The sequence below is a fragment of the Actinoallomurus sp. NPDC052308 genome (assembly GCF_040679195.1).
GTDB classification, from domain to species: domain Bacteria; phylum Actinomycetota; class Actinomycetes; order Streptosporangiales; family Streptosporangiaceae; genus Actinoallomurus; species Actinoallomurus liliacearum.
The window spans coordinates 1-56,240 of record NZ_JBFAUM010000002.1; the positions used below are offsets into that span (position 1 = coordinate 1).

53 protein-coding genes and 2 tRNA genes are annotated in these 56,240 nt (G+C 71.5%); 21 read left to right on the top strand and 34 right to left on the bottom strand.

Annotated features, from left to right (window positions below; all coding sequences use genetic code 11):
* Nucleotides 1-650: 650 nt before the first annotated feature.
* Nucleotides 651-1,706 (bottom strand): LacI family DNA-binding transcriptional regulator, encoded by a 1,056-nt coding sequence (locus tag AB0L00_RS05945; protein ID WP_364429045.1) that lies wholly within the window; start codon nt 1,704-1,706, stop codon nt 651-653.
* Between the two features lie 212 nt (nt 1,707-1,918).
* Between AB0L00_RS05945 and AB0L00_RS05950 the strand changes: the two genes are divergently transcribed.
* From AB0L00_RS05950 to AB0L00_RS05960, 3 genes are all read left to right on the top strand, one after another.
* On the top strand, nt 1,919-3,394 hold the full coding sequence (locus AB0L00_RS05950; RefSeq protein ID WP_364429047.1) for a pectinesterase family protein: 1,476 nt from the start codon (nt 1,919-1,921) through the stop codon (nt 3,392-3,394).
* A gap of 97 nt (nt 3,395-3,491) precedes the next feature.
* Nucleotides 3,492-5,126: a TIM-barrel domain-containing protein gene (locus AB0L00_RS05955; protein ID WP_364429049.1), complete on the top strand. Its 1,635-nt coding sequence runs from the start codon at nt 3,492-3,494 to the stop codon at nt 5,124-5,126.
* Nucleotides 5,123-6,547 (top strand): glycoside hydrolase family 28 protein, encoded by a 1,425-nt coding sequence (locus AB0L00_RS05960; RefSeq protein WP_364429051.1) that lies wholly within the window; start codon nt 5,123-5,125, stop codon nt 6,545-6,547. The genes AB0L00_RS05955 and AB0L00_RS05960 overlap by 4 nt, the downstream gene beginning before the upstream one ends.
* A gap of 13 nt (nt 6,548-6,560) precedes the next feature.
* Here the strand turns inward: AB0L00_RS05960 and AB0L00_RS05965 are convergent, their stop codons facing one another.
* The 4 genes from AB0L00_RS05965 to AB0L00_RS05980 all read right to left on the bottom strand — a co-directional run bounded on the left by AB0L00_RS05965 (nt 6,561) and on the right by AB0L00_RS05980 (nt 9,200).
* A complete protein-coding gene (locus AB0L00_RS05965; RefSeq protein ID WP_364429054.1) occupies nt 6,561-6,920 on the bottom strand; it encodes a DUF488 family protein in 360 nt (119 codons plus the stop codon).
* 93 nt (nt 6,921-7,013) lie between these two features.
* Nucleotides 7,014-8,066: a tetratricopeptide repeat protein gene (locus AB0L00_RS05970; RefSeq protein WP_364429056.1), complete on the bottom strand. Its 1,053-nt coding sequence runs from the start codon at nt 8,064-8,066 to the stop codon at nt 7,014-7,016.
* Between the two features lie 93 nt (nt 8,067-8,159).
* A complete protein-coding gene (locus tag AB0L00_RS05975) occupies nt 8,160-9,005 on the bottom strand; it encodes a class I SAM-dependent methyltransferase (RefSeq protein WP_364429059.1) in 846 nt (281 codons plus the stop codon).
* Nucleotides 9,006-9,123: 118 nt separating this feature from the next.
* A tRNA-Met gene (locus tag AB0L00_RS05980) sits at nt 9,124-9,200 on the bottom strand.
* An 81-nt stretch (nt 9,201-9,281) separates the two neighbouring features.
* On the opposite strand from AB0L00_RS05980, the gene AB0L00_RS05985 reads away from it, so the two are divergent.
* On the top strand, nt 9,282-9,635 hold the full coding sequence (locus AB0L00_RS05985) for a hypothetical protein (protein WP_364429062.1): 354 nt from the start codon (nt 9,282-9,284) through the stop codon (nt 9,633-9,635).
* Between the two features lie 8 nt (nt 9,636-9,643).
* Here AB0L00_RS05985 and AB0L00_RS05990 read toward each other — a convergent pair whose 3' ends face one another.
* From AB0L00_RS05990 to AB0L00_RS06000, 3 genes are all read right to left on the bottom strand, one after another.
* Entirely contained in the window at nt 9,644-10,285 is a 642-nt protein-coding gene (locus AB0L00_RS05990) for a hypothetical protein (RefSeq protein ID WP_364429064.1), read from the bottom strand.
* A gap of 86 nt (nt 10,286-10,371) precedes the next feature.
* Nucleotides 10,372-10,448: transfer RNA gene (locus AB0L00_RS05995), tRNA-Met, on the bottom strand.
* A 50-nt stretch (nt 10,449-10,498) separates the two neighbouring features.
* On the bottom strand, nt 10,499-13,411 hold the full coding sequence (locus tag AB0L00_RS06000; RefSeq protein WP_364429067.1) for a UPF0182 family protein: 2,913 nt from the start codon (nt 13,409-13,411) through the stop codon (nt 10,499-10,501).
* A gap of 119 nt (nt 13,412-13,530) precedes the next feature.
* On the opposite strand from AB0L00_RS06000, the gene AB0L00_RS06005 reads away from it, so the two are divergent.
* Nucleotides 13,531-14,031: a PPA1309 family protein gene (locus AB0L00_RS06005; protein WP_364429070.1), complete on the top strand. Its 501-nt coding sequence runs from the start codon at nt 13,531-13,533 to the stop codon at nt 14,029-14,031.
* A 199-nt stretch (nt 14,032-14,230) separates the two neighbouring features.
* On the opposite strand, the gene AB0L00_RS06010 is transcribed toward AB0L00_RS06005, so the two are convergent.
* The 4 genes from AB0L00_RS06010 to AB0L00_RS06025 form a co-directional block, all read right to left on the bottom strand.
* A complete protein-coding gene (locus tag AB0L00_RS06010; protein ID WP_364429073.1) occupies nt 14,231-15,295 on the bottom strand; it encodes a PDZ domain-containing protein in 1,065 nt (354 codons plus the stop codon).
* 10 nt (nt 15,296-15,305) lie between these two features.
* Nucleotides 15,306-15,497: a hypothetical protein gene (locus AB0L00_RS06015; protein WP_345353915.1), complete on the bottom strand. Its 192-nt coding sequence runs from the start codon at nt 15,495-15,497 to the stop codon at nt 15,306-15,308.
* A gap of 58 nt (nt 15,498-15,555) precedes the next feature.
* Nucleotides 15,556-15,978 (bottom strand): molybdenum cofactor biosynthesis protein MoaE, encoded by a 423-nt coding sequence (locus AB0L00_RS06020; protein WP_345353916.1) that lies wholly within the window; start codon nt 15,976-15,978, stop codon nt 15,556-15,558.
* Nucleotides 15,979-16,225: 247 nt separating this feature from the next.
* Nucleotides 16,226-17,311 carry an NAD-dependent epimerase/dehydratase family protein gene (locus AB0L00_RS06025; RefSeq protein WP_364429076.1) on the bottom strand — a complete coding sequence of 362 codons (1,086 nt, stop codon included), beginning with the start codon at nt 17,309-17,311 and terminating at the stop codon, nt 16,226-16,228.
* A gap of 89 nt (nt 17,312-17,400) precedes the next feature.
* Between AB0L00_RS06025 and AB0L00_RS06030 the strand changes: the two genes are divergently transcribed.
* The 8 genes from AB0L00_RS06030 to AB0L00_RS06065 all read left to right on the top strand — a co-directional run bounded on the left by AB0L00_RS06030 (nt 17,401) and on the right by AB0L00_RS06065 (nt 25,090).
* Nucleotides 17,401-18,696 (top strand): zinc-dependent metalloprotease, encoded by a 1,296-nt coding sequence (locus AB0L00_RS06030; protein WP_364429079.1) that lies wholly within the window; start codon nt 17,401-17,403, stop codon nt 18,694-18,696.
* A 51-nt stretch (nt 18,697-18,747) separates the two neighbouring features.
* Complete coding sequence (locus AB0L00_RS06035; protein ID WP_364429081.1) at nt 18,748-19,290, top strand: NUDIX hydrolase; 543 nt, start codon at nt 18,748-18,750, stop codon at nt 19,288-19,290.
* Between the two features lie 169 nt (nt 19,291-19,459).
* A complete protein-coding gene (locus AB0L00_RS06040; protein ID WP_364429084.1) occupies nt 19,460-19,705 on the top strand; it encodes a hypothetical protein in 246 nt (81 codons plus the stop codon).
* A 155-nt stretch (nt 19,706-19,860) separates the two neighbouring features.
* Nucleotides 19,861-21,369 (top strand): hypothetical protein, encoded by a 1,509-nt coding sequence (locus AB0L00_RS06045; protein WP_364429085.1) that lies wholly within the window; start codon nt 19,861-19,863, stop codon nt 21,367-21,369.
* Nucleotides 21,370-21,376: 7 nt separating this feature from the next.
* Complete coding sequence (locus tag AB0L00_RS06050) at nt 21,377-22,177, top strand: endonuclease/exonuclease/phosphatase family protein (protein WP_364429086.1); 801 nt, start codon at nt 21,377-21,379, stop codon at nt 22,175-22,177.
* Between the two features lie 192 nt (nt 22,178-22,369).
* On the top strand, nt 22,370-23,302 hold the full coding sequence (locus AB0L00_RS06055) for an NAD(P)-dependent oxidoreductase (RefSeq protein ID WP_364429087.1): 933 nt from the start codon (nt 22,370-22,372) through the stop codon (nt 23,300-23,302).
* Entirely contained in the window at nt 23,299-24,222 is a 924-nt protein-coding gene (locus tag AB0L00_RS06060; protein WP_364429090.1) for an RNA polymerase sigma-70 factor, read from the top strand. Before AB0L00_RS06055 ends, AB0L00_RS06060 begins: the two co-directional genes overlap by 4 nt.
* 100 nt (nt 24,223-24,322) lie before the next feature.
* The gene (locus AB0L00_RS06065) at nt 24,323-25,090 is read left to right on the top strand and encodes an SDR family oxidoreductase (RefSeq protein WP_364429093.1); all 768 of its coding nucleotides are present in this window, start codon (nt 24,323-24,325) and stop codon (nt 25,088-25,090) included.
* An 88-nt stretch (nt 25,091-25,178) separates the two neighbouring features.
* Here the strand turns inward: AB0L00_RS06065 and AB0L00_RS06070 are convergent, their stop codons facing one another.
* Nucleotides 25,179-26,027 carry an oxidoreductase gene (locus AB0L00_RS06070; protein ID WP_364429095.1) on the bottom strand — a complete coding sequence of 283 codons (849 nt, stop codon included), beginning with the start codon at nt 26,025-26,027 and terminating at the stop codon, nt 25,179-25,181.
* Nucleotides 26,028-26,106: 79 nt separating this feature from the next.
* On the opposite strand from AB0L00_RS06070, the gene AB0L00_RS06075 reads away from it, so the two are divergent.
* Nucleotides 26,107-26,721, top strand: coding sequence for a TetR/AcrR family transcriptional regulator (locus tag AB0L00_RS06075; RefSeq protein ID WP_364429098.1), 615 nt, complete (start codon nt 26,107-26,109; stop codon nt 26,719-26,721).
* Nucleotides 26,722-26,772: 51 nt separating this feature from the next.
* Here the strand turns inward: AB0L00_RS06075 and AB0L00_RS06080 are convergent, their stop codons facing one another.
* Genes AB0L00_RS06080 through AB0L00_RS06090 form a run of 3 tightly spaced genes read right to left on the bottom strand, consistent with a single transcriptional unit; the run spans nt 26,773 to nt 29,831 of the window.
* A complete protein-coding gene (locus AB0L00_RS06080; RefSeq protein ID WP_364429100.1) occupies nt 26,773-27,942 on the bottom strand; it encodes an FAD-dependent monooxygenase in 1,170 nt (389 codons plus the stop codon).
* A gap of 41 nt (nt 27,943-27,983) precedes the next feature.
* Nucleotides 27,984-29,036: a dihydrodipicolinate reductase gene (locus tag AB0L00_RS06085; RefSeq protein ID WP_364429103.1), complete on the bottom strand. Its 1,053-nt coding sequence runs from the start codon at nt 29,034-29,036 to the stop codon at nt 27,984-27,986.
* 15 nt (nt 29,037-29,051) lie between these two features.
* Nucleotides 29,052-29,831 carry an SDR family oxidoreductase gene (locus AB0L00_RS06090; protein WP_364429106.1) on the bottom strand — a complete coding sequence of 260 codons (780 nt, stop codon included), beginning with the start codon at nt 29,829-29,831 and terminating at the stop codon, nt 29,052-29,054.
* A 96-nt stretch (nt 29,832-29,927) separates the two neighbouring features.
* Between AB0L00_RS06090 and AB0L00_RS06095 the strand changes: the two genes are divergently transcribed.
* Both AB0L00_RS06095 and AB0L00_RS06100 read left to right on the top strand, forming a co-directional pair.
* A complete protein-coding gene (locus AB0L00_RS06095; protein ID WP_364429108.1) occupies nt 29,928-30,554 on the top strand; it encodes a TetR family transcriptional regulator in 627 nt (208 codons plus the stop codon).
* A gap of 85 nt (nt 30,555-30,639) precedes the next feature.
* Entirely contained in the window at nt 30,640-32,178 is a 1,539-nt protein-coding gene (locus AB0L00_RS06100) for an FAD-dependent monooxygenase (protein ID WP_364429110.1), read from the top strand.
* Here AB0L00_RS06100 and AB0L00_RS06105 read toward each other — a convergent pair whose 3' ends face one another.
* The 10 genes from AB0L00_RS06105 to AB0L00_RS06150 all read right to left on the bottom strand — a co-directional run bounded on the left by AB0L00_RS06105 (nt 32,179) and on the right by AB0L00_RS06150 (nt 41,854).
* Entirely contained in the window at nt 32,179-33,513 is a 1,335-nt protein-coding gene (locus AB0L00_RS06105; RefSeq protein WP_364429113.1) for a mannitol dehydrogenase family protein, read from the bottom strand. It abuts the gene before it with no gap.
* A gap of 23 nt (nt 33,514-33,536) precedes the next feature.
* The gene (locus tag AB0L00_RS06110; RefSeq protein WP_364429115.1) at nt 33,537-34,667 is read right to left on the bottom strand and encodes a UxaA family hydrolase; all 1,131 of its coding nucleotides are present in this window, start codon (nt 34,665-34,667) and stop codon (nt 33,537-33,539) included.
* 4 nt (nt 34,668-34,671) lie between these two features.
* Entirely contained in the window at nt 34,672-35,412 is a 741-nt protein-coding gene (locus AB0L00_RS06115) for a 5-deoxy-glucuronate isomerase (protein WP_364429118.1), read from the bottom strand.
* Entirely contained in the window at nt 35,409-36,281 is an 873-nt protein-coding gene (locus tag AB0L00_RS06120) for an ABC transporter permease subunit (protein ID WP_364429121.1), read from the bottom strand. The genes AB0L00_RS06115 and AB0L00_RS06120 overlap by 4 nt, the downstream gene beginning before the upstream one ends.
* Nucleotides 36,278-37,204: a sugar ABC transporter permease gene (locus AB0L00_RS06125; RefSeq protein WP_345353937.1), complete on the bottom strand. Its 927-nt coding sequence runs from the start codon at nt 37,202-37,204 to the stop codon at nt 36,278-36,280. The genes AB0L00_RS06120 and AB0L00_RS06125 overlap by 4 nt, the downstream gene beginning before the upstream one ends.
* Nucleotides 37,205-38,293: an ABC transporter ATP-binding protein gene (locus AB0L00_RS06130; RefSeq protein ID WP_345353938.1), complete on the bottom strand. Its 1,089-nt coding sequence runs from the start codon at nt 38,291-38,293 to the stop codon at nt 37,205-37,207.
* A complete protein-coding gene (locus AB0L00_RS06135; protein WP_364429125.1) occupies nt 38,290-39,489 on the bottom strand; it encodes an extracellular solute-binding protein in 1,200 nt (399 codons plus the stop codon). Before AB0L00_RS06135 ends, AB0L00_RS06130 begins: the two co-directional genes overlap by 4 nt.
* 18 nt (nt 39,490-39,507) lie before the next feature.
* A complete protein-coding gene (locus tag AB0L00_RS06140) occupies nt 39,508-40,497 on the bottom strand; it encodes a LacI family DNA-binding transcriptional regulator (protein ID WP_364429128.1) in 990 nt (329 codons plus the stop codon).
* Nucleotides 40,498-40,628: 131 nt separating this feature from the next.
* Nucleotides 40,629-41,219 (bottom strand): hypothetical protein, encoded by a 591-nt coding sequence (locus AB0L00_RS06145; protein WP_364429130.1) that lies wholly within the window; start codon nt 41,217-41,219, stop codon nt 40,629-40,631.
* Nucleotides 41,216-41,854 (bottom strand): M48 family metallopeptidase, encoded by a 639-nt coding sequence (locus AB0L00_RS06150; RefSeq protein ID WP_364429132.1) that lies wholly within the window; start codon nt 41,852-41,854, stop codon nt 41,216-41,218. Before AB0L00_RS06150 ends, AB0L00_RS06145 begins: the two co-directional genes overlap by 4 nt.
* A gap of 384 nt (nt 41,855-42,238) precedes the next feature.
* On the opposite strand from AB0L00_RS06150, the gene AB0L00_RS06155 reads away from it, so the two are divergent.
* Nucleotides 42,239-43,630 (top strand): AarF/ABC1/UbiB kinase family protein, encoded by a 1,392-nt coding sequence (locus AB0L00_RS06155; protein WP_364429134.1) that lies wholly within the window; start codon nt 42,239-42,241, stop codon nt 43,628-43,630.
* A gap of 332 nt (nt 43,631-43,962) precedes the next feature.
* Here the strand turns inward: AB0L00_RS06155 and AB0L00_RS06160 are convergent, their stop codons facing one another.
* The 5 genes from AB0L00_RS06160 to AB0L00_RS06180 form a co-directional block, all read right to left on the bottom strand.
* On the bottom strand, nt 43,963-44,172 hold the full coding sequence (locus AB0L00_RS06160) for a hypothetical protein (protein ID WP_345353944.1): 210 nt from the start codon (nt 44,170-44,172) through the stop codon (nt 43,963-43,965).
* Nucleotides 44,169-44,441 carry a WhiB family transcriptional regulator gene (locus tag AB0L00_RS06165; protein WP_345353945.1) on the bottom strand — a complete coding sequence of 91 codons (273 nt, stop codon included), beginning with the start codon at nt 44,439-44,441 and terminating at the stop codon, nt 44,169-44,171. Before AB0L00_RS06165 ends, AB0L00_RS06160 begins: the two co-directional genes overlap by 4 nt.
* A 516-nt stretch (nt 44,442-44,957) precedes the next feature.
* Nucleotides 44,958-45,752 (bottom strand): TrmH family RNA methyltransferase, encoded by a 795-nt coding sequence (locus AB0L00_RS06170; RefSeq protein WP_364429136.1) that lies wholly within the window; start codon nt 45,750-45,752, stop codon nt 44,958-44,960.
* Nucleotides 45,753-45,829: 77 nt separating this feature from the next.
* Nucleotides 45,830-46,918 carry a cobalamin-dependent protein gene (locus AB0L00_RS06175; RefSeq protein WP_364429138.1) on the bottom strand — a complete coding sequence of 363 codons (1,089 nt, stop codon included), beginning with the start codon at nt 46,916-46,918 and terminating at the stop codon, nt 45,830-45,832.
* Nucleotides 46,919-46,949: 31 nt separating this feature from the next.
* On the bottom strand, nt 46,950-48,539 hold the full coding sequence (locus AB0L00_RS06180; RefSeq protein ID WP_364429140.1) for a PP2C family protein-serine/threonine phosphatase: 1,590 nt from the start codon (nt 48,537-48,539) through the stop codon (nt 46,950-46,952).
* A gap of 447 nt (nt 48,540-48,986) precedes the next feature.
* Here AB0L00_RS06180 and AB0L00_RS06185 point away from each other — a divergent pair, with 447 nt between their 5' ends.
* From AB0L00_RS06185 to AB0L00_RS06195, 3 genes are all read left to right on the top strand, one after another.
* A complete protein-coding gene (locus AB0L00_RS06185) occupies nt 48,987-49,709 on the top strand; it encodes an arabinan endo-1,5-alpha-L-arabinosidase (RefSeq protein WP_364429142.1) in 723 nt (240 codons plus the stop codon).
* Between the two features lie 34 nt (nt 49,710-49,743).
* Complete coding sequence (locus AB0L00_RS06190) at nt 49,744-50,250, top strand: GNAT family N-acetyltransferase (RefSeq protein ID WP_364429144.1); 507 nt, start codon at nt 49,744-49,746, stop codon at nt 50,248-50,250.
* 306 nt (nt 50,251-50,556) lie between these two features.
* Complete coding sequence (locus AB0L00_RS06195) at nt 50,557-51,858, top strand: hypothetical protein (protein ID WP_364429147.1); 1,302 nt, start codon at nt 50,557-50,559, stop codon at nt 51,856-51,858.
* Nucleotides 51,859-51,974: 116 nt separating this feature from the next.
* Here AB0L00_RS06195 and tesB read toward each other — a convergent pair whose 3' ends face one another.
* Nucleotides 51,975-52,835, bottom strand: coding sequence for an acyl-CoA thioesterase II (gene tesB / locus AB0L00_RS06200; protein WP_345353950.1), 861 nt, complete (start codon nt 52,833-52,835; stop codon nt 51,975-51,977).
* Between the two features lie 14 nt (nt 52,836-52,849).
* Nucleotides 52,850-54,925 (bottom strand): ATP-dependent DNA helicase UvrD2, encoded by a 2,076-nt coding sequence (locus AB0L00_RS06205; RefSeq protein ID WP_364431549.1) that lies wholly within the window; start codon nt 54,923-54,925, stop codon nt 52,850-52,852.
* A gap of 140 nt (nt 54,926-55,065) precedes the next feature.
* Here AB0L00_RS06205 and AB0L00_RS06210 point away from each other — a divergent pair, with 140 nt between their 5' ends.
* Nucleotides 55,066-55,323 carry a mycoredoxin gene (locus AB0L00_RS06210; RefSeq protein ID WP_364429150.1) on the top strand — a complete coding sequence of 86 codons (258 nt, stop codon included), beginning with the start codon at nt 55,066-55,068 and terminating at the stop codon, nt 55,321-55,323.
* A gap of 55 nt (nt 55,324-55,378) precedes the next feature.
* On the opposite strand, the gene AB0L00_RS06215 is transcribed toward AB0L00_RS06210, so the two are convergent.
* Nucleotides 55,379-56,167 (bottom strand): amidohydrolase family protein, encoded by a 789-nt coding sequence (locus AB0L00_RS06215; RefSeq protein ID WP_364429153.1) that lies wholly within the window; start codon nt 56,165-56,167, stop codon nt 55,379-55,381.
* Nucleotides 56,168-56,240: the final 73 nt, after the last annotated feature.

Sequence of the window (56,240 nt, forward strand, 5' to 3'; positions counted from 1 at the left end):
GAATCCAAACCAACCATGATTGACCCCGAAGAGCCGACCACGATCAGCGAGGACCATAAAGGCACTGGCTTTTAGCACACTGTTGAGTTCTCAAGAAACGGACACACACCGTCCGAGACCCGACTTCCGTCGGACCCCGTCTGGGGCAACCCTTCTATCTTAGCGCCCCCGCTCCGTTTGTCAACCCCGATCCGTAGATCTTTATGGGACCGACACACACAGCCGGAACGCCCCCTCCAGACAGCAACAACCCCGACCGGCGAACCGGCCGCAGCAGCACCATCCAGAAGTTCCCCACAGGCCGACCACCGCCTCAGCGATGTTCCGCATCCCGTCTCGGGGCGACCACACCATGCTACCCCGGCCCGAACAGCGTCCGGACCAGAACAACTCTGTGTGGATTTCCCCTTGGGCCGGCCGCCTTCCGGCGTCCCGCTCCCCTTGGGGCGAAGAGAACATTACGTCCGCCTAGAAACCCCGTCAAATCGTGCGGTCCGCCGGGCGAACTTCCGGGTAAGAGTCGCGCTGATCCTTCGCCATCGACGCGGGGCCCCCAACATCGGCAATCGACCCCAGATCGAGTTCGCCGCCCGCCCAGTGGTGTCATGACCGAGGCGGTGTCCGTACCGGCCGCGTAGCGGGTTGAACGATCACCTGTCGTGGACGGTCTCGCGCCGTGGGCTCGTCACCCCGGTCGGTGCGGCGGTCGAGCCGCGGACGACCAGCTCCGGCGTCACCTCGACCACCGAGCCGGCGATGCCGTCGGCGCCGGTGTCGACGAACAGTTGCCAGGCCCGCAGGCCGAGATCCTGTTTGTTGACCGTCACCGTGGTGAGCCGCGGGGAGACCAGACGGCTGAGCGCGATGTCGTCGAAACCGGTGAGCGAGATCTCGTCGGGCACCGAGACGCCGAGCTCGTCGAACCGCGCCAGCGCGCCGAGGGCGACGTAGTCGCTGAACGCCATGATGGCCGTGGCGCCGGTCGCGAGGGCCGCGTCGGCGGCGGAATGCCCGTCGACGCTGCTCGATCCGCACGGGATCTGAACGATCTCCAGGTCGGGTCCGCCGGCCGCCCGCAGGGCCCGCTGCCGGGCGCGTTCGGACCAGGCGCGTGCGGGGCCGCGCAGGTAGGCGACGCGGCGGTGGCCGAGTTCGCGCAGGTGGCGGCAGATCGACGCGACGCCCGCCTCGAAGTCCACCGCCACCGCGGGGATCCGCGTGCCACGGCTGCGCCGGTTCACGCAGACCAGGCGAGGCACGGCGGCCGCCAGCTCGGTGAGCTCCCACTGGCTCATCCGCGGCGAGCACAGGACGATGCCGTCGGCCCACCGGGACAGCTCGAGGGCGGCGTCGCGTTCGGCCCCGGCCTTCTCGCCGGTGTCGGCGACGAGCGTGCGGAAGTCGGCGTGCTGGGCCGCGTTGGTGACGCCCTTGAGCACCTCCGCGAAGTACGGGTTGCTCAGGTCCGGGACGACCACCCCGACCGCGGAGGTGGTGCCGCGGAGCAGTCCCTGCGCCGCCGGGTTCGGCCGATAGCCGAGCCGCGCGACGGCCGCGCGGACCCGCTGCTCCGGCTCCGCCGAGACGGGTTTGGAACCTGTGAGGACACGGGACACCGTGGCGGGAGAAACGCCGGCCTCCCGCGCCACGTCGATGATCGTCGCCCGGGGCGGCCGTGCCCCCGTGCCGGTCTGCGCCGTGCCCATGGCGGCATTGCACCATACGTTCAGCCCGCCCGGCGCAGGGGCTCCGCCGTGAAAGACGGCGGAAGCCGGGTTGACGTCCCCGGACTCGCGTGCGACCTTCGGAAAAGGTTTTCCCTGGGTCCTTCCCCAACGTGCCGCCGACGCCCGGTCGGCGGCGGCGCGACCCGCCCACCGCGGCCGGAGAAGGCCACCGACGCAGCGGGGAGGCGGACATGCGTGGAGCGCCGGCTCGATGGACGTCGCTCGTGGCGGTGGCCGCGACCGCCGCGGTGATCGCCGGCGTCGGCCCGGCCGACGCCACCACCGCCGACGCCGGACGGCGGGCCGCACCCGCCAGGCTCTCCCCTGTCGGCCTCCGCCAGGACCGGTGCATCGACGGGCCATTGCGGCTCAGCGCGGACCGCCCGCTCCAGCCGGGCACCTCCGGCCGCATCGAGGTGCACCGCGCGGACGGCACCGTCGCCGACGCGATCGACCTGGCCGACCCGCGCTCGTACCACCGCACGATCGGGGACGCGGTGTCCGACACCGGGGTCCCGCACTCCTTCGCGTACCACCCGGTCCTCGTCGACGGGAACACCGCGACGATCACGCTGCATCACCGGCTCGACTACGGGCGGACGTACTACGTCACGGTCGATCCGGAGGCGTTCCCCGGCCTCCCCGGCATCCAGGACCCGGCGACCTGGCGGTTCCGCACCCGGGCCGCCCCGCCTCGTACGGGGGCCCGGCGGCTCACCGTCGCGGCGGACGGGCGGGGCGACTTCTGCACGGTCCAGGGCGCGATCGACTTCGTTCCGGAGGGCAACGAGCGGCCGGTGGCGATCGACGTCCGTCCCGGCACGTACCAGGAGATCGACTACGTACGCGCCGACCGTCCGCACATCACGGTCCGTGGGGCCGGGCGGGGCCGGACCGTCGTCGAGTACGCCAACAACAACCGGCTGAACGGGGACACCGCGCTGGCCGGGTCCACCGATCCGGGCGACGTCTGCCCGCGTCAGGCGCTGCCCGGCCACGACACGTACAACTGCTGGCGGGCGCTGTTCGGCGTCGAGGCCGCCGACTTCCGGCTGCAGGACATCACGCTGCGCAACACCACGCCGTACGGAGGTTCGCAGGCGGAGGCGTTCCGCGGCAACGCCGACCGGATCACTCTCCGGCGGGTCGACCTGGAGAGCTTCCAGGACACCCTCCGCCTGCAGGGCCGCGGTTACGTCACCGACAGCCTGATCTCCGGCGACGTGGACTTCGTGTGGGGCACCGGCGCGGTGTTCGTCCGGCGCACCGAGCTGCGGTCCCTGCACGGCGGTTACGTCACCCAGGCGCGGAACGACGCGGCCCACCCCGGCTACGTGTTCGTCGACGATCGCCTCACCCGCGGGCCGGAGACTCCGGACGCGTCGGTGCACCTCGGACGGATCGACCCGACCGTTTACCCCGGCAGCCAGGTGGTCTTCGTCCGGACGGCGATGGACGCGCACATCCGGCCCGACGGCTGGCAGCTGAACAACGCCGACTGCGCGCAGGCGGCGCGGGTGCGGTTCTGGGAGTACGGCGGCACCGACCTGGCCGGGGCGCCCCTCGATACCGGCGCCCGGCTGCCGTGCTCGCGCTCGCTGACCGCCGCCGAGGCGGCCTGGTGGAGCGACCCCGCCCACGTCCTGCGCGGGTGGCGGCCCCGATGACGCCGGCGGTCACGGCCGAGGCCGGGAGCCGCCGGCCCGCCCGATTCCAGATCCCGTACGCCCCCGGCGACGAGCGAAATCCAGGAGGAACGCACCCGTGATCCACCGCCGAACGCCCGCCCGGCTCCGCCGCCGCGTGCCGGTCGCGACCGACGAACCCGCGCGTACCGCGACGGTGACGGTCACGCGGACCGCGCAGGGCGTGCGGGTGCGCTGGTCGGTCAGCCCGTCGAGCGACGTCACCGCGGTGTTCGAGGCGCTGACGGCGGGCGGTACGGAGCACTATCTCGGCGGCAGCTCCGCCGCGTACGTCGACCTGCGCGGGCACATCCGCGGCTGGAGCCCGGGCAAGGAGGGCAACGAGGCCGGCGACTACTGCCAGAACCAGGAGCAGTCCGCAAGCGCCTTCTACCTCAGCTCCGGCGGGTACGGGCTGTGGGCGGACACCGACCACGTCGGCCGGTTCGCGTTTCCCGGCGCGGCGCAAGGAAGCGACGGCCCGACCTGCGCGAAGACTCCCAAGCCGCCGAGCGGCGCGGCGCAGCCGTACCCCTGCCCGGTCGCGGCGACCGCGCGGCCGGACCGTGTGCAGATCTGCGTGAAGGACGCCGGGCTGTCCTACGACGTGTACACCGGCTCGCCTGCGGCGGTGACCGGCGCGTACTACCGGACGGTGGGCCTGCCGAGCATGCCGCCGGCGAGCGAGTTCGCGCTCATGAAGTGGCGTGACGTCAACGCCGACCAGGCCCAGGTGCTGGACGACGTGGCGCAGCTGAAGAGGCTGGACATCCCGCTCGGCACCATCGGGATCGACAACCCGTGGGAGCGGCAGCCGGCCGGCAACACCCACCGGATCAACGGAAGCGCCTGCACCAACAGCGGCGAGTTCGACCCGACGTTCTTCCCCGACCCGCAGCGGATGATCGACGAGATCCACGCGCAGGGCGTCCGGTTCGGGCTGTGGGTGACCTCCCACGTCGTCAGCGCCCCGTCGTCCTCCCAGGGCGGCGGCTCGTGCGCCGGCATCAACGACGTCTGGGCGAAGAACGGCTGGCTCGTGCCGGGCACCAACTACATCGACTTCACGAACCCGGCCGCACGCGAGCACTACGTGGACCAGCTCACCCGGATCTTCCGGATGGGCGTCGACATGGCCAAGGAGGACCGCAGCGAGGAGTACCGGTTCGAGACGACGCCGTTCGCGGGCGGCCCGGGCGCGGGCCTGTACCTGCGCTACCCGGACCTGTACCAGTCCGCGGTCACCGAGGCGATGCGGCGGGCGCACGATCACGCGGGAGACGAGCCTGGACGAGTTCCCGCTGTACCTGCGGGCGGGCGCGTCGATCGGGTTCAACACCCGTGCCCTCGGCGGCTGGCGGACCGGCGAGCTGTCCCGGCCGGGCCTGAGCGGCTCGCTGTACGCGCCGGAGCCGGGCCCCACCGTACGGCTGCGCGTGTCCGGCGCGACGGAGCAGCAGGCCGTCGTGCTGCTGCCCCCGGCGCCCCGTTCGGTCACCGTGGCCGGCCGTGCCCTGCCGCACGCGGCCGACACGGGGGCGCTGCGCACCGCGCCGGAGGGCTGGACCTTCACCCCCGTCCCGTTCGGCGGCGTCGTGCTGAAGCTGAGCCCCCACGGCCGCGCCGCGGACGTGACGATCCGTTGACGTCCGCGCCGTCACGGCCCGTCCCGCCGCGACGTCCTCGGACGACCGACCCCCTGGAGGAAGAATGAGCGGATCATGGCCTCGACGGCGATTCCTCGGAGCGAGCGGCGCCGTCCTCGGCGGCGGCCTGCTGGCGTCCGCCGTCGGCGCATCCGCGTTCGCCGACGCGGACCCCTGGCGGACCGCCGACCGGATCCGCCGCCGGGTCCGCGCGCCGCGCTTCCCGCACCACCGGTTCCGGATCACGGACTTCGGCGCGACAGGCGACGGCACGACCGACTGCACGCGGGCGTTCGACGCGGCGATCAGCGCCTGCGCGCGGCGCGGCGGCGGCCGGGTCGTGGTCCCGCCCGGCCGTTACCTGACCGGGCCGATCAGGCTCCGCAGCCACGTCGACCTGCACGTCGACGCGGGCGCGACGGTCCTGTTCGACACCGACCCGGCGCGGTACCTGCCCGCCGTCTACACGCGCTGGCAGGGTGTGGAGTGCTACAACTACGCGCCCCTCATCTACGCGTACGGCGCCCGGAACATCGCGATCACCGGCACCGGCACGCTCGACGGGCAGGCGAGCAACACGGCGTGGTGGCCGTGGAAGGGCAGGCCGGAGTACGGCTGGAAGCCCGGCGACCCGCAGGAGGGCCCGGACTGGACGCTCCTGCAGCAGTGGGCCGACCAGGGGGTGCCCGTCCGCGACCGCGTCCTCGGCGCCGGGCACTACCTGCGCCCGAACCTCATCCAGCCGTACCGCTGTGAGAACGTCCTCGTCGAGGGCGTGACCATCGTGAACTCCCCGATGTGGGAGATCCATCCGGTGCTGTCGCGGAACGTCCTCGTCCGCGACGTCACGGTGATCAGCCACGGGCCCAACAACGACGGCTGCGACCCCGAGTCCTCCACCGACGTCGTCATCACCGGCTGCACCTTCGACACCGGGGACGACTGCATCGCGATCAAGGCGGGCCGCAACGCCGACGGCCGCCGCGTGAACACGCCCAGCCGGAACATCCTCGTCGAGGACTGTGAGTTCCGCGACGGCCACGGCGGCGTGACGATCGGCAGCGAGATGACCGGCGGCGTCGCCGGCGTCTACGCCCGGAACCTGCGGATGACCAGCCCGAACCTGAACAGCTGCCTGCGGCTGAAGAGCAACTCGATGCGAGGCGGCTACATCCACGACGTCCACCTGAAGGACGTCGAGGTCGGCCGGTTGTCCGTCGCGGCGATCCAGGTCGACTTCTACTACGACGAGGGTCCCGGCCACCCGTACAATCCCGACGTGAGCGGCATCCACGTCGAGAACCTGCACGTCGGCACCACGCAGTACGTGCTGGACATGCGCGGCTACCCGGACGCCCCGATCAAGGACGTCACGCTCGCGCACTGCCGGTTCGACACGGCGACGGCGGCGGACATCGTGGAGAACGTGGAAGGCCTCGTCCTCACCGACGTCACCGTGAACGGCTCCCCGGTCGGCGCGCCCGCCTGACCCGGTGCCGCGCCTACCCGCCGAGCCGGTCCCGGAGGTGGTCGCGGAGGACGACGGCCTGGTTGTGCTCGGTGTCGCGCGCGGAGTACAGCAGCGTCACGGGCCCCTTCTCGGCGGCCTCGATCAACGGGCGTTCGGCCTCGGGCCGTTCGTCGAGTTCCCGGCGGTACCGCTCGGCGAACTCGGCGAACCGCTCGGGCCGGTGCCCGAACCACTGCCGGAGGTCCGAGGAGGGCGCGACGTCGCGCGGCCAGCCGTCGATCTTCAGGTCGGCCTTCCGCACCCCACGCGGCCACATGCGGTCCACCAGGAAGACCGCGCCTTCCCCGTCCTCCGCCTCGTCATAGACGCGACGGATCTCGATAGGCCCCATGCCAGGGCTCTACCCGTCCGAGCGCACGGTGTCACGGGGACGACCGCCGGCGTCAGTGCCCCAGCCGAGGCGGGAGCATCGGACGCCGGCTCGTCAGCGCCCCATCCGGCGCAGGACCTCGGACGCCAGCTCCTTGACCTGACGGTCGCCCTGCTTCATCGCCGTGCGCAGGTGACGCTCCGCGGCCGCCGTGTCGGTGTCGGCGAGGACCACGCCGACGTAGCAGTGCCCGAGCGCCGCGACGTTCCGGTCCGGCGAACCGGCGGCCGTCTCGAAACAGGCGAACGCCTCGGGCACCCGGTTCGCGTCCATGTAGATGGTCCCGAGGTTGACCCCGGCCTTCGGGGCGAACTCCGGGTCTCCGGCGGCGTAGGCCGTCTCGAAGGCCTCCTGGGCGCCCGTGACGTCCCCCGCGCCGAGGAGGATCTGACCGAGGTGGAACGCGCCCCGGGGAGCCGCCGACGGGAGACCGGACTCCATCGCCTCCCGGTAGAGCGGGATCGCGCCCTCGACGTCACCCGAGCGGTCGCGGATGAGCGCCAGTTGGAGGGCCGCCTGGGGCACGACGTGCGCGACCCCGGACTCGAACGCCACGGCCAGCACCTCGACCGCCCGTTCGTCGTCGCCGGCCGTGCTCAGCATCTCCGCCAGGGACAGCGCCGCCTGGCCCGCGCTCTTGCGCCGTGGCATGCCGATCACCCGCTCGTACTCCGCGGCCGCCTGCGCGTGCTTTCCGCGCGACTCCAGGATCACGCCGCGCAGGTAGGCGGCCTCCGCCAGAACGTCGAGGTCGGTGTTCCTGACCGCGTCGTCGATGGCCGCCAGGGCCTTGCGGTGCTTGCCCCGCTTGAGCTCGATCCAGCCCAGTGCCAGCTGTCCGGCGGCCAGGACCTTGGCGTCGCCGTCGGCGAGCGCGCTCCGGGCCACGAGCCGGGCCGTGTCGGAGAAGCCGAGCGCGGCCAGTCCGCCGCTGAGGTTCAGCGCGAAGTCGAAGTCGAGCCCCAGCGCGTTCTGCTCGATCAGTGCCTCGACGCGAGCCGGCGAACGCATGAGTTCGGCCAGCTGCGCCTCCTGCTCGGCGTCCAGAATCGCCGCCGCGAGAGCCTCATCCGGGTCCTCACCGGCCTGTTCCGGGGATATCGGCACCGCCCTTTCCGTTGAACGCCGGAGACTGCGAGAAATGTAGTTGATCAAGCCGTGCCGCCGGGGTCCGTCGCGACCCGTCCGCGATGCCGGTGCTCACGCCTGCGCCGGGGCCGCGAAGCGAACGGCCATGATGGGCAGGCCGGTGACGCCGAGCTCCCGCATCGGGCGGAGGCGGTTCAGCAGCGGGAACAGCGCGCCGTGCAGCGGTCCGCGACCGCGCGGGGGGCGCAGGTCGCGAAGCTCCGCGACGCCGGCGAGCGCCCGGATCCGGGCCTTCTCCGCCGCGTCCACCGCCCACGGCATCGGCGGCGCCTGGTAGCCCTGGGCCGTCGTCATCCGGCCCTCCAGGGTGCGGCGGCTGAACCACGGCGGCACCCCGTCGAAGATCATCTCGGCACCCGGGAACCGCTCCGCGCACCGGGCGAGGAGCCGGTGGACCTGATCGGGCTCGAAGTACATGAGCAGGCCCTGGGCCGACAGGAGCAGGCCCTTCGCGGGGTCCGCGTGCCGCGTCCACTCCTCGTCCAGCGCGGAACACGTCACCGTCCGCCGGCGGGGCGGGTCGTCGGGCAGCAGGCGCGCCCGCAGTTCGGCGGTCTCCGGAAGTTCGACGGTGAGCCAGCGGACCCGGCCGTTGTCGACCCGCCAGAACTGCGTCTCCAGGCCCTCGCCGAGCGCGACCACCTGACCGTCGGGATGCTCGTCGAGGAACCGCCGGACCTCCTGGTCGAAGCGGAGCGCGCGCAGGGCCTGCCATTGGCCCAGCCGTCCCGCGCCGAACCGGTCCGCGAACGGATAGTCGAGTGCGTCGACCAGCTCGACGGCCTTGGGATCGCGCAGGACCGGGTCCGGCCGCCCGGCCTCGGCCGCCCGCTGGTAGAGGTTCCAGAGCAGCGTCTCCGGGACTCCGTCGAGCGCGACCTTCTCACGATCCGGCATCCCGTTCTCCTTCCGTACGGCGGGCCATCGGATGAGACGGTGCTGCGGTCCCCGACGGTTCCGTGCGGAGGCCCGCGCAAAAAAAGAGGCCCGGAGAGTCGGACTCTCCGGGCCTCACTGGTAGCGGGGGCAGGATTTGAACCTGCGACCTCTGGGTTATGAGCCCAGCGAGCTACCGAGCTGCTCCACCCCGCGGCGATGCCCCAACTCTATGGGGCACGTGGTGTGCTTGCAAATCGATTCCGCGATCGGCCCGTCCCCCGGAGGAGGGCCGACGTGATCACCTGCAAGATCACCACTCACAGCCCGCGCTACTCCCACCACGCGCACGCGAAGAACCGCGACATCGTGAACGTCACCGCCGACATCAAGTGCACCAAGAAGGTCGCGGCGATCTCCATCCAGGTCGCGCTCTACAAGAACAACACCCTGTACAAGAAGAGCGGCGTCAAGCGGAACGCCGGCAAGAATTACCTCAGCCAGAACGCCGCTCGCCGGTGCGTCAAGAAGCAGCACAACACCGGGGTCTCCGTCGGAACGGTGGTCTTCCCGGCCGGGTACACGCCGCCCTCCCAGAGTGGCGGCAGCCGGAGCAAGACCGTCTATATCTCGGCGTGCAAGAAGAAGTGACGACGCGGTCAGCCGAGCGGGTCGGACAGCTCGGCGGGTAGCGCCTCGATGCGGGTTCCGCCCGTCAGGTCCTCGACCAGGCGGGCGGATCCGCCCACGTACGTGGAGTCCAGGTCGACGTCGGTCGCGACGCACCACGACCGGTCCTGCGGCCAGACGACATTCGGCGACTGCTGGAAGAAGTAGCCCGGCCCTCGGTCGCCGAACTCCGTCGCGGCGTCGAGGGGGCCCTCGTACAGCAGGTGGTCGCGCCCCGGCAGGTGGAATCGCGGGCCGTCGGCGTCGAGCCAGCCCCAGCCGTCCCACAGGCCGAAGTAGCAGTGCCCCGGCGTCGCGGTGTGCGCCGCGAGGATCTCGCAGAGGACCGGCAGCAGCCCGGCGGGGAACGACCCGGCCCACGGCTCCTCGTCCGCCGGCCCGGCGATGTCCTTGAAGCGCGTGCGGGAGTCGAGGGCCCGCCCGGAGCGTTCCGCGATCTCCCGCCAGCGCAGCGGCCGCCCATCCGCGGCCTCCACGGGGTGTGGCAGCCGCGCGTACGCCGCGAACCCGGCGGGCAGCAGCGCGTGCACTCCGGAGTCGAAGTCACCGACCCCGGCCTCGATCCACGCGGCGGGCGCGACGTCGGTGAGGGGCCGCGGGCGAGAGACCATGGCTCAAGCCTCCGGCGCAGCCGGTGGATCGCGCAAGCGAATGAAACGAAAGAGGCCCAGAGGATGATCCTCTGGGCCTCTTCACCTGGTAGCGGGGGCAGGATTTGAACCTGCGACCTCTGGGTTATGAGCCCAGCGAGCTACCGAGCTGCTCCACCCCGCGGCGATGCCCCAACTCTATGGGGCACGTGGTGTGCTTGCAAATCGACGGCCTCACCGCGTCGGCCTCGGCGTCGGTGTGGGTGCCACGGGCGGGGTGGTCGCGGGCGTCGGGCTCGGCGTCGCGGGCGTCGTCGGCGCCGGCCGCGCGCTGCTCTGTTTCTGCAGCCTGGCCAGCTCGTCCAGGGCCGCCTTCAGCCGTTTCTGCGCCTCGCCGTACCCGGCCCAGTCGTTGTTCTTCAGCGCGGTCTGGGCGTCGCCGTACGCGCGGTTCGCCGCGTCGATCGCGGCACGGATGTCCTCGTTGGCCTGCAGCGGCGGGCCGGCGCTCGCCGCCGCGCCGCCGCCGAGCACCTGGCCCAGCGCGTCCTGGAGGGTGGCGCCGAAGCCGATGTCGTCGCCGTACGAGACGAGGACCCGTTTCAGCAGCGGGTAGGCGCCGGCTCCGGAGTTCGCCTGCAGGTAGATGGGTTCGACGTACAGGAATCCGCCGCCGAACGGCAACGTCAGCAGGTTGCCGCTCACCGTCCTGGACCCGGGACCGCGCAGCAGGGTCAGCTGCTGGGAGACGGTCGGGTTGTTCTCGAAGGTGTTCTGCACCTGCTCCGGCCCCGGGGTCACCTGGCTGCGCGGCACCTGGAGGATGCGGATCCGGCCGTAGGTGGGGCTCGTCGGCACGCTGTCGACGGCCATGAACGCGGTCAGGTTGGTGACCTTGCCCTTCGGCGTGAACGTCGAGGTCAGCGAGAAGCCCGGGTCGTTCTGGCCGGGCATCTTGACGCTCAGGTAGTAGGGCGGCTCGACGGTGCCCTCGCCGGTCGGGTCGTTGGGGATCTGCCAGAAGTCGCCGCCGCCGTAGAAGGCCTGCGGGTTCTGGACGTGGTAGCGGGCGAGGATCCGGCGCTGCACCTTGAACAGGTCCTCCGGGTACCGCAGGTGCGCCAGGAGGTCGTTCGGGATCGCCGATCGCGGGCGTACGGTGCCGGGGAACGCCTTCATCCACGTCTTGAGGACCGGGTCGCTTCCGTCCCAGGCGTATAGGGTGACGGTGCCGTCATAGGCGTCGACCGTGGCCTTCACCGAGTTGCGCATGTAGTTGATGCGGTCTCCGGCCTGGGCCGCGACCGACACCCGGCTCTCGGTGTTGGTGTCCCGCGTGGCGTCGGCCAGGCTCGTACGCTCCGAGTACGGGTAGTTCGCCGCGGTGGTGTAGCCGTCGACGATCCACGTGATCCGCCCGTCGACGACCGCCGGGTAGGGATTGCCGTCGACCTTGAGCCAGGGCGCGACCTTCTGCACGCGCTCGCGCGGCGTGCGGTCGTACAGGATCCGGGATCTGGAGTTGATCGCCCCGGACAGCAGGAGGTTCTTCTCCTTGAACCGCAGGGCGTACAGGGTCCGGTCGAACAGCGAGCCGATCGGGACGCCGCCCTTGCCGTCGTAGGCGGTGTTGGCCTGCCCGCTGGGGTTCTTGTCGTCCGGGTAGTCGACCTCGCGTTGCGCCGTGCCGCCGACGATGGAGTAGCCGGGTGAGCGCTCGCCGAAGTAGACGCGCGGCTGGGCGATGTTCAGCGACCCGGACGGGGGGATGTCCTTCTCGGTGAAGACCGGCGCGCCCTGGACGTCGACCTGGTTGCCCGGGGCGGCGACGAAGCCGTACCCGTGCGTGTAGACGAGATGGCTGTTGATCCAGTTGGTCTGGCCGGGCGGTGGGCCCTCGAGCTCCCGTACGGCGACGACCGTGTCCCGCAGGGCGCCGGTGTCATCGGGGTACCGGTCGATGTCCAGCGGATTGGCGAACTTGTACCAGCCCTTGATCTGCTGGAGCTGCTGGTACGTCGGCGAGACGACGGCGGGGTCGAGCAGGCGCACGTTGGGGAGGGTGGAGGTCTCCTGCTTGGCCTGCTCCGGGGACAGCTTGGTGTTCGGCACATAGTCGGTGACCTGGGTGCCCGCCACGCCGTACGCCTGGCGGGTGGCCGCGATGTTGCGGCCGATGTACCGGGACTCCTTGTCCACCTCGTTGGGTTTGACCTGGAACGTCTGGATCAGCAGCGGGTAGACGCCGCCGATGAGGATCGCCGACAGCACGAGCAGGCCGAACGCCATCCCGGGCAGCATCGCGCCGCGCCGCACCAGCGTGGCGAAGAACATCAGCGCGCAGATCAGCGCGATCACCGCGAGGATGGTCTTGGCGGGCAGCACGGCGTTGACGTCGGTGTACGACGGGCCGGTGACGACCCCGCGCTGGGAGTCGGCCAGGCCCCACCGGTCGAACCAGTACGCGACCGCCTTCAGGAGCACGAAGACGCCGAACAGCACGGACAGGTGCGCGCGCGCCGCCGACCCGACCCGCTCCCCCGGTCCCTGCAGCCGTAGTCCGCCGTACAGGTAGTGCACGATCAGCGCCGCGACGAAGGCCAGGATGACCGCCGCGAACAGGAAGCCGAGCACCAGCCGCAGCAGGGGGTACGTGAAGACGAAGAACGAGATGTCCTTGTGGAACTGCGGGTCCTTGATGTGGAACGGCTGCCGGTTCACGAACGCGAGCCAGGTCCGCCACTGCCCGGCCGCCGAGGAGCCGGCCAGCAGGCCCGCCAGCGTCAGCACCCCGGCCACCAGCAGCCGGCGGTACGGGTCGACCGCGGCGCGGTAGCGGTCGAGCCCCTGCTGCTCGACCGACGCCGGCCGGTCCGGCGGGCGGAGGCGGTAGGCGAGGACGACGTTGGCGCCGAGGACGAGGATCATCAGCAGACCGGCGCACAGGAACAGCGTCACGCGCGTCGTGATCTGCTTGGTGTACACCGAGGAGAACCCGACGGAGCGGTACCACAACACATCGGTCCATACCGCGGTGAACGCGAAGAAGACCGCGACCAGGATCGCCAGGATGACGATGACGCGCACCAGTAGCCGTGATCGGCCCACGCGGATCCGGCCGAAAGAGCCGGGGCTTCGGAAGGACACGGCCACTCCCCTTCGCCGGGTGTCTCTGAGGGCAACTTACCGAGCCCTGCCCAGGTTCCCGCGACGGCCCGGACCACCTGTGGCCGAAAGGTGGCCGGCGACGATGAAAAGATGAACGAATGACCCGATTGGAAGATGTCGTCCGCGACCTCGAACGGCATGCGGCCGCCACCGGCTGGGACGCCCCGCCCCGGCTGTACGCCCTGGTGGCGGCCCCGGAGCTGAACCGCAACGAGCCGGAGCTCGCCCGGCAGCTCGGCGTCCCGGACGAGCCCGACGGCATCGCCGCCCTCGAACAGCCGGACCTGCCGCTCGACCGGCCGATCGAGGACGTCCTGCACGGCATCGAATGGCCCGGCCAGGTCGCCGGCTGCGCGCTGATCCTCGAACGGATCCTGCTACCGGAGGGCGCCGAGGAGGAGGCGCCGGACGACGACCCGGTGACCTGGGCCGCCCGGCATCCCGGCCGCGAGGACGTACGCCTCGTCGTGGGCGTGCTGCGCGACGGCTCCCGTTACTCGGCCATGCGGTTGCGCGGTCACGACAGCGACGACGAGGTGCTCACCGGCCCCGAGCTCGTCCCCCACCTGACCGACGCGCTCGCCTCGACGCTCAGCTGACGACGTCTCCGCCGGCTCGTTCGCCCGCGCCGGCGGGAACGCTCAGCCGGCCCGGCAGGCGGAACGCTCACCCGACCCGGGCCGACGGAGCTGCTCAGCCGACCGGACAGGCGGAGGTACTCAGCCGACCGGACAGGCGGAGGTACTCAGCCGACCGGACAGGCGGAGGTACTCAGCCGACCGGACAGGCCTGAGCTGCTCAGGCGGCCGGGCAGGCGGGGACGCCGCCCTGGCCGGTCCGGATGGCGGTCAGGGCCTGCAGGGCGCCGTGCATGGTGTCCACCCGGACCAGCCGCAGGCCCTTGGGCTTGGACGCGACGGCGTCGGCGCAGTTCTGCGTCGGGGTGAGGAAGATCGTGGCGCCCGCCTGCCGCGCGGCGACCATCTTCTGCTGGATCCCGCCGATCGGCCCGACCTGGCCGTCCGGAGTGATCGTTCCGGTGCCCGCGATGAACCGGCCGCCGGTGATGTCCTCGGGCGTCAGCTTGTCGTAGATGCCGAGCGAGAACATCAGCCCGGCGCTGGGACCGCCTATGTCACCGACGCTGATCTTGACGGTGACGGGGAACTGGTATTTCTCCTTCAGGATCACGCCGACGATGGCCTTGCCGGCCCGGTCGCCCGTCTTGTCCGGTGAGACCACCGTCTTCACGGGAACCTGGGTGTCCTTGCCGTCCCGCTTGACGGTGAAGGTCACCGTGTCGCCGGGCTTGTGCGCGCCGACGGCCGCGGTGACGCCGGGCATGTCCTTGATCTGCTTGCCGTCGATCGCGGTGATCTGGTCGCCGGGCCGCAGCCGGCCGTCCGACGGGAGCCCCTTCTGCACGGAATCGACCAGGACGGCGGTGGTCACCGGCTTGTGCAGCTCGTGCATCGCGGCGGCCGTGGCGGACTCCTGGGAGTTCGCCATCTCCTGGACGTTCTCCTGGTCCACCTTCTTGCTGGAGACGTTCTTCGGGAAGATCGTCTCTTCGGGGACCACGGCGACGTCCGGGTCGAACCAGCCGCGCAGCGCGGTGAACAGGTCGATCCGGTTGCCCGGACCCCCCTGGTAGGCGACCGTGACGAAGTTGAGGTGTCCCTCCGTCGGGTAGGTCTGCGCGCCGGTGATCTGGATCAGCGGCGCCTTGCCTAGCGTGCCCAGCGTGTCGGACGTCGGGCCGGGCCGGAGCGCGACGTACGGCACGGGCATGACTGCCGCGGCCAGGCCCAGGAGGAGGATCAGGAGGCTCGCGACGACCAGAGTGGCAGCACGGCGGGACATGCCCGGAAGCCTACGCGGTCGACCGAGGCCGCCGTCCCCGGGTCTTGCGGCGCGGCCGCTCCATGGCGTCACGGAACCGCTGGAAGTGTTCGATCTCCTCGAACGACCTCCGTACACGTGGCCTGCGTCCCCGCAGGGTCATCAGGGCCCCCGTCAGCAGGGCCACGGCCACCGGGATGGCCCACCACGCCAGAATGGACATGCGCGTCACCTCGGTACGAAGCGTTATACCCAGGGTAACCTGCATGCTCCGCCGCAGGTCAGTCTGTGCCCACCCATTCTTCGTCCCCATCCGTGAAGCGCTGATGCTTCCAGATGGGAACCTCCGCCTTGAGGTCGTCGATCAGCTTCCGGCAGGCCGCGAACGCCTCCGCGCGGTGCGGACAGGCGGCGGCCACGACGACGGCCAGATCGCCGATCTCCAGGTCGCCGACCCGGTGCGTCGCCGCGAGCGCGCGTACGGGGAACTCCGCGGCGACCTTCTCCAGGACCGTGCGCAGCGCCTCGACGGCGGTCGGATGCGCGGAGTACGACAGCCGCGCCACCGCGCGCCGGTGATCCTCATCGCGCACGGTCCCGACGAACAGCGCCGTGCCGCCCGCACCGGGGTCGGTGACGGCGGCGAGCACCTCGTCCACGGAGAGCGCGGTGTCACGGATTTCGGCCAAGCGGATCACGTCCACGGACGAACGGTACCCGCTGGCCGGAAGTCGCCCCTGGTCAGCATCGACGGGAGTTACGAGGCATAGGCGGGCCTGTCGGTGGCATCCGCGAGGTGTTCCGGCCGTCGGCCATCGCACCCGCGAAGCTCGAAACCGCTCCCGCGCGACGGCCGTCTCGGCCGCACCCCGCCGACGCGGCAACGGCCGGACCGAGGCCGCCGCGCGCCGCCGAGACCAGCCACGCCACTCGCGCCGGCCGCCGTTGAGACTAGCTGCGGCGCTTGCGGCGTGCGCGCCGCACGATCGCGGCGGTGCCGATGACGGCGACGGTCGCACCCGCGGCGGTGGCCATCGTGGCCTCCTTCCGGGCCAGCCTGCGGCCGACCACGGCGTGCCGTCCGGAGACCTCCTCGAGCAGCGCGGCCAGCGCATCGGCGTTGTCGTGCGCCGGTTTCCAGCCGGCCTGGCGCAGTGTGGCGCAGTCCGCGACCCAGGGATAGACCACATAGTGCAGGTCGGTGGCCGGCGCCGGCGTCACGCCGATGCGGTGCAGCCGCTGCGCGGTGCCGAAGGTGATCGCGGCCGGGAGTTCGAAGCGCCGCCGCCCGGTGATCTGCTCGACCTCGTCCTGGTCCAGCCAGCCTTCGCTGCCGACCGCGATCCGGCCGGAGATCTCCCCGGTGATGGCGAGTTCGAGGGCGCTGACCAGGTCGTCGACGTGGCAGAACTGCCAGCGCGGCTCGCAGCCTTTGACCGTGAGCAGCCGCGGCGCCTCGAAGTGACGGGTCACCACCGTGTCGATCCCGGGGCCGACGAGGGCGGCGGGCCGCAGGACCGTGACGGTCATGCCGGGATGCGCCACCGGCGCCATCTTCGCGAGCTCCTCGATCTCCAGGAAGTCGCCGACGACGCCGTCGTCGGGCTCGGCCGCGAGCGGGGAGTCCTCCGGGATCGGCACCGGGTTGTCCGCCTGCGCGCCGTACACCATCGCGCTGGTCATGACGATCACCTTGCGGACCCGTACCGCCGCCGCCGCGGTGATGACGGTCTGCGCGCCGCGGACGTTGTACGCCCGCCGCTCCCGGTGATCGGTGTCCGGGGACAGGTCCATGTCGAGGTGGACGATCACGTCCACGTCGGAGATGCGGCTGGTGAGCTGCGGGTCGCGGACGTCGACCACGCGCCATGTGATCCCCGACACGTCCCCGCGGTGGTCGTCGAGGCCGACGACCTTCCTGATGTCCCCCGAGTCCGCCAGCCGGGCGACCAGGGCACGACCGATGCCGTCGGCCGCCCCCGTGACGGCGACGACCGGGCCCGTGCTACGCCGTGGGCGAACCTCTCGTGTACTCAAGTCGAGTGAGTCCTCCTAACGCACGCCCCCGGCCGTCGACCGGCTAACGTGAAGGTTGTGACCTATTCATCCTGCCTGAGGTCGAGCCTGTGAGCGACATCCCCTTCGGGTTCAACCGCCCGGACGAGCCCGGCGATGAGAACAAGCCCGGTAACGAGGGGCCTTTCGGCCCGGGCGGCATGCAGGATTTCGCCGCCATGCTCCACCAGTTCGCCGACATGCTGGCCGGCCAGTCCGCGAGCACTGGCCCGCTGAACTGGGACCTGGCCAAGGACGTCGCCCGGCACACCGTCGTCGAGCGCGGCGACCCCTCGGTGGTCGACGCCGAGCGGCGGGCGGTCGTCGAGGCGCTCCGGCTGGCCGACCTGTGGCTGGACGAGGCGACGACGCTCCCTGCGGGGATCCGTAACCCGCAGGCGTGGAGCCGGTCGGAGTGGATCGAGAACACCCTCCCCGTGTGGTCGAAGGTCTGCGACCCGATCGCGGCGCGGATGGTCGACTCCATGGGTGAGGCGATGCCCGAGGAGATGAAGGCCGTCGCCGGCCCGCTCGTCGGGATGATGCGGCAGATGTCGGGCGCGATGGTCGGCGGGCAGGCCGGGCAGGCGCTGGGCGCGCTGGCGCTGGAGGTCGTCGGCTCCGCCGACGTCGGGCTGCCGCTGGCGCCCGAGGGCGTCGGCGCGCTGCTGCCGGCCGGGGTGACCGCGTTCGGTGAGGGCCTGGAGGTCAGCGCCGACGAGGTGCGCGTCTACCTGGCGCTGCGCGAGGCCGCCCATCAGCGGCTGTTCGGGCACGTCCCGTGGCTGCGCGCCCACTTGCTCGGCGCGGTCGAGGACTACGCGCGCGGCATCACCGTGGACCTGTCCAAGATCGAGGAGGCCATCGCCGGGGCGGACCTGACCAACCCGGAGGCGCTGCAGGAGGCCCTCGGCGGGGAGCTGGCGCTCACGCCGGAGGAGACGCCGCAGCAGAAGGCCGCGCTGGCCCGGCTGGAGACCGCGCTGGCCCTGGTCGAGGGCTGGGTCGGAACCGTCGTCGCGGCCGCCGCCGATGGTCGGCTGCCGTCCGCGGTCAAGCTCGGCGAGGCGGTGCGCCGCCGACGCGCGACCGGTGGCCCCGCCGAGCGCACCTTCGCCACGCTGGTCGGCCTCGAACTCCGGCCCCGGCGGCTGCGGGAGGCCGCCGCGCTGTGGGCCGCCCTGGGCGAGGCCCGCGGCAACGATGGACGCGACGCCGTCTGGGCGCACCCGGACCTGCTGCCCACCACCGACGACCTGGAGAACCCCGAGGCGTTCGTCGAGGGCACGGGCGCCGACCTGGACATCTCGCAGTTCACCGAGCCGAAGGACGAGTCCGGCGACGACGAGCCCGGCCCCCGCGACTGACCACGCCCCCGCAGCAGACGGCGTCGGCGCGGCCGCGCCGGTGAGGTGACGATGACACTGCACGCCGACGCCGTACGCGCGCTGTCGGACTGGAACGCGCCCGACGCCGCGCAGGACCTGCTGCGGCACGACTTCCTCGCGCACCTGTCGGCGCACGAGAACGCCATGTTCCGCGAATGCGTGCCCGGTCACCTGACGGCCAGCGCGGTCGTCCTCGACCCGCCCGGAGAGCGGGTCCTGCTCACGCTGCATCCCAAGGCGGGCATGTGGCTGCAACTGGGCGGCCACTGCGAACCGCACGACGCCACGCTCGCGGGCGCGGCGCTGCGCGAGGCCACCGAGGAGTCCGGCATCGACGGGCTGCGCCTGCTGCCCGAGCCGCTCCACCTCGACCGGCACCGCGTCTGGTGCCACGGCGGGTCGTACCACCTGGACGTCCAGTACGTCGCCGTCGCCCCGGACGGCGCCCGGGAGCAGATCAGCGAGGAGTCCGCGGACCTGCGCTGGTTCCCGATCGACGGCCTCCCCGAGGACACCGACGAGGTGGTGCGCCGCCTGGTCACCCGCGCCCGCCGACGACAGCCCGCTCCCTAAGGCCGCCAGTGGCACGCCGGTCCTCCTGAATCCGCCGCGCCGCGTCGGCGGCGGTCGGGGCTCAGGTGATCCGTACGGGCCCGGCCGAACCCGGAGTCCAGCGACTCTCGACCCTGCGGAGAGGGCGTGGCGGGACGCTCAGGGGCGGGATCGCGACCGGAGGGCCCGCATGCGAGAAGACGACGTCCAGAGATCGGCGCTGCGAAGGCTGCTGCGCTCCCTCCACCTCGGCCTGGTCTACATGGGCGCCGGCACGTGGCCGTGCCCCGAGGTGTACGACGCCCTGCGATCGAACGCCGGCCGGGATCGGCGCCGGGCGCCCGAGCGGATCACCCCGTACGACGATCTCCCGGACGAGGAACGCCGTCTCCTGCTGCGGTTCGAGGCCCAGTTCAAGCACGAGAACGAGAGATAGATCCCGCGCGCGCCCGGCTGAGATGGCTTGTGCCGAGGATTTCGGTGGTCGGTGCGACGGAAATCCGGGGCGCAGAGTGACGATCACGCCGCAGGGACGGGGCCGCATCAGCCGTGCGAAGATCTACCAAGACCCTTTCGAGCGGTGGTGAAGTCGTGACGCGCCTGGTCCTGTCCTCCAAGATCCTCGACGGTCTCGACTTCGGCGCGCCGTCGGCCGAGCGTGACATCGGGCGTGGCCTGGACAAGTGCTTCGTCGAGTCGGCCACGTACAACCGCGTCCACTCGGGCGCCAAGACCGTGCTCCTCGGCAACCGCGGATCCGGCAAGAGCGCCATCTTCCAGGTGCTCGCCAAGCGCGAGCGCACCGCGGGCAACCGCGTGATCGAGCTGTCCCCGGAGGACTACTCGTACGAGCTGCTCAGCTCCACGATGGCCGCCGAGAACGCCGGGTCCTGGGCGAAGCACGGCGCGTACGCCGCCGCCTGGAAGTACCTGCTCTACGTCCTGGTCATGAAGGAGGTCGCCCGGAAGGGCATGCGGCTGGCGAAGGGCGGGGGCGCCGAGATCAACGGATACATCCGCAACAACCATGCCAACGTCCAGATGGGCCGGCTGTCCGTCCTGGTCTCGTACCTCAAGCGGCTGGAGAACATCAAGCTCGGCCCGATCGAGGCGGGTGCGAAGACCCGGGAGCTGGACCGGCTGTACAAGCTCGAGGAGATCCACTCCCTGCTGCCCGCCCTCCGGAAGGTCCTCGACCGGCAGCGCGTCACGATCGTCGTCGACGAGCTCGACCGCGGCTGGGACTCCTCCGAGGACGCCAAGGCGTTCGTGGCCGGGCTGTTCCAGGCGTGCGTGTCCGTCAACGCGCTGCACGGCAACCTGTCGGTGTACGTCTCGCTGCGGCGGGAGCTGTACGACGACATCCCGGCCCTGTACGAGGACGCGCAGAAGTACCGGGACCTGCTGGAGACGATCCGGTGGAGCGAGGACTCCCTCCTCGAGCTCATCGCCAAGCGCATCCGGTACTCCGCGCGGGAGATGGGCTACGACACCCAGGTTCTCGACCGCGCCGACGATCTGACCTGCTGGAACGCCGTGTTCGCGCCGGCTCCCGGTGGGCCCGTGGACGGTTCCTTCCGGTACGTGGTCGACCGCACCCTCTACCGGCCGCGCGAGATCATCGAGTTCTGCACGACCGTGCTCGAGGAGGCGCGGGACCGTGCCCCCGCCCTTCCGCTGCCGTTCGAGGCGGTCCGGTGGGCGGAGCGCGGCTACTCCGAGGAGCGGACCAAGGACATCGCCGCGGAGTACCGCTTCCAGTACCCCGGCCTGCTCGGTGTGTTCGAGGTGTTCCGCGGCCGGGACCACACGTTCGACCGGGAGGACCTCCAACTGCTCTGCCTGGAACTGGTGCTCGGTGAGATCCCGACGAACGGCACCTCCTCCTGGCTGCCCGTCCGCGACCCGGACGGCCTGATCGAGATCCTCTGGCAGACGGGCTTCCTCACCGCCCGGCCCATCGGGGAGGCCGATCCGGTGGGCGGCGGCCCGGGGGCGTTCATCGGCATGCACCAGGTGCAGCACCTGAACCTCGCGGCGGTCCAGCGGTTCCAGGTCCACCCGATGTTCCGCGCCTACCTGGGGATGCGCACCGAATAGGAGGACGATGTACGACATCGCGCAGCCGTACGGACCCCTGATCGAGACCACCCTGCGGGTGATCACCTGGAACGTCTGGGGCCGGTTCGGGCCCTGGGAGCGACGCGAAGGAGCGATCCGCGAGACCCTGGCCCGGCATGACGCGGACGTCGTCACGCTGGTCGAGGCGTGGGGCGGGCAGGAGCAGCGGTTCGGGATGCCGCACCACGTGTTCGCCGGGGACGTCGTCAGCAACGGCGCGACCTCCGGGATCGCGGTGCTGTCGCGATGGCCGATCACGCGGCACGAGTGGGTACGGCTGTCCGGCTGGGGAGACACCGGCGGCGACCTGCTGTTCACCGAGCTCGACGGTCCGCGCGGCCCGGTGCAGCTCTTCCTCGCCGCCCTCGCCTGGCGGCTGGAGCACAGCGCCGAGCGCCAGAAGCAGGTACGGGAGATCGGCGCCTACATCGCCGAGCGGCAGAGCCGCCGGCACCCGACGATCCTGTGCGGCGACTTCAACGCCGACCCCGACAGCGACGAGATCCGGATGCTGACCGGCAAGGCCGAACCGGCGGCGCGGGACCTGGTGTTCTACGACGCCTGGGCCACGGCCGGGACGGGCGGACCCGGCCATACATGGGCGAACACCAACTCCTGGGCGGTCCCCGTGCTGTGGCCGAACCGCCGGATCGACCACATCCTCTCCGCCTGGCCCCGCCGCGGCGGCGCCGGCCACCCCGTCCACTGCGAGGTCATCGGCACCGACCCGATCGACGGCGTTCTGGCGTCGGACCACTACGGCGTCCTCGCCGACCTCCGCTACTGACCCCGGCGGCCTGAGATCACTGGCGATCGGTGATCCAAGGCGGCAGTAGACACCAGTGATCAGCGACTCTGGGCTCGCGGACACGCGACCGCGGGTGGGGCGTTCGGCCTGGCCTCGACGGCGGATGTCACAGCCGGGCGGGCTGTCTCGTCTCGGGTCGCAGTGACGGGTTCTGAGCCGGAGGTGAGGGTCATGCAGGTGTTCGTGGCGGGCGGCACGGGGGTTCTGGGGCGGCGGCTGGTGCCGCGGTTGGTGGCTCGCGGGCACCAGGTGACGGCCACGACGACGAGCGCGGCCAAGCTGGATCTGCTGCGGCGGTTGGGCGCGGACGGCGTCGTGATGGACGGGCTGGACGCGATGTCGGTCGGCGAGGCGGTGGCCAAGGCCCGGCCGGACGTGATCGTGCACCAGATGACCGCGATCTCCGTGGCGCACGCCGGCAAGCCGGACATGAAGCACATGGACCGGTGGTTCGCCGGCACCAACCGGTTGCGTACCGCGGGGACGGACCACCTGCTGGCCGCCGCCGAGGCGACCGGGGTGACCGGCTTCGTCGCGCAGGGCTACGCCGCCTGGAACGGTCTCCGCGAGGGCGGATGGGTGAAGACCGAGCAGGACGGGCTGGACCCGATGACGGGGACGCCGGCGGAACCGGGGATGGCGGCGCTCGGCCACGTCGAGGACGCGGTCGGCAAGGCGGGCGGCGCCGTCCTGCGCTACGGCTGGTTCTACGGGCCGGGTGCCACCGAGGACCTGGTCGAGCCCGTGCGAAAGCGGCAGTTTCCGGTCGTCGGGAGCGGCGCCGGCCACTGCTCGTGGGTGCATCTGGACGACGCGGCGAGCGCCACGGTCCTGGCCGTGGAGCAGCAGGCCCACGGGGTGTTCAACATCGTCGACGACGAACCGGCCCCGGCCGCCGAGTGGCTTCCGTACCTGGCCGCGTCCGCGGGGGCGAAGCGGCCGATGCGGGTCCCCGCCTGGGTGGCCCGGCCACTGGCCGGGGACGTGGCGGTGACGATGATGACCGAGGGGCGCGGCTTCTCCAACGCCAAGGCCAAGCGGGAGCTCGGCTGGCAGCCGAGCTACCCCTCATGGCGGCATGGCTTCGCGAAAGAGCTGGCATGACGCGCGCCGAGGAGTTCCAGGAACTGCGGCCGCTGCTGTTCTCGATCGCCTACCGCATCCTCGGCAGCGTGGGGGAGGCCGAGGACGCGGTCCAGGAGACCTGGCTGCGTTACGCGGCCTCCCCGACACAACCCACGTCGACCAAGTCCTTCCTGTCGGCCGTGGTAACCCGGATCTCGATCGACGTGCTGCGCTCCGCCCGGGTCCGGCGGGAGGAGTACACCGGGCCGTGGTTCCCCGAACCGCTGCTCAGCGACCCCTACCAGGACCCGGAGCGCTCGGCTGAGCTGGCCGACTCGGTGTCGATGGCGGCCCTGTTGCTGCTGGAGCGGCTCAGCCCGCTCGAACGCGCGGTCTTCGTACTACGCGAGGTGTTCGGATTCGACTTCCCGGAGATCGCCTCGGCGGTGGGCCGGTCGGAGGTGGCGTGCCGGCAACTCGTGGTACGGGCGCGCCGCCACATGGACGCGGGCCGGCCCCGGTTCCAGGCCGACCGCAAGGAGCGCGAGCAACTCGCCGAGCGGTTCTTCGTCGCCTTCGCCGAAGGCGACGTCGACGGACTGACCGAGTTGCTCGCCGCCGACGTTCGCATGATCGGCGACAGCGGCGGCAAGGCGCCCCGCTGGGGCGCGGGCGTCTCCGGCGCCGCCAACGTGGCCCGGGTGCTCACCGCGCTCCTGGCGCCGTTCGTCCGGATCGGCGGCGTCGTGGAACCACACCAGGTGAACGGCCAGCCGGGCGCGATCTTCCGCGACCGGGACGGCAAGGTCGTCAACACCTGGACCCTCGACATCCTCGACGGACGCATCCAGACGATCCGCACGGTGGTCAACCCCGACAAGCTCGGACACGTGGGCCCGGTGGCCGACGCCTGGGCGGTCGTCCGCGAGACGACCCGGATTCGCCGGCTCACGGACTGACCGCGAGCGGCGGCGGCGCTCCGGACTCGGCGCGCCGCCGGCCGGGAAGCCCCACCGCGGGCATTCACCGCATCGAACTCTCTTGGACAGGAGCTTTGCCATGACCGAGGACACCGCGCACCAGCAGGTCGCGCTGATCACCGGGGCGAACAAGGGCATCGGCCGCGCGACCGCCGAGCAGCTCGCCGCGCTGGGCATGACGGTCCTGGTCGGCGCCAGGGACCCGCGGCGCGGCGAGGAGGCCGCCACGGCCCTGCGCGCGGCGGGCGGCGACGCGCACGCGATCACCCTCGACGTCACCGACCCGGCCACCGTCCAGGAGGCCGCGAGGCTGGTAGAGGAGCGCTGCGGCCACCTGGACGCGCTGGTCAACAACGCCGGTATCACCGGCTCCGGGCAGGTCGCGCCCGAAGACGCCCTCGATCAGATCCCCAGCTCCGTCGACCTGGACATGGTCCGGGCGGTGTTCGAGACCAACGTCTTCGGGGTGATCACGGTGACCAACGCCATGCTCCCGCTCCTGCGGCGGTCGCCGGCGCCGCGCATCGTCAACGTCAGCAGCGCCGCCGCATCGCTGGCCATCGCCGCGGACCCGGACGGCCCGCTGGCGGATCTGCCGACGTCGGCCGCGTACACCCCGTCCAAGACCGCGCTGAACGCGCTGACCGTGCAGTACGCCAATGAGCTGCGCAAGGACGGCATCTTCGTCAACGCCGCCGCCCCTGGCTACGTCGACACCGACATGAACGACCACAAGGGCCACCTCACTCCCGGGCAGGGCGCCGCGATCGTGGTGCGCCTGGCCACGCTCAGCGCGGACGGGCCGACCGGCGGGTTCTTCAGCGAGAACGGCCCGCTGCCCTGGTAGCGGACGATCGCGAAGCCGCCGAGCAGCGGCGTGTGAAAGCAGGACGGCCCCGGTGCCCGGAAGGCCGTCCGAGGCGCCGATGGAGGCGCTAGGCGATCTGGTGGCCGTCCGCAAAGTCGGTTGAGTGGGACAGCTCCTCCCAGGTGTCCAGGTCCTTGTCCAGGTCCGCTCGTGCCGCGCGTACGAGGCGCAACGCGTCGGAGCCGAGCACCAGATGGGCGGGCGGGTCGGGCTCGTCGAGGATGCGCAGGACGGCCGCCGCCGCCTTATCGGGGTCGCCGAGCTGGTTCCCGCTGGCCGCCTGCCGGGCCGCGCGGATCGGCTTGAAGATCTCGTCGTAGTCGGGAATGCTGCGCGGCACGCGGATCATCGAGCGTCCGGCCCAGTCGGTGCGGAAGGACCCGGGTTCGATGGCGGTGACATGGATGCCGAACCCGATGACCTCCTTGCCGACCGCTTCGAGGATGCCTTCGAGCGCGTACTTGCTGCCGCAGTACGCCGAGACGCCGGGGAAGCCGGCCAGGCCGCCCATCGAGGTCACGGCGAGGATGTGCCCGCGTCGGCGCTCGCGCATGTACGGCAGGACTGCCCGTACGGTGGCGGCGGCGCCGAACACGTTGACCTCGAACTGGGCGCGGAGCTCGCTCAGCGGCGTCTCCTCGAAGGTCCCCTCCACGCCGTAGCCGGCGTTGGCGATCAGTACGTCGATGGTGCCGACGGAGGCCTCCACGTCCTCCACCACGGAGTGGACCGCAGCCTCGTCGGTGACGTCGAGGAGGCGTGCGTGGGCGCGTTCGGGACTCAGGGCCGCGAACTCTTCCGCATCGGCCTGCTTGCGCACCGTCCCGACGACGGTGTGACCGGCCCGGAGGGCGCCGGAGGCGAAGGCGCGCCCCAGACCGCTACTGACCCCGGTGATCAGGAATGTCTTGTCCATGACCCTCACTCTACACAACGTTGAATTTTCTCTGCACTACGCAGATTACGGTAGTCTTTCGATGGTCAGGGAGGAGACAATGAGCAGGCGAGCTGGCGTTCCGAGCAAGGGGGACCGGCGGGAGCAGGCGCTCCTCGACGCGGCGGAGGTACTCCTTGAACAGACCGGCCTGGAGCGGATGACGGTCGATGCGATCGCCCGGGGGGCCGGCATCTCCCGCGGATCGATGTACTTCTACTTCGGCTCCAAGCACGAGGTGCTCGCGGCGCTGGTCCGCCGCACGATGGCCGAGATCCGCAAGGAGGCATCGATCACCGCCGACGACCTGGCGTCCTCGCCGGTCGTCGCCATGGAGCGGGCGGTCAAGAGCGTCGAGAAGATGTGGCGCGACCACGGCACGGTGATGCGCGCCGCCGTCGAGTACGGCACCGTCCACTCTGACATCGGCACCGCGTGGGACGAGACCGTGGAGCTGTTCGCCGCGACGATGCGCGGCGTCCTCGCACGTGCGGGCGTGCCCGACGGGGACGGGCCGCAGGAGGCCACGGCCCTGGCCCGCGCCCTGTGCTGGATGACCGAGCGGACCTTCTACCAGGTTTCCCGCTCCTCCGATGATCAGTTGGCACGGGCCGTCGAGACGTCCATCGAGGTCTGGCGCCGGATCATGACGGCTACCGCGCCTCCGGAGGGCTGAGCCGGAGGCGCGGGCGCCGATTCCGGTTGGCTCAGTCGGGCCGGAAGGTCATCAAAAGGGGAGGCGGGAGGTCCAGTCGAGCAGGTGCGGCAGATCCGCGTCCCCACCACTCGGTGACGGGCGGGACGCCTCTCCGCCTCCTCCGGAGTCGGCGCGTACCGGCCGGGCGCCGGTCATGCGGGCGCTGGCGGCGATGTTCTCGTCCGTCCGCGGCCGCCGCAGCCCCTCGTACGCCGTCAGCGCCGCGTCGATCGTGCCGGCGTCGCGCAGCGCCTTGGCCAGCACGACCGCGTCCTCCATCGCCATCGAGGCGCCCTGACCGGTCGCGGGCGACGCGGCGTGGGCGGCGTCGCCGATGATCAGCATTCTGCGGGTGTGCCACGGTCCGACGGCCGGGAGGTCGTGGGCGTTGGTCGCCATGAGCCGGTCACCGGTCGCCGCGACGATGTCCGCGGCAGGCGTGGCGTCCGGGTGCAGGAGCGGAAGGAGCTCCGCCTTCCAGCGCTCGGCCGTGCCCGCCGCGATCTCCTCGGCCGGCAGCTCCGCACCCGTGACCCGGGCGAACCAGTAGGTGGTCCCGTTCGGCGACACCGCGTACCCGAACGCGGCCTCGCTCCCCCGCACCATCTCGAACGTTCCCGGCCGCTCCGCGCGCGGCGCCTCGGCGGCGTACCCGTAGAAGACGCGCTGACCCGCGTAACGGCGCGGCGCGGCGGCCGGATCGATCAGTCTTCGCAGGGTGGAGTTCAGCCCGTCGGCGCCGATCAGCAGATCGCCACGGGCGGTGCCGCCGTCACCGAACCGCGCGGTGACGCCGGTGGCGTCCTCGGCCGCGGCGACCAGCCGCTTCCCGTGCCGGATCGGGATCCCCCGGCGCAGCGCCTCGGCGCGCAGCACCGCACAGAGCTCCGCGCGGAGCAGGCAGCGGTAACGGGTCAGGGGATCGTCGTGCCCGCCCAGCGGCCGGACGGCGATCTCGGCTCCCGTGCCGTCGGTCAGGCGCAGAGCGGTGAGCGGGAACCCGGCCTCGGCGACCGGCCGGGCGGCGTCGAGCTGCGCCAGGGCGACCATCCCGTTGCTCGCCAGCGTGAGGAACGCGCCGATGTCCGCGTCGGCGACCGGATGCGCCTCGTACACAGTGACCTCGAACCCGGCCTTGCCGAGGGCCAGCGCCGCCGTCAGCCCGCCGACGCCCCCGCCGGCGATCACGATCGATGTCATCCCCATATCTCCGTCCCCGCCCGACCACTCCCGCACATTACTCAGACGACGAGGCCCCGGCCGGTGATCAGGGGAAGGTCGAGGGCGGTGAGGAGGCCCGGGGCGGCCTGGACGACCGTCGGGACGGCGTTGACGAGGCGCATCGCGGTGGCCTTGAGGCCGGCCGTGTTGTGGTCGCCGTCGGTGCCGAGAAGTTGCAGGTCGACGGTGTAGTTCGGCTCGCCGCGCACCTCGACGCGGTAGCAGCCCTTGCCCGCCGGCCGCGGCCAGTCGGGGGCCAGGTCGTCGCGCAGCCGGGTGACGTGTTCCAGCACGATGACCGGGCGACCGCCGCGCATCCCGCGCAGCTCGAAGCGCAGCGCGGCGGCGGTGCCCTTCTCGATCCGGCCGGCGTCGACGTCGAACGCCTCCGGGGCGGGCAGACGGGTGTGCCACTCCTCCAGGCCGTCCAGCTCGACGTCGAGACCGGCGGCGAGCTGGCGGACGACGCTGCCCCAGGCGAGGGACAGCACGCCCGGCTGGAGCAGCATCGGCACGTCGTCCATCGGGCGGCCGAAGCCCATGATGTCGAAGAGCACGGTGGCCTGGTCGTACGTCGCGTAGTTGAGGATCTCCAGGCAGCGCACCTCGGTGATGCGCTCGCTGATGCTCGTGACGGTGAGCGGCAGCCAGTCGTTGGCGAAGCCGGGGTCGACGCCGTTCACCCAGATCGAGACGCCGCCGTCGAGGGCGGCCTGCCGGATCGGCGAACCCATGGCCTCGTCGGGGAACTGCAGGAAGACGGGACTGGACGAGACGACGTTGACGCCCGCGCGGAGGACGCGCTGCAGGTCGTCGAGGGCCTCGGCGAGCCGTACGTCGGCCATGGACGTGTAGACGACGCAGTCGGGCCGGAGGGCGAGGACGGCGTCGGCGTCGTTCGTGGCGGTCACGCCGAGCGGGCCGATCCCGGCCAGCTCTCCGGCGTCCTTGCCCACTTTGGCCGGGTTGGAGACCCAGACTCCCGCGAGTTCCAGGTCGGGGCGGGCGGTGACGCCGATCAACGCGTTACGGCCGACGTTCCCGGTACCCCACAGCACCACGCGATACGTCATCCGGCCACTCCTTCTCTACAGGTCGGGCAGGCCGAGGTCCAGGGTCGGCTGGTCGGTGCCGCCGTCGACCTCGAGGACGCGGCCGGTGACGAACGCGCCCGCGGGCGAGGCGAGGTAGAGCACGGCCGCGGCGATGTCCTTTGGGTCGCCGATGCGACCGAGCGGGGTGTTGTTCTCCACGGTCGTCCGCAGCTCGTCGTTGCCGGTCACGATCTCCAGTGCGGACGTGGCGACCGCGCCGGCGGCGATCCCGTTGACGCGGATCCGCGGCGCCAGGTCACGCGCCGCCATCCGGGTGTAGTGCGCCAGCGCCGCCTTGACCGTGCCGTACGCCAGGAAGCCGCGGCCGGTGACGCGGCCCATCACCGAGGAGATGTTGACGACGGCGCCCTCGGTCATGTGCGGCACGGCCGCGCGGGTCAGGGCGTGCGCGATGCCGACATTGAAGTGGAACGCCTCGGCCAGGAACTCGTCGGTCGTGTCGAGGAACGCCTGCGGCAGGGTGCCGCCGACGTTGTTCACCACCACGTCGATCCGGCCGAACGCCTCGGCCGCCGTCGCGGCCAGCCCGGCGGCGGCCGTCAGGTCGGTGAGATCGGCGGGCACGACGACCGCCCGCCGCCCGGCGTCCTCGATCTCGCGGGCGACCTTGCGGAGCTGGTCCTCGCTGCGGGCGGAGACGAGCACGTCGGCGCCGGCCTGGGCGAGCGCGACCGCGGTCGCGGCCCCGATCCCGCGTCCGGCGCCCGTCACGATCGCGGCCCGGTCGGTCAGTCGGAAACGATCGAGGATCACGACGCGAGCCTAAGCAGAACTAGAACCCGTTTCAATACCAAAATCTTGCCAAGACGGCATCTTTTCCAATTCGGCAAGATTAGCTACGCTGACCGCATGGTCGATGGCGAAGGGGCTCCCCTGGGGCTGCGGGAACGGAAGAAGCGGGAGACGCGTGCGGCGTTGAGCTGGGCGACGATCCGCCTGAGCGTCGAGCGCGGCTGGGACGCGGTGACGATCGAGGACATCACCGCCGAGGCGAACGTCTCCGTCCGCACCTTCCGCAACTATTTCTCCAGCAAGGCCGAGGCGTTCACCGCCTGGCACCTCGACCGGATGCTGCGCGTCGCGGACGACCTGCGGGCCCGCCCGGCGGACGAGCCGCTGCGCGAGGCGATCACCCAGGTGGTCCGGGCGCGGTTCACTCCGGGGGCCGGCGAGGGCGGGCAGCCGCCCAGCCGGGAGTGGGTCGACGGCATCCGCCTCATGCTCACCGAGCCCGACGTGCAGGGCGAGTTCCTCAAGGCCAACATGATCATCCAAGGCGAGCTGGCCAAGGCGATCGCCGAACGGACCGGCACGGACGCGGACCGCGACGTCTACCCGGCCCTCGTCGCCGGCGTGACCGGAACGGCCGCCACGGTCGCCATCGACCACTGGCTGCGCGCCGACTCCTCCGTCCCGGTCGCCCGGTTGATGAACGAGGTGTTCGACCGTCTCTGGGCCGGCCTGCCCGTCCCCTGATCCCCTCCCTTCGACAGCCCGCGCCGCCGCGAAGCGCCGGTGGCCGCCGGGCCATCCCGTCATGCCCTTCGACAGGAGAACTCTGATGATCAACGACGTCGTCATCGCCGGCGCCGGCCCGAACGGCCTGATGCTGGCGTGCGAGCTCGGCCTCGCCGGACTGCGCCCGATCGTGCTGGAGCGGCTGCCGCAGCCGAGCACGGAGCCCCGCGCGAACGGCCTGGTCGGCCAGGTCGTGCGCGCGCTCGACCGCCGTGGCCTGTACGAGCGCCTCAGCGGGAGCGAGGAACCGCCGGTGCCCGTCCCCGGGTACGTCTTCGGCGCGCTGCCCCTGGACCTGAGCACTCTGGAGGACAACCCGATCCACCTGCTGCCGGTGCCTCAGGTCCGCATCGCGCAGGTCCTCGCGGAGCGCGCGGTCGAGCTCGGCGCGGAGATCCGGTACGGCCACGGCCTCGTCGACCTCGAGCAGGACGACGAGGCTGTCACCGCCACGATCGCGGGGCCGGACGGCTCCTACCGGATCCGCGCCCGGTACCTGGTCGGCGCGGACGGCGGACGCAGCGTGACACGGAAGCTGTCCGGCATCGGGTTCCCGGGCGTGAGCAGGGACGACAGCGTCTCCCGTACCGTGACCGCCTACCCGCCCGCCGCGTGGGTGGACCCGGCGACCGGGACCCTGGACGTCCCCGGCTACGGGGTCATTCCGCCCTTCCTGCACCACCGCACCGAGCGCGGGCTCTTCGTCTTCGCGCCGTTCCCGAGCCGGGAGCCGTTGGTCACCACGTTGGAGTGGGAGAAACCCGAGGCCGAGACCGACCCCATGACGCTGGCGGAGATGCGGGAGAGCATCAAGCGGGTGCTCGGCGTCGACATGCCGCTCGAGCCGCCGAAGGGCGACGGACCCCCCACGCTGCGCCGGTTGACCGGCGGGAACACGCGCGTGGCCGAGCGGTTCCGCGACCGGCGGGTGCTCCTGGTCGGCGACGCGGCGCACGTGCACTCCTCCATCGGCGGGCCGGGGCTCAACCTCGGTCTGCAGGACACCGTGAACCTCGGCTGGAAGCTCGCCGCCGAGCTCCGCGGGCAGGCCCCGGCGGGGCTGCTCGACACGTACGAGACCGAACGGCGGCCCGCCGCCGAGCGCGTCGTCATGCACACGCAGGCGCAGTCCACGCTGATCGCCCCCGGCAGTGCGGTCACCGCGCTGCGCGAGCTGTTCGGCGAGCTGCTCCGCGACCCGGCCAACGTGAAGCGCGTCGCGGAGATGATGGCCGGCGCGGACCTCCGCTACGACATGGGCGTACGCGACGCGCACCCCCTCGTCGGACGGTGGGCGCCGGACCTGACGCTGCGCACGGCCACGGGGACGGTGCGGCTGGCGGAGCTGGCCCGATCCGGGCGGCCCATGCTGCTGGACCTGACCGAGGACGCCTCCCTCGGGCAGGCGGTGTCCGCCGACCGGATCGACATCGTCACCGCGCGCGCGGACGGTCCCGAGCCGCCGGCCACCGCCCTGCTCCTGCGGCCGGACTGCTACGTCGCCTGGGCGTCGGCCGCCGCCCGCCCGGACGCCGCCGAACTGGACGGACTGCGCGCGGCCGTACGGCGCTGGTTCGGCTGATCAGTACGGCGAGCCGCCCGCGGTCAGCTCGGTCAGGTGCTCGACGAGCAGGTCGCGGAAGACGCGGAACTCGCGGAGGTCCGGCCCGAACACCTCGGTGATCCCCAGGAGCGCGTCGACCACCTCGTCCGGCCGGCCCGCCCGGGAGACGGCCATGCGCAGGTGGTCGGCGAGCGGGTCGTCGAGCTCCTTCGCGGTCCAGACGTGCCGCATCCACGCCGCGACGGCCAGCGCGGCCCAGCGAGGCTCGGCACCGGCCGCGAGGCGGTCGCGGACGACGCCGAGCAGCCGCTGCGGGAGCTTCTGCGAGCCGTCCATCGCGATCTGCGCGGTCCGGTGCCGCAGCGCCGGGTTGGCGAACCGGGTGAGCAGCGACGTCTTGTACTCCTCCAGGTCGAAGCCGGCCGGCACGGTGAGGGTCGGGGTGGCGTCCTCGTCCATGTAGCGGCGCACGGCGTCGCCCAGCGCGTCCACCGCCTCGGCGACGTACTCGAACCGCGAGCCGAGGTAGGCCAGCATCGAGTGGGAGCCGTTGAGCAGCCGGAGCTTCATCAGCTCGTACGGCGCGACGTCGCCGGTGAAGATCGCGCCGGCCTTGTCCCAGGCGGGACGGCCCGCCGCGAAGGAGTCCTCGATCACCCACTGCGTGAACGGCTCGGTCACGACGACGCCGTGGTCGCGGACGCCGAGCAGGCGCTCGGCCTCGTCCAGGTCCGCAGGCGTGGTCGCGGGCACGATCCGGTCGACCATCGTCGCCGGGAACGCCGTGGCACAGGTGATCTTCACGCCCGCGCGCTCGGCGTACTCCTCGACCAGGCCGCGCAGCGTCGCACCGTTGGCGGTCAGGTTGTCGCAGCACAGGACGGTCACCGGCGCCTCCCGCCGGGACAGGCCCCGGACGAGCCGGCCGAGCACCGTGCGCGGCTCGCGGCCGGTGAGGTCGAGGCAGATCTCCGGGTCGTCCATCCGCAGCCGCCCGGTGGCCGGGTCGTGCCGGTAGCCCTTCTCCGTCACGGTCAGCGAGACGATCCGCACGGCCGGATCGGCGATGCGCTCGACGGTCGCGTCGCCGGTGCGCACCTCCCGTACCGCGCCGATGATCCGAGCCGACACGCCCTCGGGGCCGCGTTCGAGCACGCTGTACAGCCCGTCCTGCGGAGCCAGTTGGTCGACCACGGTCGCGCTGCGCTGGGTGATCCCGCAGATCCCCCAGCCGTCACCGGCGTCCTCGGTGTAGACCGCCTGGTGCGCCCGGTGGAACGCGCCGATGCCCAGGTGCACGATCCCCACCGACGACGGCACCGGCCGCGGCCGGGTCGTCAGGGACAGCCGCATGGTGTCCTCCCGTTGATCCGTGTTCACATGACCGCCCCGATCTGCCAGGGCGCGAAGTCGTCGTCGCCGAAGCCGAGCTCCTCGCCGGCCGTCCTGCGGCCCGAGGCGACCTCCAGCACCAGCCGGAACAGCCGTTCGCCGGTCACCGAGCCGTCGGACAGGTCGAGGTCCAGGTCCTCGGGCAGCGCCCGGTACGCCGCGCCGGTCGCGGCCAGGTTCAGGCCGGGCGCCGGGCGGCAGCCGTCGGCCGGCCCGCCGCCGGTCGTGCGGCACATGACGGTCGCGCCGCCCGCGACCTGCCCGGTCGCGGAGACCTCGGGCCGCCCCGGCGTGTCCATGAAGACGAGCCCGCGCTCGGTGACGGCCTCGGCATACTCGTGGACCGCGGTCAGCGGCGACGTGCCGCCCTTGGCGACCGCCTGCTCCGGCGCGGCCGGGGAGATCCCGGCGTACCGGTCCCACCAGCGGACCCGTTCGACGAGCCGCGCGCCGACCTCCGGAGAGACGGCGCGGCCCGCGAGCAGGCGCTCCGCGCCGTACAGCTGCGGCGTCCCGGCCAGGATCGCGGTCCCGCCGTGCCGTACGAGCAGGTCGACCGCCGCGCCGAGCACCGCGTTCCCGGGGCCGCCCGTGCCGGTGTCGGCCAGGCCGAGGACGAGTTCGGCGGCCGGCACCGGGACGCGCTCGACGCGGTTCGCCCCCGGCAGCAGGTCGCGGATCAGCTCGACGCCGCGTCGTACGGTCGCCGCCGTGCCGCCCATCTCCTGGATCGTCATCGTCGGCGTGCCCTCGGGCAGGTCGAACCCGGTGAGCTGGGCGACCTCGCAGCCGAGGCCGACCACGAGCAGGGCGGCGAAGTTCGGGTGCCGCGCGTAGCCGTTCAGGGTGCGCCGCAGCAGCCGGATGCCGTCGCCGTCGGCGGCCATCCCGCACCCGGTGCCGTGCGTGAGCGCCACGACGCCGTCCACGTTCGGGAACTCCTCCGCGAGGGCCGCCGACCGGCTCGCGATCATCTTCGCGACCGTCGCGGAGCAGTTCACCGACGTGAGGATGCCGAGGTGGTTACGGGTGCCGACCCGGCCGTCCGGGCGGACGATCCCCAGGAAGGACGCGCCCTCCCCCGGGTCTGCGGCATCCGCACGCCGAGCATCCATGCGATCAGCCGTTCTGCACCCAGGCGTGCTCGGGGTCGAGGTACGGGATCATCTGCCGGCCCTGCCCCGCCATGACCCACAGATAGCAGAGCGAGTAGCCGGGCGCCGCGACGACCGGGTGGTAGCCGGCCGGGATCGCCGCCACGTCGCCGTCGCGGACGGTGAAGCACTCCTCGCCCTCGCCGTCGTAGCGGAGCTGAATGCCGAAGCCGTTCTCCGGCTCCAGCTTGAACAGGTAGACCTCCTCGAGCCTGACCTCGCGGGGCGGCTCGTGGGTGTCGTGCTTGTGCGGCGGGTAGCTGGACCAGTTCCCCGGCGGGTTGATCGTCTCACCGAGCAGCAGCCGGCCGGCGGAGTCACCGGGGCCGAGGATCGTCCGGACCGTACGGGACCAGTTGCCCTCGCCGCGCTCGGCGATCTCCTGGTCGTCCGGGCCGATGATCCGCGCCTCGCCCGGCGTGCCGTCGCCCAGCGGGGCGGTCGCGATGACGATCTGCGCCGGTCCGCCGGTCGCCCGGAACGTCAGCGGGTGTCCCGGCGGGGCGTACACCGTGTGGCCGGGACCGTCGAACACACCGCTGCGGCCGCCGGCCGTGCCCAGCCCGTCGACGTCGACGACGCCCGACAGGACGACCGCGGCGACCTCCTCGTCGCGGTTCAGCTCCAGGGTCTCGCCCTCGGCCAGGTCGGCCAGGCCGAGGCCGATCAGCTCGGTGTCCTTGCCCGGGGTCAGCAGGGTCTTCAATCTCTCTCCTTGATCTGGGTGACCAGCTGGGTGGGGTTGACGAAGCGCAGTGCCGCGACGAGCAGCACCAGCATGGACAGGGTGTAGATGACCGCCATCGCGTCGATCTCCTGCTGCGCGCGGATGCCCGCGGCCGAGACCGAGTAGTACAGCGCGACGACGAGGGTCTGGCTGTCCGCCCCGGCGGTGAGGAACGTCAGCTCGAACATGCCCACCGTACGCACGAGCACGAGGATCGCGGCGGCCAGCATGCCGGGGATCAGCAGCGGGCCGAGGATCCGCGTGAAGATGACCCGGGTCTTGGCGCCGCACATGCGGGCGGCCGCCTCGATCTTCGGGTCGATCTGCTCGATGAACGGCGTCATGACGAGGATGACGAACGGCACCGCGGGCACGAGGTTGGCCAGGATGACGCCGCTCAGCCTCCCGGCCAGATGGAACTTGTAGAGCACGGTGGCCAGCGGCACGCCGTACGTGATCGGCGGGATGAGGATCGGCAGCAGGAACGCCACCATCAGCACCCGTTTGCCGGGGAAGTTCCGGCGGGCCAGCGCGTACGCGGCCGGGACGCCGACCAGAACGGAGACCACCACGACGGCGAGCGCGACCTCCAGCGTCACGGTGAGGACGCCGCCGAGGTCGAACTCCCGCCACGTCGCGCCGTACCAGTGGGTCGTCCAGCCCTTCGGCAGCCAGCCGCCGAACCACTTCCTGCCGAAGGAGTCGACGACGACCGCGCCGACGACGCCGAGCAGGATGAGCAGGAAGAAGACGACGGAGCCCCACACGATCCAGGCTCCGGGCCGTAGCGCGATCCGCCGCGGCGCCTTCTCCTCGGCCGCGGGCGGCGCTTCCATGACAGCGGTCATCCCTTGCCTCCCGTCGCTCCGCGGTACAGGCGGGCGCGCCAGCCGAGGACGAGGCCGATCACGATCAGCTCGACGGCGCCCATGATCATCGCGATGGCCGAGGCCATGGAGTAGTCGTACTGCTCGAAGGCGGCGTGGAAGGCGGCGATCGAGATCACCCGTGTCTGCCGCGCGGGCTCCCCGACCATGATCGCCGAGGGGAACACCGAGAAGGCCAGCACGAACGACAGGCAGAACGTGATGGCCAGACCCGGCGCCAGCAGCGGCAGCGTGATGTGCCGGAACCGCTGGAACCAGCCCGCCCCGAGCGTCGAGGCGGCCCGTTCCAGCGTCGGGTCGATCCCGGTCAGGTACGACAGGGTCAGCAGGAAGGCGAAGGGAAACCCGGTGATGACCAGCGAGAAGACGACGCCCCAGTAGTTGTGCGTGAGGCGCACCGGGTGGTCGACGATCCCGAGGTCCAGCAGGATCCGGTTCAGCCAGCCCGTCGGGCCCATGAAGGCCAGCAGGCCCTCCGCCGTCAGCACCGTGCCGAGCGTGATCGGCACCACGAGGATCGTGGTGATGGTCCGCTTGCCGCGGAACCTCCCGCGCATCCGGTACGCGATCGGCACCGAGGCCAGCACGTTGAACAGGGCGGCCGGCAGGCCGATCTTCAACGTCGTCCAGATCGTGTCGCGCAGGTACGGATCGGCGAAGAACAGCCGGTAGTCCGCGAACGGCCCGGTGCCGTACTTGTTCGCCGCGTCCGACCCGGCCTGCGGCTGGAACGACAGCTGCAGGCCGTACACGAACGGGTAGATGAACAGCGCGACCACGAACACGACTGCGGGCAGCAGGAGCAGCAGCGTACGGTCGAGGCCGCGTTCGGCGAGCCGGTGCCGCAGCGAGATCCGCGGCGACGCGACGGCCGGCGCCGCCACCTACGCCACCTCCTCGGGCGCCGCCGGGCTCTCCGCGGCGAACACCAGCACCCGCTCCGGCGGCACCGACACCGTCACCCGGTCGCCGGGCGCGAGGCGCGTCCCGGCCCGCAGGTGCAGGTCGACGCCGTCGTCGGTACGGGCCTGGATCGCCTGCTCGCGGCCCTGGTACTCCACGACCTCGACGGTGACCTCGGTGGCGTTCGGGCCGTCGCCGACCGTGAAGTCCTCGGGCCGGATCGCGGCGACCGCCCGCTCGCCGAGGTCGTCGCGCCGTACGCCGGTGAGCCCGCCGCCGAACCCGTCCAGCACGACGGTCTTCTCGTTGACCTGCGAGACGGGCAGCTCCAGCTCGTTGCGGTAGCCCATGAAGCCGGCGACGAACCGGTTGGCCGGCTCGGTGTAGACCTCCTCGGGCGAGCCGATCTGCTGCACCGTGCCCTTACGGAGCAGGACGAGCCGGTCGGCCAGGGAAAGCGCTTCCTCCTGGTCGTGCGTGACGTAGATGGTGGTCAGTCCCAGCGTCTGGTGGATGCGCTTGATCTCGGTGCGCATCTCCAGCCGCAGCTTCGCGTCGAGGTTCGACAGGGGCTCGTCCATCAGGACCAGCGGCGGTTCGAGGACGATCGCGCGGGCGATCGCGACCCGCTGCTGCTGGCCGCCGGACAGCTGTCCCGGGAACTTGTCCGCGTGCTCCTCCAACTGGACGAGTCCGAGGGCCTCGTCCACCCGGCGCCGCGCGTCGGCCTTGGGGACCTTGGCCATGCGCAGGCCGAAGCCGATGTTCGAGCGCACCGACATGTGCGGGAACAGCGCGTAGTTCTGGAACACCATGCCGAAGCCGCGCTGCTCCGGCTGCAGGGTGTCGATCCTCCGGTCGTCCAGGGTGATCGTGCCGCCGGTCAGCGGCAGCAGCCCGGCCAGGCAGTTCAGCGCGGTGGACTTGCCGCAGCCGGACGGGCCGAGCAGGGCGACGAACTCCCCGCCCGTGATCGTCAGGTCGAGCCCGTCCAGGGCCCGTACGCCCCCGAACGCGCGGCTCACCTGGTCGAGCCGCAGTTCCGAGATCTTGGTCGACGGCCGGCTCACTTGTGCACCTTGCCGCCACCGACGGTCCGGTCCCACTGGTCGAACGCCGTGACCTGCTGCTTGGCGGGCAGGGACGTCTCCTTGGGGAACTGGGCGATCCACCTGTCGTAGTCCGGCCGCCCGAACTGCTGGATGACCTGCTGCGACTTGGCGGGGGCCATGGAGACGGTCACGCCGTTCACCGCCGGGCCGGGGTAGAAGTAGCCGGTGTCGTACGCCTTGGCCTGCTGCTGCGGGGTGAGCATCCACTTCATGAGCTGGATGTCCGCGGAGATCACGTCGGCGGACACGCCGCTCGGGATGGTGGCGTACTGCGCGTCCGTCACCCAGTGCATGCCCTTGAGGTAGGTGACCTTGTCGCCGGCCGGCACCTGGCCGAGCGCGCGCGGGTTGATGTCCCAGCCGGTGGTGGTGGCGATCATGTCGGCCGACCCGTTGGCCAGGTTGGTCATGGTCTCGGAGGTCTTCGAGGGGTAGTAGTCGACGTACTTGCCGAGCTCCGACAGGTAGTTCCAGGTCTTGGTCCAGCCGCCCTGCGGGTCCTTGGGGTTCGAGTCACCGAGGAGGTACGGCAGGCCCATCAGGAACGTACGGCCGGGGCCGGAGTTGGCGGGCCGGGCGTACTGGAACTTCTTCGGGTGCGCCTTCGCCCAGGCGAGCAGCTCGTCGGCGGTCGTCGGCGGGTTGGGCACCTTCTGCGGGTTGTACTCGATGAGCGGGCCGGACGGGTAGTACACGAGCTCGACGCCGTGCCCCTGCGCCAGCTCCTGCATCTTGGCGGCCGGCTCCAGGTAGTTCGGGTTCCCGATGCGGCCGGAGTAGTCGTCGGTCTTGACCCACAGGTTCTGATCGACGCCCGCGGACAGGCCGTCGGTGCCGGTGAGGACGAGGCCGATCTGCACCTGACCGGCGCTCTGCTGCGCCTTGATCTTGCCGGGCAGCTCCGGGGCGGTGGCCTTCGTGTAGGTGACCTTCTTGATCACCTTGGGGTGCGTCTTGACGAACTCGTCGATCATGCCCTGGGTGAGCTGCAGGTTGCCCGCGACGTCGATGATGTTGAGAGTCACCGGGTTCTTCGGGTTGTCGGGCACCTTGTCCGGCGTGACCGCCTTGGCCCCGCCCCCCGAGTTCGGCGAACCGCACGCGCTCACCGTGAGGACGAACGCCGTCGCGAGGCACCATTTCTTACCGCGCATGAGGGATCTTCCTTCCGATCACGACCGGGCGGGAACCGTGGTCGAGGCCCGCACGATCAACTGGCAATCGAGTTCCCGGCGGAGATCCCCCGCGTCGGCGCCGGAGACGGTCAGGAGGTTCACGAGCAGGTCGACGGCCGCGCGGCCGGCCCGCTCGTTCTGCATGGCGACGGTGGTCAGCGGCGGGGTGGCCATGCCCGCCATCGGGATGTCGTCGAAGCCGACGACGCTCATCTCCTCGGGTACCGCGACGCCCCGATCGGCCAGCCGGGACATCACCCCCAGCGCCAGCAGGTCGTTGAAGGCGATGATCGCGGTGACGCCCTCGGCGATCACCAGGTCGGCCGCGTGCGGCCCGGCCTCGAAGCGCGGGGCGAACGGCCCCAGCTCCACGATCTCCATGTCGTGCCGGGCGGCCTGGCGCAGGCCGCGCCGTCGCTCCCGGTTGGACCAGGACGCCTTCGGGCCGTTCAGGAAAGCGACCCGGCGGTGTCCGAGCGCGGCGAGGTGGTCGATGGCCTGGCGCATGCCGCCCGCCGCCCCCATCAGCACCGCCGGGTTGTCGCGCACCTGGCGGTTGATGAAGACCAGCGAGGTCGTCCCGACCACGCGGTCGAGCTGGTCCTGGGTCATCCGCGACGAGCAGAGGATGACGCCGTCGACCTGCTTGGCCATGGCCTGGACGAGGGCCATCTCCTCGGTGGCGTTCTCATCGCAGTCGGCGAGGAAGACGGCGTAATCCGCCTCGCGGGCCCTGGCCTGCACGCCCTTCAGCACGGTGGGGAAGAACGGGTTGGACAGGTCGGGGACGATCACGCCGAAATTCCCGGTCTTTCCGGTGATCAGTCCACGGGCGGCGCGGTTCGGGCGGTAACCGAGCCGTTCCGCCGTCTGCAGCACGTGCTGCCGGGTCTCCTCCTTGACCAGGTCCGGAACGGTGAACGCCCGGGACACGGTCGACACCGAGACTCCCGCCTCGCGGGCTACGTCCTGGATGGTCACCGGCACCGCGGCTCCTCAAGGGTCGGCCTGGATGCATGAAACTATGCAAACGTTTGCAGAGCCGGTCAATGTAACGTGCCGGACATAAGGGTGTAACCCGCGCCGTGACCTGCCCGGTAACCCGCTCGGTGACCCGCTCAGTGACCCGCGAGCAGGGCCCGGGTGTTGTCCCAGCCCTCCAGGCCGGGGTCGAGGAGCGAGACGTCGGCGGGCGCGCGCAGCCGATGCCAGCCCGGCGCGGAGCGTACGGCGCCGGGGGTGCCGGCGGCCTTGCGCAGCCGGGCGGGGGCGTCCGGGGTGTCCAGGTCGATCCCGGACAGCCAGGCGGGCGCGGGGAGCCGGGCCGCGAGCGCGACCAGCCCGCCGCCGGCCGCCGGGCAGACGGCGACCTGCCCGCTGCCGAGGGCGCGGAAGAGCTTGCCGAGGAGCAGGGCCGGCAGATCCGGCGCGTCGGGCGCGACGACGGCGGCGTGCTCGGCGCCCAGCTCGTGCAGGGCGTGCAGCAACGCGTCGAGCCCGGTCACCCGTAGTACGGGCGTGCCCGGCCAGGTGATGGCCTCGGCGTCGGGGTCGGGGGCGGGCAGCGCGAGCACCGGCGTGACGAACTCCAGCCCGGCCACCACCTCGTAGGTGTCCTCGAGCAGGGCGAGCCGGTACTCGTCGGGATCGGTACCGGGCGGTGCCGCCCTGTCCGTCCCGGCCAGGACGGCGGCGTACCGGCGCGTCACCGCGCGCAGTCCCCGTCCAGCAGCGGCGCTCCATCCAGCAGCGGCGCTCCGTCCAGCAGCGGGTCGCCGTCCCGGCCCGGCACGTCGTCGGTGCCGAGAGGCCGTTCGCGCGGCTGATCGCCGTCCGTCAGCGGAAGCCCGGCGGTCGCGGCCACACCCTCGAGATAACCGCGGGCCCGCTCCGTCCGGGGATAGCGGTTGACCAGCTCCCAGAACGGCGGCCCGTGCCCGGGAACGAGCAGATGGGCGAGCTCGTGCAGGAGAACGTAGTCGACGACCCAGCCGGGCATCCCGCGCAACTGCGTGGACAGCCGGATCGTGCCGTCGTCGGGAGTGCACGAGCCCCAGCGGCTGCGCTGGTTGGTCACCCAGCGGACACTGGCCGGCGCGGCCCGGCCGTCGAGGTAGCGTCGCGACAGCTCCCGCGCCCGGTCGTGCAGCGCGTCGTCGCTCGGGCGCCTGCGCTGCTCGCGAGCGGCCAGCCGCTTGAGGACGGTGTCGATCCACTCGCGCTCTTCGGCGGCGCTCAGCCCGGCGGGGACCATCACCACTGTCTTGTCGCCGTCTCGGCGGGCGGTGACCGTCCGCCGACGCCGGGCGCTGCGACGCACCTCTATCTCGCCTGTGGGGGGCACGGTAAGCACCGTATCGAAAACTTTGATTTCTCCACAGGGGGTGAGTCGCGTTTTCGCTGGTAGAGACGGCGCAATTTCGAACATCCCCAGGGCTGTCCACACGCTTTGCGCAGGTTTTCCACAGGCTCGGCGTGCCCTGTGGGCCTACGGTGGACGAACGGCGGTCGGGCTCGCCCGGCGACCCCGGCCACCGGGCGAGACGTGAGATAGCACACACCGGCCCGTTTGCGCTGGTCGTCCGGCTAACGCACGATGGAGGGAGCGGGCGGCCCCAGATGCTCCCCCGGCCGGATGTGGAACCAACGGCGCGCCTCGCCGAGAATGAGGTGACGTGCGGAACCGGCAGGCACGCCGCCTCGCGGATGCGCTGAGAGCAGGTACTCAATGAGCGATCTCCCCCGCCGCGCTGTGACGCGGACCGCCAAGCTGGCCTCCCTCCCCATCGGCTTCGCCGGGCGCACCGCCCTCGGTGTCGGCAAGCGCACCTTCGGCAGGCCCGCCGAGCTCGTCGCGACCGAGATCCAGCAGCGCACCGCCGAGCAGCTCTTCAAGGTGCTCGGCGAGCTCAAGGGCGGTGCGATGAAGGTCGGCCAAATGCTGTCGATCTTCGAGGCGGCGCTGCCGCCCGAGATCGCCGGCCCGTACCGCGCCACGCTCACCCGCCTCCAGGAGGCCGCCCCGCCGCTGCCCGCGGCGACGGTGCACAAGGTGCTGGCCGAGGCACTCGGCCCGGACTGGCGCGACGACTTCGCCGAGTTCGACGACCGGCCGGCCGCGGCGGCCTCGATCGGCCAGGTGCACAAGGCCGTCTGGCACGACGGCCGCACCGTGGCCGTCAAGGTGCAGTACCCCGGGGCGGGCAAGGCGCTGCTGAGCGACTTCAACCAGCTGGCCCGGCTGAGCAAGCTGTTCGCGGTGCTCACGCCGGGCCTGGACGTCAAGACGATGCTGGCCGAGCTGAGGCGCCGGGTCGCCGAGGAGCTCGACTACACGATCGAGGCGGAGTCGCAGGCGGCCTTCGCCGAGGCGTACGCCGACGACCCCGACTTCGTCATCCCCGACGTCGTCGCCCAGTCCGGGCACGTGCTCGTCACCGAATGGATCGACGGCACCCCGCTGTCGGCCATCATCAGCGACGGCACCCAGGAGGAGCGCGACCACGCGGGCCTGCTCTACTGCCGGTTCCTGTTCTCCGGGCCGGCGCGCTGCGGGCTGCTGCACGCCGATCCGCACCCCGGCAACTTCCGGCTGCTCGACGACGGGCGGCTCGGCGTCATCGACTTCGGCGCCGTCGACCGGCTGCCCGGCGGCTTCCACCGGCGCATCGGCATCCTCATGCGGATCGGGACGATGGGCGACATCGACCAGATCATGAAGGCGCTGCGCGAGGAGGACTTCATCCGCGAGGGCGTCGAGGTCGACCCGGACTCGCTGCACGCCTTCATCGGCCCGATCGCCGAACCGCTCGTCGAGGAGACGTTCAAGTTCAGCCGGGAGTGGCTGCGCCAGGAGGCCGCGCGGGTCACCGACCTGCGCCCCACGAACGTCGTCCGGCAGCTCAACCTGCCGCCGTCGTACGTGCTGATCCACCGCGTGGTGGCGGCCGGCACCGGCGTGCTGTGCCAGCTCGAGGCAGAGGGCCGCTTCCGCGACGAGGCGCTGACGTGGGTGCCCGGGTTCGCCGAGGACGACGACCCGGACTTCACCGACGACCTTCCCGACGATCTCGCCGACGATCTCGCAGACGATGAGAACGACGACGAGATCGCGAGCTGACGGCGCCGCCTACCAGTAGACGGGATCCAGCCGGCCCTCGATGGACCGGATGTTCTCCCGGCTGCAGCGGTCGCACAGGTAGACCGGGCCCCGCTCGGTGATCTCGGTCATCCAGCCCAGCGGTGCCTCAGCGGTGGCTCCACACGACGAACAGCTGACCATCCCCGCGCCCCCTCCATCCGGCTCCCTCACAGCATCCCCGATCGTCGACACGCGCGGAAGCCGAACGCGCCGTCCGAGAGCCACGCCACATCGTCCCCGCGCAGGCGACGGGCCCCCGGCCGTGTGGTGCCGGGGGCCCGTTTCCTTCGGGAGGCGCGTCGGCGGTCGCGTCAGCGCGTGGTCAGCAGGCGCCGGAGGCGGACCGCGGTCACCTCGGCGTCGCGCCGGGCCCGCCGCATGGCGCGGACCTGGGCGGCGTCGCGGCGGCTCGCGGCCACCCGCTCGGCGTCCCGTATTCGTTCCTGGGACAGTTCAATGCTGAGCAAGCTCATCTTCTGCTCGTTCTCCATGTCGATGGGAAGTTCCGGTCGGTGGGTCATGCCGCCACCACGTCGGCGTTCTTGCGCGGGCGACCCCGCGGCCGCTTCCGGGGGACGACGACGCCCCGTACGAACAGCTCTCCGCCCCAGACACCCCAGGGCTCCCGGCGCTCCTTGGCCCCGGCGAGGCAGGTGCGCCGGATCGGGCACTCGGCGCACAGCGCCTTGGCCAGCTCGACGTCCTGCGGTGACTCGGCGAAGAACAGCTCAGGCTCTGTCCGGCAGGGAAGATCCAGGTTCTCGCTGATCGCGGTCAGCGCGAGTTCCACGGTCTTTACCCCTCTCTTGATGTGGTCTCGTTGGCTCGGACGGTCTCTGGCCAAACAAAAAGGCCGCGGTTCCCGGTTCGGGATCCGCGGCCTGGAGGCCTGCTCGGAGCTAGTGCTCCGGTGGTCTCCAGGGGTACGGACCCACTCCGGCGCGCTTGTTAGCAGCGCCCTTGACCTGGGCATTCGTCTGGGTAGCCGGGAACATCCCAAGGACATGCCACGCCTGCAGGTCGATACCGCCGGGTCGCACACGTCCGCCTTCGACGGACGCATACCGGGACTCGAGGCTCGACAGCGACGCGGGGACAACGGTGGAGCCGCTCAGGGACACCATCGCCGGACGCGCGCAGGCGGCGGCCCAGGTCGTGAGAATCAGCGTTTTCCTCACCGGACTGCCACCTCCACTCATCCGTTCGAGGCTCCGCGGAGCGGAGCCGTTCAAGTGCTCGCGAGAAGCGTACGATCGCTCGCAGGATCGGGGCAACGTATTTTCTACCTGCGACTTCTTATTTTTTCTCACACCGTCTTCGCGGCCACGCCGCGTTGCCGGGCGGCCTCGTAGAGGAAGACCGTCGCCGCGGACGCGGCGTTGAGCGAACTCGCCGCCCCCACGATCGGGATCCGGACGATCGCGTCACACGCCGCGTTCCAAGCACCGCTCATCCCACGGGTCTCGTTGCCGATGACGAGCAGCACCGGACCCCGCAGGTCATGGTCGCCGACGTCCACGGTGCCGGACTCGTCCGTCCCCACGATGGCCAGCCCGTTCTCCCGCGCCCAGTCGACCACCTGGCGGGGGGCCGCCGCCCGTACGACCGGCAGGGCGAACAACGACCCGGTGCTGGCGCGCACGGACTTGGGGTCGTACGGGTCCGCGGCGTGGCCGGTCACGATGACCCCGGAGGCCCCGAAGGCGTCGGCCGAGCGGACGACGGTGCCGATGTTGCCCGGCTCGGCGGCCCGGTCGAAGACGATCACGGGCCCGTCGGGGGTGATCCGACCCAGGTCGTCCGGTGGCAGCGCCGCGACGGCCACCAGCTCGGCGCCCTCCTTGTCGGCCAGCTCGTCGAGGAGCTCCGGTGCCATGGCGACGCGCTCGGCCGTCGTCTCGTCCAGCACGCCCTGCGCCCAGGACGACAGCCGCCGCCCGTGCGCGTACAGCAGGATACGAATCGGCCGCCCGTGCTCGACGGCGAGCGTGATCGGCCGCACGCCCTGTACCAGGAACTCCCCTGAGCGCTGGCGCTTCGTCCGGTTGGTGAGCAGCGCCGTCCACTGCTGGAAGCGCGCGTTCCGCGTAGTGATCCGCATCAGTCCGCAACCGTACGCCACACCGGCACCGAACCGGCCCCCCACCTGCGCTCCTGGGAGACGGCTTCCGTGGCCGGTCACGTCGAGGTTTCCGGTAGGTCGGAGGTGATCTCGCGCAGGGCCGCCTGGCCCTCGCGGAGCAGGGCGACGGCGCGGGGCAGGTCCTTCAACCGTTCGGCCAGCAGATCCAGGGCCAGGATCACCGAGCACGCGGGGACGCCGCGCGCGGTGAGGATGTCGCCGACCCAGGCGATGAAACGAGTGAACAGCTCGGGATCGTCCAGATAGAGGGCGGCGCTCAGGAAGTCCACGATGTGGGCGAGGTTCTCGGCGGTGCGCTCCCGCTGCTGCTCGTCGTACTCGGCCATCGCCGGGAACCGTTGCCTCAGCGCACCGAGGACCGCTGCGACGTGCCGGTGGGCGTCGTGGGTGACGAGTGTGTACTCCCGGTCGGCCAGATGCGGCAGGTCGTTCACCGACCGCCGGGAATCCTGTAGGGCGAACCGGCGAGCGACGACCTCGGCGAGGAGGTCGGCAGCGGCACGCGCGTCGGGGGCCCAGCCGTCGGCGCCGAGCCGGTCGGCGTAGCAGCCGCCGGGACCGAAGGCCGCGCCGCCGACGATGACGGGGAAGCCCGCGGCCCGGCACGCGGCGATCGTGGCGTGCGCGGTGGGCAGGCGCGTGGGGATGGAAGAGGACAGGGCCAGCGCGTCGGGTCCCGAACGGTGCAGATGATCGACCAGGTGCGGGACGGGTATCTGGCAGCCGAGGAAGTCGACCTGCCAGCCGCGCAACCGGAGGGTCTCCGCCAGCAGGCGGGCGGGCAGGGCGTGCCACTCCCCGTCGACGCAGGTCACCGTGATCCGGCCCGGAGACGGCCGGGGGGACGGCGCCGACGCGTGATGGGCCACCGCGGTCACGACGTGGTCGTCGATGGCCGTCGCGGCGTGCTCCTGGGCGACGCTCAGCCGGTTCGCGGCCCATTCGGCGCCGACCCTGGCCTGTACCGGCGCGACCACGTCCAGCAGCGCCGACTCGGCGTCCAGGCCGGCGTCCAGTGCCGACAGTACGGTCTGGACGGCGGCGCCCTCGTCGCCTTTCCGCACGGCGTCCCACAGCCGGGCGGAGACGGTCCTGGTGTCCAGATGGTTCGAAGCGGTCGTCATCGGTCTCCTCGCCTCGTGAGTGTCGTTCCGGTCACGGGCTCCGGGGGTACGGCGCGCTGATCGCCACGATGGCCATGTCGTCGTGGTCGCGGTTCCCGGCCCACTGCGTCGCGAGCATCTGCACGTGCTCGACGATGGCCGCCGCGGGCATCCCCTCGCATTCGGACAGCGTGTCCATCAGCCGCCGCTCACCGAACATGGCGTCGCCGAGTGGACCACCGCGGGCCTCGGTGATGCCGTCGGTGTACAGCACGCAGGTCTCGCCCGGCGCGAGTTCGGCCTGGACGGTGGTCGCCTCGATCTCGGGGAAGGCGCCGATCAGAAGGCCCTGGGTGGCGGCCTCCTCAACGACGCCGCCGGAGCGCACGATCAGCGGCGGCGGATGCCCCGCGCTGGTCAGCCTCAGCCGTACGCGATCATCGACCCGCAACGCGGACGCCAGCACCACGGTGGCGAACCGGCTCGATTCCGCTTCCAGCAGCGCCCCGTTGAGCAGGGACAGCATCCGCAGGTGATCTCCGGCCATGGGCAGCAGCGCACGCAGCGTGGTCCGGATCTTTCCGGTGGTGACCGCCGCCTCCAGCCCCTTGCCGCACACGTCGCCGAGGGCGACGAGGGACTCGGCCGTCTCATCCGCGCCGGGATGAACCTCGTAGAAGTCACCGCCCACGAGCTCACTGCGTACCGACGCTCGGTACCGTCCGGCGAAGTCCACGCCGTGGACGCGGTGCAGCCGGGGCGGCAGCAGGTCGCGCATGAGGATCGTGGAGATCCCGGTCTGCTCGGCGTACATACGGGCCGCCGACAGCGCCGCGCCGGCCCGCACCGCGAACGACCGGGCGAACCTCTCCTCGTTCTCGCCGAACACCTGCCCGTCACCGCGGCACAGCAGAATGAGCGCCCCGGCCGGAGCGCACACGCCGGGCAGTGGTGTCACGACCGCCACGCCGACCGGCCCGGGGAAACCCTCGGGAACGACCCACGGCGGCAGCTCGCCCGGATCGATCCATCGTGAGGGGACCGGCGGGAAGTGCCGCAGCGCCTCGCTCAGCCCGGGCACCTCGGCGAGGGCGACCGGCGCCGCGAGCCGGGACACCTCGCCCCCGTGGGCCGCCAGGACCACCGGCGGCCGGCGCCCCTCGGCGTGCGCGACGAGTACCGCGGCGTCGGCCAGATGCTCGGCCGCCAGCCGTACCGTGGCCTCCGTGCACCGGTCGACGTTCAGCGTCGTCAGCAGGGCGTTGGCCGCCTCCGCCAGGAGCGCCATCCGCTCCCGTTCCGCCGCCAGCTCGGCCTCGGCCCGCCGCCGCGCAGCCTCGGCCCGCCGCCGATCGGTCTCGTCGACCAGCCACCACATCACGTACCCGTCCGGGGAGGGGGCCGGGTACGCCGCGAAGCTACGTTGACCCGCCTCGCCCCGTACGGGTCCGGTATCGGCACCGGGTGCGCATGCGTCGCGATGGGCTTCCGCGAGCCATCCGGGCATCGTCGCCGCGAGGCTCGTCCCCGGCTCCGCGCGTGGGAACAGCCGGGCGGCGGCCTGGTTCAGCTCCACCACCCGGCCGGCGGCGTCGGCCAGCACGACCGGGTACGGAGCCGCGCCCCACGGGGCCTCCGTCACCCGCCCGTGGCCCCGCCGTCTCGCAGAGGTAGCGCCAGGAACGTCCACGCCGTCGGACCCGCGAGTCCCGCGAGCCCCACCACCTTCCGATCTAGGACGTTGTCAGGTGACACCGCCCATGCATGAGGTATGACCGACAACCGCCGGTTCACCCCTTTTGCCACGCTAGCCGCTCGCTCGGGATGCCCGGTTCGTAGCGCCTTGGGCGTTCCCGAGCCGACGCCTGCGGGGCCGATGAAAGGCCGTGAAACGGGCGTTGACGGTGTCCCACCGAAGACTTAGCTTCCCCGGTTACCGGATGCCGAACGTAGCTCGGTATATCGAACAGCTCGCCGCTAGAGGAGATCAGCGGACGGACCGGACCGACCCCGCCCGCGACGACCGGAAGGGAGCCATCCGCATGTTCCCGCGGAAGCGAGGTGGAGCGGCCACGCCGGTCCACCGCCGATGGATGGGTGCGCTGATCACGGCTGCCCTGACGACCGTGTGCCTCGGCGCGCCGGGCCGCCCCGCTGCCGCCGCGACCTACCCGAATCCCGGAAACGTCACCGGCGACATCGGGGTACACGATCCGTCCATGATCAAGCGGCCGAACGGCGGCTACCTCGTGGCCTACACCGGCGACGACATCGGGCTCAAGTACTCCCCGGACCGCACGGCCTTCCACAACACCGGCGTGGCCTTCCCCGGCGGCGCCCCCTGGACCTACGGCTACACCAGGCGTTCGGCTCCTTCTGGTCGGGCATCAAGCTCATCGCGATCAACCCGTCCACCGGGCTGCGCGCCGACAACTCCATCGTCTCCATCGCCGGACGCGGCGGCGGCCCGATCGAGGCTCCGTTCATCTTCCGCCACGGCGCCTATTACTACCTGTACGTGTCATTCGACTACTGCTGCCGCGGGGCGTCCAGCAACTACCGGATCATGGTGGGGCGCTCCACCAGTGTCACCGGCCCGTACTACGACCGTAACGGCGTCGCGATGACCTCCGGCGGCGGCACGGAACTCCTCGCGAGTCACGGGAGCATCCATGGCCCCGGCGGCGAAGGCGTCTTCACCGACACCGACCACGACATCCTCGACTACCACTACTACGCCGACGACGGCACTCCCCAACTGGGAATCAACTGGCTGGGCTACGACTCCGCGGGCTGGCCCTACGTCTTCTGATGCTTCGAGGCGGCTTTGCTTCGATCATGGATCCATGAGGACCCTGGAGACACCGCGGCTGGTCCTGCGGCCGCTGACGGCCGACGATTTCGACGAGTACGCGGCGATGCTCGCCGATCCCGAGGTAGGGCGTCACCTGTTCGCCGAGGGAGGCATGTCCCGCGAGGACTCGTGGCGGAGCCTGGCGCTGTTCCTCGGACATCAGCAGATCCGAGGCTATTCCAATTTCGCCGTGACCGAGCGGGACACCGGACGTTTCGTCGGCCGGGTCGGGCCGTGGCGGCCGCTGGGGTGGCCGGGCCTGGAGGTCGGGTGGTGTCTGGTCCGGCGCTACTGGGGCAAGGGATATGCCACGGAGGCCGCCCGCGCCGCGGTGCGGTACTGCTTCGACGATCTACAGGCCACCGAGGTCATGTCGCTGATCCGGGTGGGGAACACGCGGTCGGTGCGCGTCGCCGAACGGATCGGCCATGAGTACCGACGGGACACCGATCTGCGTGGTGTCCGCTGCCACGTCTACAGCCAGTTCCGCCATACGTGATCGATCGCCGGCGGCGCCCGTACGAAAGTCTCGGCCAACGACCGGAGACCTGTCCCGACAGCCCGGCTCCGCACCCTTTCGCAGGCGCGGGGCTCGGTGTTCACCGAGCTTTTCGCCGCCCCTCGAAGCTCACAGCGCGCCATGACGGCCAAAACGCGCACCCTCTGATCCTGCCCTCATTCGGGGCAAAATTCTCGGAAAGCATCTCGGGTCTCGTCCGACTCGTCCTACTAAAGAGTAGTCAGCACTGCTAACGTTCCCCCGATCGGCCAGAGGAATGGCCGCAACCCTCCCGGGAGAACCTCGATGGTGAAGTACCGGTTTGCCGTCCCATTGCTGCCTACGGCTGCCGCTGTGGTCATCGCAACGACGATTCCCGCGAACGCGGACACCGTCGTCGGCCGTCCGACCATCTCGGGTACGAATTGGCCCGCCGACTACCAAGGCATTGTCCCAGGGCCCTTCAACACCTCGACGCCCATTGGCCTGACGCTCTCTCCAGGCGCAGGAGCGACGCCGGCCGAATATCGCTACCAACTCAACGAGCAGGCGCCTCTCACCGTGCGTGCGGCGTCCGGGACCGCGCAGATCTCGATCACGCCGACCGGACGGGTCGGGACACTGAAGGTCACCGCCATGGCGGCCGACGGCAGCGAGAGCGCCACGGTCTCGGAGCAGTTCTTCGCCGAGAGCGTCCCGCCGGCTGCGGACCAGGACATCAACGGCGACAGCGTGCCCGACCTGGTCACGGTCGGCGGCACTCCCGGCCTGGCGTCCGGGCTGTGGCTCGCCCCTGGCGCGAAGAACGGCAAGCACGGCAAGGTCCGTACGCCCGCCTCCGACATCGGTGCCCTGGGTGCCGGGTTCGGCTCCAGTCAGGACCCGGCCGACTTCGACGGCGGACAGGTCGTCGTGGGTAATTACTTCGTTGACGGCTTCCAGGACTTCCTTGTGTACTTCCCCTCCGGCTCCCGTTCCGGCGTGGCGGCGTTGCTGGGTGGGAGCGGCGACGGCACCGTGGTGAGACCGTATTCAGGCAATCAGGTGAACCTCTATCTGGCCGACTACAACGGCGACAACCCGATTCAGTTCGCCAACGCCTACGACTCCTCACACGTGGCCGGATCCGGGGATGACCTCATCGCGATATCCGGCGACCCGAACAACGGCTACTACCTCAACTACTACGCCAACCGGTCGTTCGGTGGCACGTTGGATGCGGCTCCCCAGTTCTTCATTCACACGAACACGCCGGACGGCACCCCCGACTGGCAGAACTGGAAGATGACCACCACCCGGTCGGCGTCGGGCACGGCGATGTACCTCTGGAAACCCACCACGGGCGACCTCTACCTGTGGGAAGGGGTCGGTGTTCACGACAACGGCGACTCCACCGGGACCATCGACTACACCCAGTACAAGATCGCCGAGGGCTGGAACACCGGCGCGACGCTCAACACCTTCCAAGCGGCCGTCTTCGCCGGCAGCGACACACCTGGTCTGTGGACCGTCACGCCCGAAGGCGTCGCCACCGCCTACACGGTCACGAACCTGTCGGCCACCGGCATGGCCGAGATCGACGCGGGAGAAGCTCAGCCGCTGTCGTGAGGTGCCACAGGACGGGGCCGGAGAGAACAGCGGAAAAGACCGCGTCCGCCCCGGCTCCGCACCCTTTCGCAGGCGCGGGCGCGGCGTTCACCGAGCCTTTCGCCGCCCCTCGAAGCTCAGGAGTCGGTGACGCGGATGAGGCCTTCCTGGACGACCGAGACGACGAGTTCGCCGGACCGGGTGAAGACCTGGCCGCGGGCCAGGCCGCGGGCGCCGGAGGCGTTCGGGGTGTCCTGGGCGTACAGCAGCCACTCGTCGGCGCGGAACGGGCGGTGGAACCACATCGCGTGGTCGAGGCTGGCGCCCATCGTCCGGCGGTCGCCCCAGGCGAGGCCGTGGTTGAGCAGGACGGTGTCCAGCAGGGTCATGTCCGAGGCGTACGTCATCAGGCAGACGTGCAGCAGCGGGTCGGCGGGCAGTTCGCCGGCCACCCGCAGCCAGACCAGCGACTCCGGGCCGACCAGCTCGGGGTCGCGGGCGGCCTCCCAGGTCAGCGGGGTGACGTGCCGCAGGTCGATCGGCCGGTTGCGCATGAACTCGTTGTCCAGCTTGCCGAACAGCCGCTCCATCCGCTCCTGGAACGTCGGCAGCTCCTCCGGGCCCGGCACCTCGGGCATCGGCGCCTGGTGCGACGGGCCGTCCTCGGCGATCTGGAACGACGCCGAGAGGGTGAAGATGACCTTGCCGTGCTGGATGGCGGAGACGCGGCGGGTGGTGAACGACCTGCCGTCGCGGACCCGGTCGACGGTGTAGACGAGCGGCACGCTCGGGTCGCCGGGCCGGATGAAGTACGCGTGCAGCGAGTGCACCCCGCGGTCCTCGGGAACGGTACGACCGGCGGCGACCAGCGCCTGGCCGGCGACCTGGCCGCCGAACACCCGCTGCTGGCGCTCCTCCGGGCTGCGCCCGCGGAAGATGTCGGCCTCGATCTGCTCCAGGTCGAGCAGGTCGAGCAGCTCCTTCAGCGCGGCGTTCATCGCTTCCATACTCCTCAGGCTTGCGGCGTCTCCCCCCGGCACAGGGCGAGCACGGCCGAACCGTATCGCTCCAGCTTGACGCTGCCGACACCGGGGATCGCGGCCAGCTCCGCCTCCGAGACGGGGGCGCGCTCGGCGATGGCCTGCAGAGTGGCGTCGGTGAAGACGACGTAGGCCGGGACCTTCTGCTCCTTGGACGCCGCCACACGCCAGTCCTTCATACGGGCCAGCAGGTCCTCATCGTAGTCGGCCGGGCAGCTCTCACAGCGGCCCAGCTTGCGCTCGATCGCGGCGGTCAGCGGCCGTCCGCAGACCCGGCACGGCTGCGGTCCGGAGGAGACGGGCCGGCGCTTCGACCGGTCGACGCGGGGCGGACCCGAGCTCTGCGGCGCGAGACCGTCGAGGAACCGCGACCGGCGGCGGCCCTTGCGGCCGCCCGGGGACCGGGCGAGCGCCCAGGACAGGGCGAGGTGCTCACGGGCCCGCGTCACGCCGACGTACAGCAGCCGGCGCTCCTCCTCGATCTGCTCCGGGCTCTTCTCCGCGTAGATGATCGGCAGCGTGCCCTCGACCAGGCCTGCGAGGAACACCGCGTCCCACTCCAGGCCCTTCGCGGTGTGCAGCGTGGCCAGCGTCACGCCCTCGAGGGCGGGGGCGTGCTGGGCGTTCGCGCGCTCCTCGATCTCGGTGACGAACTCGCGCAGGCCCGCGCCCGGCCGGTCGGCGGCGACGTCCTCGGCGAGCTGGGCCAGGGCGGCCAGGGACTCCCAGCGCTCCCGGGCGGCGCCGCGCCCCTCCGGCGGCCGGTCGGTGAGCCCGGCGGCGGCCAGAACGTCGCGCACGGACCGCACGAGCGGCTCGCCGTCGTCGGCGGACCGGGCGGCGCCGCGCAGGAGCACGACCGCCTGACGCACCTCCGCGCGCTCGAAGAACCGCTCCGCGCCCTTCACGACGTACGGCACGCCGGCGTCGGCGAACGCCTGCTCGTACGGCTCCGACTGGGCGTTGATGCGGAACAGCACCGCGATCTCCCGGGCGGGCACGCCCTCATCGATCAGCGCCCGCGCCCGCTTGGCGACGGCCTCGGCCTCCGCGACCTCGTCGTCGTACTCGTGAAAGGTCGGCTCGGGGCCGCCGGGCCGCTGCGCGACCAGCTCCAGGCGGTGCTTGCGCGCCTCGCCCCTCGCCTGCGCCAGCACGCCGTTGGCCAGGTGCACCACCTGCGGGGTCGACCGGTAGTCGCGGACCAGCTTGACGACCTTGGCATCGGGGTGCTCGACCGTGAACCGCAGGAGGTACGCGGGGCTCGCGCCGGTGAAGGAGTAGATCGTCTGATTCGGGTCGCCGACCACGCAGATCTCGTCGCGGTCGCCGAGCCAGACGTCGAGCAGGAGCTTCTGCAGCGGGTTGACGTCCTGGAACTCGTCGACCACGAAATAGCGGTACTGGTCGCGCACCTGGTTCGCGACCTCCTGATGCTCGGTGAGCATCGCGGCGGTCAGCTCCAGCATGCCCTCGAAGTCGAGCAGGTTGCGCTCGCGGCGGAGCTCCTCGTACGCGTCGTAGATCCGGGCGAGGTCGGACGCGTCGGCCGGCGGGGTGCGCCCGGCCTTGGCGGCCGAGGCCGGGTAGTCCTCCGGGCGGGTCTGGGTGACCTTGGCCCACTCGATCTCGGCCGCGGCGTCGCGCAGCTCCGTACGGCCGAGGGAGAGACGGCAGACCCGTGCCGCCTCCGCGACCAGGCCGAACTTCGACTCGATGAGCGTGGGAGGCTCCCCGCCGATCACCTTCGGCCAGAAGTAGGACAGCTGCTTCAGCGCCGCCGAGTGGAAGGTACGGGCCTGCACGCCGGGCGCGCCGAGCTGCCGCAGCCGCCCGCGCAGCTCACCGGCGGCCCGGGTGGTGAACGTCACCGCCAGCACCCGCTGGGGCGCGATGACGCCCGTCAGCACGGCGTACGCGATCCGGTGGGTGATCGCACGCGTCTTGCCGGTGCCCGCACCGGCCAGCACGCACACCGGACCCCGGGTCGCCTCGGCGACCGCGCGCTGGTCCGGGTCGAGCCCGGCGAGGATCTGCTCGGCCTCCATCGTCCCTCCGTTCACTCCTTTCCATCCTCCCAGGCCCGGTCGCCCGCCGTCGCCCGTGTGCGACGCTCGGGGGGAATGTCGGTCGTTGATCGGACGTTGGGACAGTCGACTTGAGCGTCGCCCCCAGACGAAGGAGAGCCATGACCGCGCCCGCGACGGGTGAGCTGACCATGTACACCACGACCTGGTGCGGCTTCTGCCGCCGGCTCAAGATCCAGCTGGCCCGTGAGGGCATCCACATGGTCGAGGTGGACATCGAGCGGGACTCGGCCGCCGCCGAGTTCGTCATGAGCGTCAACGGCGGCAACCAGACCGTGCCGACCGTCGTGTTCCCCGATGGTACGGCCGTCACCAACCCGTCGGCCAAAGAGGTCAAGGCGCGCCTCGCCGCGATCTGAGTGAGGAAGCCGGCGCCGCCGGCCCGGACGGTCTCTCGTCCGGGCCGGCGGCGCTTCACGTCCGATCCAGGAGCCGCAGGAGCGTTCCGCCGAGGACGAGCTCGCGCACCTCTCCCGGTCCGGTGACACGCTCGACGGTGGTGCGGGCCACCACGGGATCGCCGTACGGCGCGTCCGAGCCGAACAGCGTCCGCTCGGGCAGCTCCTGGACGGCCAGCCGCACCGCGAAGATGAGGTGCGCGGTGGACAGCTCCAGGTAGATGTTCGGCGTCTCCCGCGCCAGCTCGACGGCGGTCATCCAGTTCAGCCCGCCGAGCTGACTCACGACCAATGGCACCGAGGGGTGCCGTGCCGCCATCGCGGCCAGCGTGCGCAGGTCCTCGGCGGTCGTCGGGGCGAAGCCGTGCACGACGACGGGCAGATCGCCGTGGTCGTGCGCCGCCGTCAGCACCGGCTCGATCCGGGCGGCCCCGCCGGGGGGCGGTGTGAGCTCCCCGATGCCGTGCAGCCCGCGCCCCACGATGTCCCGCTCGACCGCCGCGGCGATCTCGTCGTCGGAGAGGTTCAGGCGCACGGAGCCGAACCCGATGAACCGGTCCGGGTGGGCGGCCAGCGCGTCGTCCAGTTCCCGCCACGCGGCGGCGTACCCGTCGTCGCCGGTGGCGCGCCCGTCCAGCGCCCGGTCCAGCACGCTCATCTCCCGCCGGAGTCCTTCCAGGTCGGTGGCCCGCTCGGGGTGCGGCCGGGTGGGGAAGAGGACCGCGCGGTCCACCCCCGCGTCGTCCAGGAGACGAAGGTGGTCCGCGACCGGGTCGTGGACGTGGCTGTGCGCATCGATGATCACTGCGGACTCCTCGTGCCGGCGGCCGCCGGAATGCGGCCGGCGGGCCCACTGTTGCCCCCTGACACAGTTGGAA

Bases quoted from the DNA above. Each gene is read 5' to 3' on its own strand.
- AB0L00_RS05945 (WP_364429045.1), bottom strand. From the start codon at position 1,706: ATGGGCACGGCGCAGACCGGCACGGGGGCACGGCCGCCCCGGGCGACG.
- AB0L00_RS05950 (WP_364429047.1), top strand. From the start codon at position 1,919: ATGCGTGGAGCGCCGGCTCGATGGACGTCGCTCGTGGCGGTGGCCGCG.
- AB0L00_RS05960 (WP_364429051.1), top strand. From the start codon at position 5,123: ATGAGCGGATCATGGCCTCGACGGCGATTCCTCGGAGCGAGCGGCGCC.
- AB0L00_RS05965 (WP_364429054.1), bottom strand. From the start codon at position 6,920: ATGGGGCCTATCGAGATCCGTCGCGTCTATGACGAGGCGGAGGACGGG.
- AB0L00_RS05975 (WP_364429059.1), bottom strand. From the start codon at position 9,005: ATGCCGGATCGTGAGAAGGTCGCGCTCGACGGAGTCCCGGAGACGCTG.
- AB0L00_RS05990 (WP_364429064.1), bottom strand. From the start codon at position 10,285: ATGGTCTCTCGCCCGCGGCCCCTCACCGACGTCGCGCCCGCCGCGTGG.
- AB0L00_RS06005 (WP_364429070.1), top strand. From the start codon at position 13,531: ATGACCCGATTGGAAGATGTCGTCCGCGACCTCGAACGGCATGCGGCC.
- AB0L00_RS06010 (WP_364429073.1), bottom strand. From the start codon at position 15,295: ATGTCCCGCCGTGCTGCCACTCTGGTCGTCGCGAGCCTCCTGATCCTC.
- AB0L00_RS06015 (WP_345353915.1), bottom strand. From the start codon at position 15,497: ATGTCCATTCTGGCGTGGTGGGCCATCCCGGTGGCCGTGGCCCTGCTG.
- AB0L00_RS06035 (WP_364429081.1), top strand. From the start codon at position 18,748: ATGACACTGCACGCCGACGCCGTACGCGCGCTGTCGGACTGGAACGCG.
- AB0L00_RS06040 (WP_364429084.1), top strand. From the start codon at position 19,460: ATGCGAGAAGACGACGTCCAGAGATCGGCGCTGCGAAGGCTGCTGCGC.
- AB0L00_RS06050 (WP_364429086.1), top strand. From the start codon at position 21,377: ATGTACGACATCGCGCAGCCGTACGGACCCCTGATCGAGACCACCCTG.
- AB0L00_RS06055 (WP_364429087.1), top strand. From the start codon at position 22,370: ATGCAGGTGTTCGTGGCGGGCGGCACGGGGGTTCTGGGGCGGCGGCTG.
- AB0L00_RS06060 (WP_364429090.1), top strand. From the start codon at position 23,299: ATGACGCGCGCCGAGGAGTTCCAGGAACTGCGGCCGCTGCTGTTCTCG.
- AB0L00_RS06065 (WP_364429093.1), top strand. From the start codon at position 24,323: ATGACCGAGGACACCGCGCACCAGCAGGTCGCGCTGATCACCGGGGCG.
- AB0L00_RS06070 (WP_364429095.1), bottom strand. From the start codon at position 26,027: ATGGACAAGACATTCCTGATCACCGGGGTCAGTAGCGGTCTGGGGCGC.
- AB0L00_RS06075 (WP_364429098.1), top strand. From the start codon at position 26,107: ATGAGCAGGCGAGCTGGCGTTCCGAGCAAGGGGGACCGGCGGGAGCAG.
- AB0L00_RS06080 (WP_364429100.1), bottom strand. From the start codon at position 27,942: ATGACATCGATCGTGATCGCCGGCGGGGGCGTCGGCGGGCTGACGGCG.
- AB0L00_RS06085 (WP_364429103.1), bottom strand. From the start codon at position 29,036: ATGACGTATCGCGTGGTGCTGTGGGGTACCGGGAACGTCGGCCGTAAC.
- AB0L00_RS06095 (WP_364429108.1), top strand. From the start codon at position 29,928: ATGGTCGATGGCGAAGGGGCTCCCCTGGGGCTGCGGGAACGGAAGAAG.
- AB0L00_RS06100 (WP_364429110.1), top strand. From the start codon at position 30,640: ATGATCAACGACGTCGTCATCGCCGGCGCCGGCCCGAACGGCCTGATG.
- AB0L00_RS06105 (WP_364429113.1), bottom strand. From the start codon at position 33,513: ATGCGGCTGTCCCTGACGACCCGGCCGCGGCCGGTGCCGTCGTCGGTG.
- AB0L00_RS06110 (WP_364429115.1), bottom strand. From the start codon at position 34,667: ATGGATGCTCGGCGTGCGGATGCCGCAGACCCGGGGGAGGGCGCGTCC.
- AB0L00_RS06120 (WP_364429121.1), bottom strand. From the start codon at position 36,281: ATGACCGCTGTCATGGAAGCGCCGCCCGCGGCCGAGGAGAAGGCGCCG.
- AB0L00_RS06135 (WP_364429125.1), bottom strand. From the start codon at position 39,489: ATGCGCGGTAAGAAATGGTGCCTCGCGACGGCGTTCGTCCTCACGGTG.
- AB0L00_RS06155 (WP_364429134.1), top strand. From the start codon at position 42,239: ATGAGCGATCTCCCCCGCCGCGCTGTGACGCGGACCGCCAAGCTGGCC.
- AB0L00_RS06160 (WP_345353944.1), bottom strand. From the start codon at position 44,172: ATGACCCACCGACCGGAACTTCCCATCGACATGGAGAACGAGCAGAAG.
- AB0L00_RS06170 (WP_364429136.1), bottom strand. From the start codon at position 45,752: ATGCGGATCACTACGCGGAACGCGCGCTTCCAGCAGTGGACGGCGCTG.
- AB0L00_RS06175 (WP_364429138.1), bottom strand. From the start codon at position 46,918: ATGACGACCGCTTCGAACCATCTGGACACCAGGACCGTCTCCGCCCGG.
- AB0L00_RS06185 (WP_364429142.1), top strand. From the start codon at position 48,987: ATGGATGGGTGCGCTGATCACGGCTGCCCTGACGACCGTGTGCCTCGG.
- AB0L00_RS06190 (WP_364429144.1), top strand. From the start codon at position 49,744: ATGAGGACCCTGGAGACACCGCGGCTGGTCCTGCGGCCGCTGACGGCC.
- AB0L00_RS06195 (WP_364429147.1), top strand. From the start codon at position 50,557: ATGGTGAAGTACCGGTTTGCCGTCCCATTGCTGCCTACGGCTGCCGCT.
- tesB (WP_345353950.1), bottom strand. From the start codon at position 52,835: ATGAACGCCGCGCTGAAGGAGCTGCTCGACCTGCTCGACCTGGAGCAG.
- AB0L00_RS06205 (WP_364431549.1), bottom strand. From the start codon at position 54,925: ATGGAGGCCGAGCAGATCCTCGCCGGGCTCGACCCGGACCAGCGCGCG.
- AB0L00_RS06210 (WP_364429150.1), top strand. From the start codon at position 55,066: ATGACCGCGCCCGCGACGGGTGAGCTGACCATGTACACCACGACCTGG.